Below are 54,742 nucleotides of genomic sequence, written 5' to 3'. Positions count from 1 at the left end.
CTACATCGGCGTCGCCGGCACGCTCGCCAGCATGTTCTTCTGGTGGCGCGACGTGCTGCGGGAGTCGCAGACCCCGGGCATGCATACCCCGGTGGTGCGGATCGGCCTGCGCTATGGCATGACGCTGTTCATCGCTTCCGAGGTGATGTTCTTCGTCGCCTTCTTCTGGGCCTATTTCCATTTCGCGCTCTACCCGGACCATGTCTCGGGCGCCGAGGTCGCGATCTGGCCGCCGCAGGGCATCCTCACCTTCGATCCCTGGGGCCTGCCCTTCCTGAACACCATGATCCTGCTGCTCTCGGGCTGCACGGTCACCTGGGCGCACCACGCGCTGCTGCACGGGGACCGCAAGGGGCTGGTCAACGGCCTGGCGCTGACGGTGCTGCTGGGCATGTTCTTCACCTTCCTGCAGGCGGTCGAGTACGCCGAGGCGCCCTTCGCCTTCACCGGCGGCGTCTATCCCTCGGTCTTCTTCCTCGCCACCGGCTTCCACGGCTTCCACGTCATCGTCGGCACCACCTTCCTCGCGGTCTGCCTGTTCCGCGCGATGAAGGGCCATTTCACGCCGGAGCGGCATTTCGGCTTCGAGGCGGCGGCCTGGTACTGGCACTTCGTCGACGTGGTGTGGCTGTTCCTCTTCGTCTGCATCTACTGGTGGGGTGCGGGCGAGATCGCGGTGCACTGACATGGCGGCGGGTGCCGCCCCGGGCTCCGGGGCCGCCCCGCTGGCCCCGGTCGCCCTGCTGGGCCGCTGTCCGCGTTGCGGCAGCGGCCCGCTGTTTTCCGGGGTGCTGGCGGTGCGCGAAGCCTGTCCCGCCTGCGGGCTCGACCTCCGGGCGCATGATTCGGGCGATGGCCCGGCCATGGCCGGCATCTTCATCGTCGGCGCGCTGGCGGTGATCGCGGCCCTGGTGGTGGATGTTCGGTACGAACCGCCGCTCTGGGCGCATGCGCTGCTCTGGCCGGCGCTGGTGCTGCCGCTCTCGCTGCTGGTCATGCGCCTCGCCAAGGCGCTGCTGGTCGCGCTGCAGTACCGCCACCGCCTGCGCGGCCCGGCGGGATGAGGCAATGACCCTGCGGCGCCTCCTGCCGGTGCTGGCCGCGCTGCCCGTGCTGGCGATCCTCCTCGGCCTCGGCACCTGGCAGGTGCAGCGGCTGCACTGGAAGACCGACCTGCTGGCCGCCATCGCCGCGGCGGAGGCCGGCCCCGCCCTGCCGCTCGATGCCGGGGCGCGGCCCTATGCCAAGGTCGCCGCCACCGGCCGCTTCGACCATGACCGGGAAGCGCTGCTGGGCCTGCAGGTGCGCGGCACCACGCTCGGCGCGCATCTGGTCACGCCGCTGCTGCGGCAGGACGCGCCGCCGCTGCTGGTCGATCGCGGCTGGGTGCCGCTGGAGCGGGACCGCGCCATCGCCCGGCCGGAGGGCGAGGTCTCCGTCACCGGCTATCTCCGCCCGGCGGATGAGCGGGACTGGAACAGCCCGCGGGACGACCCGGCGGGGCGCCGCTTCTACCTCTTCGACCCCGTGGCGATCGGCCGGGCGCTGGACCTGCCGCCCCCCATGCCCTTCGGCCTGGTCGCGCTCGCCCCGCCCGAGGCGCCGGCCGCCGCGCTGCCTGCCGCGCCACGCGCCCTGCCGCGGCCGAACAACCCGCATCTCGGCTATGCCATCACCTGGTACGGGCTGGCGGCGGCGCTGGTCGGCGTGCTGGCCGCCTTCATGCTGCGCCGGCCCGGCCAGGGGGGCGCACCGGAAAAGGATCCTGCATGACCGCCGCCTATGACCGCCTGAAGGCCCGCTTCGCCCGCATCGCCACGCTCGGCGAGGCGCAGGCCATGCTGCACTGGGATGCCAGCGCCATGATGCCGCCGGGCGGCGCCGCAGCGCGCGGGGAGCAACTGGCGACCCTCGCCGGCCTGTCGCATGACCTGCTGACCGCGCCGGAGGTGGCCGGGGACCTCGCCGATGCCGCGGCGCAGGGCGAATGGGACGCGGCGAATCTCGAGCTGATGCGCCGCGCCCATGCCCGCGCCACCGCCCTGCCGACCGCGCTGGTGGAGGCCATGGCCCGCGCCAACAGCGCCTGCGAGACCATCTGGCGGGAGGCCAAGGCGAGGTCCGACTTCGCCCTGGTCCGCCCGGCGCTGGAGGAGGTCGTCCGGCTGCAGCGGGAGATGGCGCAGGCGCTTTCCGCCGCGCTCGGCCTCTCTCCCTATGACGCGCTGATGGAGGGCTACCAGCGCGGTGTCACGGCGGCCGAGGTGGAGCCGGTCTTCGCCGCCTACGAGGCCTTCCTGGCCGAGGCCCTGCCGCGGGCCGAGGCGATCCAGTCCCGGCGCCCCGCCCCGCGCCCGCTGCCCGGGCCCTTCCCGGTCGCGGCGCAGCGCGCCCTCTGCCGGCGGATGTCGGAACGGGTCGGCCTCGACTACGCGCATGCCCGACTGGACGAGAGCCTGCACCCCTTCTGCGGCGGCACGCCGAGCGACGTGCGCATCACCACCTTCTATGCCGAGGAGGATGTCGCCAAGGCGCTGATGGGCGTGCTGCACGAGACCGGCCATGCGCAATATGAGCGCGGCCTGCCCGAAGCCTGGGCCCGCCAGCCGGTGGGCGAGGCGGCGGGCATGGCGGCGCATGAGTCGCAGAGCCTGATCGTCGAGATGCAGGCCTGCCGCTCCGACGCCTTCCTCTCCTTCCTCGGGCGGGAGCTGCTGGCCGCCTTCGGCGGCGATCCGGCGCCCTACGCCACGGAGAACCTGGCCGGGCTCTGGCGCCGCGTTTCGCGCGGCTTCATCCGCGTCGATGCCGATGAGCTGACCTACCCCGCCCATGTCATCCTGCGCTTCCGGCTGGAGCGGGCGATGATCGGGGGCAGGCTGGAAGTCGCCGACCTGCCCGGCGCCTGGAATGAGGGCCTCCGCGCCCTGCTCGGCATCGCCCCGCCGGACGACGCCCGCGGCTGCCTGCAGGACATCCACTGGCATGACGGCGCCTTCGGCTATTTCCCGAGCTACACGCTCGGCGCCATGGCGGCCGCCCAGCTCATGCAGGCGGCACGGCGCGAGGTGCCCGGCCTGGACGAAGCGCTGGCGCTGGGCGAGATGCTTCCGCTCATGGGCTGGCTGCGGGAGAAGGTGCACGCGCAGGGCTCCCGCCTCGGCTTCCAGGACCTGCTGCGACATGCCACGGGCAAGTCGCTCGACCCAGGGGACTTCATGGCGCATCTGCGGGCGCGCTACCTGGAGGGCTGAGCCCCCCTTCCCGCGGCGCGGTCGCGCCACGGCTTGCCGGGGAGCGGCCAGGAGGACAGGCTGCGGCCAGGAGGAAACGCCATGGCCCAGCCCTACGAGGTCCGCGCCCACAACCTCTCGGCCCAGTCTGAGAACAAGATCCATGACGACACGGTGGCCCGCCGCTTCGGCTTCAGCGGCGCGCTGGTGCCGGGGGTGGAGGTCTATGCCTATGCCTGCCACCCCGCCGTGGCGCGCTGGGGCCGCGCTTGGCTGGAGCATGGCAGTGCCGAGTGCCGCTTCCAGTCGCCGGTCTATGACGGCGACCTGGTGAGGGTGGAGGCGGCGGAGGCGGGGGAGGGGCTCGCACTCACCCTCCGGCGCGACGGGACGGTCTGCGCCACCGGCCAGGCCGCGCTGCCGCCGCCGGTGACGCCGCCGGAGGCCGCCCGCTGGGAATGGCGCGCCCCGCCGGCCGAGCGCCCGCCCGCGAGCGAGGACACGCTCGCGCCCGGCACCGTGCTCGGCACCGCGCCGCTGGAGGTCACGCCGGCGGTCGCGGCCGGGTATCTGGCCGCGGTGCGGGAGCAGGACCCGCTCTATGCGCGGGAGGGGCTGGTGCATCCCGGCCAGGTGCTGCGGCTCTGCAACCAGGTGCTGGTGCAGAATGTGGTGCTGGGCCCCTGGATCCATGTCGGCAGTGCGGTGCGCAACCTGGCCGCGGCGCGGGTGGGGGAGAGGCTGACGGCGCGGGCGCGGGTCATGGAGAATGCCGAGCGCAAGGGCCACGCGATCGTGGAACTGGAGGTGCTGGTCGTGGCGGAGGAGGAGAGGTCGGTCGCCCAGGTGCGGCACACCGCGATCTGGCGGCCGCGGCAGGTGGCCTGAGGGCGACAGAAATCATAAGTGTGCATTAGAGGAGAATAAATCACCCCAAAGTCACGGCGCCGCTCCGCCCAGACGCCGCGCCTGGCGGTCACTCCCGGTGCCCGCATGGGCTCGGTCCCTATTCTCCCCGGCGGCACTCGGGCTGCCGCAGGACTTGAACTGTTGCATCGAGGTTTGCTCAAATTAGCGTTGCCGGGAGGAAGCGCCGGCGGCTACTAGGCCGCGGGTCGCTGCCGGGCACAGCCGGTCCCGACCGTGCGGCGAGGCGGGGAGGCCGGACGGGCGCAGGGCTCTTTCCGGCGCCACGGCCCGGTCCGCGCAGGAGTCCAGACCGAGAGTGACGCTGTCCGCCCTTCGCCTCCACAGAATCGTGCTGCTCGCCTCGCTGCTCGTGCCGGCCCTGGTCTTCGGCGCCGCCGCCTGGTGGAACCGCGGGGAAGTGCTGCGGGAGGGCGCGGATACCGTCCAGCGCACCACCGCCATCATGCATGAGCATGCCGCGAAAATCCTTGATACCGCCGACCTCGTGCTGGGCCGGGTGGCGGAGCATGTGGACGGCATGGATGTGGCCCGGCTGGCCGCGCCCGAGACCAGCACCTTCTTGCGGAGGGTGCGGCAACCCTATGAGCAGTTCGTCTCGATCTGGGTCGCGGATGCCGGGGGTTACGTCCTCGCCGGCAGCCAGGCCTGGGACCCGGCCATCTCGATCGCCGACCGCGAATTCTTCCGCGTGCACCGGGAGCGTCCGGATGCCGGCGCCTTCGTGAGCGCGGCCTTCACCGGCCGGGCCACCACCATCGCCTCCTTCGCCATCAGCCGGCGCCGGTCCGACGCCGCCGGCGGCTTCGCCGGCACCATCCATGTCGCGCTGAGCCCCGATTATTTCGCGCGCTTCTATGCCGAGGCGGCGCCGCCCTTCGCGCATGCCGCCGGGTTGTTCCGCACCGATGGCGCCATCCTGGCGCGCCATCCGGCGCTGGCCGATGCGCACAGCCGGCTAGGGCCGGGAAGCCCCCTGCTGCGCCACATGGCCGAAGGGACGGAGCGCGGCGTGATCAACGAGCCTTCCAGCCTGGATGGCCAGACACGTCTCTATGCCTTCCGGAAGGTCGGGGCCTGGCCGGTCTATGTCGGCTTCGGCGGGGACCGGGCCGCGCTGCTCGCGCGCTGGCACGGCAACCTGCGCGCCTATGGCATCGTGGCCCTGGCGGCCGCGCTGACCCTGCTGCTGGTCGCCGGCCTGGCGCTGCGCCAGGCGCGGGTGGCGGCGGCGGCCGAGGCGGCGCTGCGCCGCGAGGCCACGGCGCGGGCGGCGGCGGAGGCGCGGCAGGCCGCCGAGGCACGTTTCCGCGGCGTCTTCGAGAGCCGGGGCATCGGCATGGCCGTCTTTGACCTGGCGCGGTGCGAGACCATCCTCGTCAATGACTGCCTGCTGGAGATGACCGGCGGCTCCCGCGCCGCCTTCGAGGAAGGCCGCTGGGATTGCCGCCGCGCCACGGCGCCCGAGCATCAGCCGCGCGATGAGCGGGTGATCGCCGAGGCGCGGGGGCGCGGATGGTTCGACCCCTATGAGAAGGACTATCTTTGCCCGGACGGCTCGCGCCTGCCGGTGCGCATCTCCTCCGCCCCGCTGCCCGGCGAGCCGGGCCGGGTGGTGTTGCTGGTGCAGGACATCTCCGAGCAGCGCGAGGCCGAGCTGCGGCGCGACCTGCTGATGCGGGAGGTGGACCACCGCGCCAAGAACGCGCTGGCCACCGCCCGCGCGGCGCTGCGGCTGACGCGGGCGCCGACGCTGGACGCCTTCGTGCGGGAGGTGGATGGCCGCATCGGCGCGCTGGCCCAGGCGCTCGCCCTGCTCTCGACCACGCAATGGCACAGCGTCGGGCTGGCGGAGCTGGTGCGGGGCGAGCTGGCGCCCTTCCTCGGGGCGCCGCGGAGCGGCGGGCCGCGGGCCGAACTGGAGGGGCCGGCGGTGAGCATCGCCGCCACCGCGGTGCAGCCGCTGGCGATGGCGCTGCACGAGCTGGCGACCAACGCCACCAAATACGGCGCCCTGTCGCGGCCGGAGGGGCTGCTGACGCTGCGCTGGGAATTCGTGGACGGACCGGGGGAGTGGCTGCGGCTGACCTGGCTGGAGCGCGGCGGGCCGCCGGTCGAGGAGCCGCCCACCGATAGCGGCTTCGGCGCGCGTGTGCTGCAGGCGACGGTGGAGCGGCAGCTTGGCGGCAGGCTGGCGCTGCGCTGGGACCGCGCCGGCCTGGCCTGCGAGATGGACCTGCCCGCGGCGCGCGTCCTCGCGGGCCGGCTGGACAGCCGGGCGGCCTGATACCCGGCATACACAGGTCCGGGGCGGGGGCAGCCTGCCTTGATGCTCGGTGTGAGCGGCCCGTGCGGCGGATCAGTTCACGCCCACGGCCCCGCCCAGCACATCGCCGATCCCCTCCCGGATGACGAGGTCGGCGATCTCGTCCAGCCCGGTTTCCTGCCGGTTGATGATGGCGAGCCGGGCGCCCTTGCGCTTCGCCATCTCCGGGAAGCCGGCGGCCGGGTAGACCACCAGGGAGGAACCGAGGACGAGGCACAGATCGGCCGCCAGCACCTCCTCCCGCGCCCGCAGCATCGGGCCTTCGGGCATGGACTGGCCGAAGCTGACCGTCGCGGTTTTCAGCAGGCCGCCGCAGGCGCGGCAGTCCGGCACCTCATCGGTCTGGGCGAAGGCCGCATGAATATCGGCGATCTCATGCCGCGTCCGGCAGGAGAGGCAGGTGGCGTAGGTGGTGTTGCCGTGCAGCTCGATCACCTGCGCCTCCGGCACGCCGGAGGCCTGGTGCAGCCCGTCGATGTTCTGGGTGATGACGGCGGCGACCTTGCCTTCCCGCACCAGCCGGGCGACGGCGCGGTGCCCCCGGTTCGGCTCGGCGGCGCGCATCACGGGGTCGCTCTCGAAGCGCCGGCGCCAGGCCTCCCGCCGCGCGGCGGGGGAGGCGAGGAATTCCTGGAAATAGATCGGCTTCATCTTCTCCCAGGTGCCGGTCCCCGGGCTGCGATAGTCGGGGATGCCGGATTCCGTGCTGATGCCGGCGCCGGTGAAGACCACCACGCGCTTCGAGGCTTCGAGCATCCTTCGGAGTTGGTCGATGTGCTCCCGAATCACGGCTGCCAGACTCCCGGAAAACGAAGGGGGCCGGGGAAGTGCCTTCCCCGGAATCCTGGATGTTTACGCCCTGGCCTCCTCGAGGATCATGGCGGCGGCCTTCTCCCCGATCATGATGGTCGGCGCGTTGGTGTTGCCGGTGGTGAGCGTCGGCATGATCGAGGCATCGGCCACCCGCAGCCCGCCGATCCCCCGCACCCGCAGGCGGCTGTCCACCACGCTCATCGGGTCCTCCCCCATGCGGCAGGTGCCGACGGGGTGGTAGATGGTGGTGCCGTATTGCCGGTTGAACGCCAGTAGTTCCTCCTCGGATGCCACGCCCGGCCCCGGCAGGATCTCCTGCACGCTGTAGCGGGCGATGGGGGCTTGGGCGAAGATCTCGCGCACCATGCGGATGCCCGCCGCCAGCAGCCGCTGGTCGGAGGGCGCCGAGAGGTAGTTGGGCCGGATCGCCGGCCGCTCGAAGGGATCGGCGGACTTCGCCAGGACGGTGCCGCGGCTGTCCGGCTTCACCGGGCAGATGGCGCAGGTCATGCCCGGCTCCGTCTCCAGCACGCCGAACTGGCCGAGCGTATAGCTCGCGGGGGTGAAGAGCAGTTGCAGGTCGGGGCTCGCCAGCCCCTCCCGGCTGCGGGCGAAGACCTGCGCCGTCGTCACGCCGAAGGTGAGCGCGCCCTTGCCGAGCGCGAAGAAGCGCGCGACCTCCCCCGCCAGCCGGAGCCCCCGCGCGAGCTGGTTGGTGCTGATGCTGTCCTTCACCCGGTGCTGGACGCGGGAGACGTAGTGGTCCTGCAGGTTCAGGCCGACCTGCGGCATGTCCTGCAGCACCGCGATCCCGAGGCCGCGCAGATGCTCCGCCGGGCCGAGGCCCGACAATTGCAGCAGGTGCGGCGAGTTCACCGCGCCGCCGGAGACGATCACCTCCCGTTTCACGTGGATCGTCCGGAGCACGCCGCCCTGGCGGAACTCGGCGCCGATGCAGCGCCGGCCATCGAAGAGCAGCCGCGCCGCCTGCGCCTCCGTCTCGACCCGCACCTTGCCCTTCGCCCGCGCCAGGAAGGTCCGCGCGGTCGAGCCGCGCCAGCGGCCGAGGCGCGTCATCTGGGAATAGCCGACGCCCTCCTGCTTCTTCCCGTTCAGGTCCTGCCGGAAGGGATGGCCGGCCTGCTGCGCGGCTTCCACGAAGCGGTGCGTCAGGGGGAGGATGGTGCGGTAGTCCTCGACCTGGAGTGGACCGCCCTGGCCGCGAACCTCCGGGTCGCCGCCCTGGACGTAGTGCTCGCTCCTGCGGAAGAAGGGCAATACCTCCTCATAGGACCAGCCGCGGCAGCCCATCTGCGCCCAGATGTCGAAATCCGCGGGGTTGCCGCGCACGTACAGCATGCCGTTGATGGACGACGACCCGCCCAGGGTCCTGCCGCGCGGCCAGCGGATCTCGCGGTGGCCGGTGGCGGAGTCGGGCTCCGTCGTATAGCCCCAGTTCACCAGCTTCTGGTTCTGCAGCAGCTTGAGCATGCCGGCGGGGATGTGGATCCAGGGATGGCGATCGCGCGGCCCCGCCTCCAGCAGCGTGACGCGCTCCCCGGCCTCGCCGAGGCGCGCCGCGACCACGCAGCCGGCCGAGCCGGCGCCGATGACGAGGTAGTCGGTCTCTTCCATGCCTGCCTGTCTCCCCCGCGGGGAGGGTGGCGCATCAGCCCGCGCGGCGGAAGATCACGGTGAGGTTGTTCGCCGGCATCGCCTCGACGATGGGCGCGCCGAAGCCGGCGGCCGCGGCGGCCTCGGCCACGTCCTCCAGGTTCCGCACGCCCCAGCGCGGGTCCTGCGCCCGCAGCCCCTCGTCGAAGGCCGCGTTGGAGGGGGCGGTGTGCTGCCCGCCGCGGCGGTAGGGACCGTAGAGGACCAGCGGCCCGCCCGGCGGGAGGAGGCGCGCGGCGCCGCGCAGCAGGCCGAGCCCGGCTTCCCAGGGCGCGATATGGATCATGTTGATGCAGAGCACGGCATCGGCCTGCGTCACCGGCCAGGCCTCCGCCGCGGCATCGAGATCGAGCGGCGGCAGCAGGTTGGGCAGCCGCGCCTCCGCCGCCCAGGCGGCGATGCTGGCGCGCGCCGCGGGATCGGGATCGGTGGGCTGCCAGAGGAGGCCGGGGAAGGCCGCGGCGAAATGCACGGCATGCTCGCCCGTGCCGCTCGAGACCTCCAGCAGCCGGCCGGTCTCCGGCAGGTGCCGGCGCAGCACGGCGAGGATGGGGTCCCGGTTGCGGGCGGTGGCGGGGGCGTGGCGGCGGGCCTCGGTCATGCGCCGCCTGCCCGGCCGGTGCCGCGAATGGGGATGGGGGCGGAACTGGACATGGGCGGCTCTCCCGGGTGCACCGCCTTCTAACCCGGTACACGCCGCGGCCCCAGGGCGGCCAGGCGCGGGGCCGGCATGATCCCCCCCCTGCCCTGGCGCGCCCTCCTTCGCCGTCCCGCGGGGCTGCCATGCCGGCCCCCGCTCATCCGGCCCGCGGCGGCCCTGCCGTGGCGCGGGCGGCCTGCGCGGCCCCACCGCCCATGGCGGCTGCGGGCCAGGCCCCATGCGGCCCGGTCTCAATTCGCCTGCGGGCCCGCTTGCGGCCGGGACGCCTCCCCGAGTTCCGCGACCAGCCGCGGGTCGGACGGTTCCTCCCGCGGCCGCGCCGGCGGCGTCAGCCCCGCGAGGAGCAACTGCCGTTCCACCGCCGGCCCGGCCATGGCGCGCTCGGCACCGCCCCGCAGCCGGGCCAGCAGCGCCGGCGGCAGGTCCGGCGGGGCGCTGATCCACATCCGCAGCGTGGCGGTGAGCTGCGGGTAGCCGAGCGAGGCGAAGCTCGGCACGCCCGGCAGCCGCGAATCCGGGGCCGGGCCGCTGACGGCCAGCGCCCGCACCTCGCCGGCCAGGAGCGCCGGCATGGCGCTGGCGAGCGGTGCCATCAGGCTGTCCACCTGGCCGTTCGCCAAGTCCTGCAGCCCCGCGGCGGTGCCGCGATAGGCCACATGCACCAGCCGCGCCTCCGCCGCCCGGGCCAGCATCTCCCCCTGCAGGTGCGGCAGGCTGCCCGCGGCCGGGCTGCCGAAGGTCAGGCCGCGCATCCAGCTCCGCCCGGCTCGCAGATAGACCTCCATGGCCTGGAAGCGGCTGCCGGCCGGCACGAGCAGCACGGTCGGCGTCTCGGCCACCAGCGCGACCCGGGTTAGGGCAGGGCCGCCTTCCCGCGGCGGCCGCTCCGCCGCCGGGGCCGCCTCCGGCCATGCGGCCACGGAGAGGCCGAGGGTCCGCCCGTCCGGCGCGGCGCGCGCGACGGCCTCCGCCCCGGCGATGCCCCGCCCGCCCGGGCGGTTCTCCACCTGCACCGGCGTGCCGAGCGAGGCGGCGAGCGCCGGGGCGAGGATGCGGGCCGTGCCGTCCGCGGCGCCGCCGGTCGGGAAGGGCACGATCAGGCGGATGGGGCCCCGGGCGGGGCGGGCGGGCGGCTCCGGCGCCTGCGCGGCGGCGAGGCCGGGAAGCAGCAGCAGCAGGGCGAGCAGGCGGCGCATGGGCGGTCTCCGAACCCGTACGGATAGCGTGCGGGATGGCCGCCTTCATGGCCTCTTGCCGAATGCCAGTCCGTGTCGCACCGCATAGGTCGCGCGCCCCGCCGGGCCGTCCTGCCGCCGGCGCCCGGGGCAGGCAGGGCGATGCCGCCGGCCGCCGCTGGCTGCATCCGGCCGCAGCCGCTAGGTTGCGCCCCCCATGCGCTATCTCAGCACCCGCGGCCAGGCCGCCCCCCGTGACTTCGAAGGCGTCCTGCTCGCCGGCCTCGCCGAGGATGGCGGGCTCTTCCTGCCGGAGAGCTGGCCGAGCCTTTCACCCGCCGAGTGGCGGGCGCTGCGCGGCCTGCCCTATCCGGAGCTTGCCGCCCGGCTGATGCACCTCTTTGCCGGGGAGACGCTGCCGCTCGGGACGCTGCGGGGCATGACCGGGGCCGCCTATGCCGGCTTCGGCCACCCGGCCATCGCGCCGCTGGTCCAGCTCGACCACCGGACCTTCGCGCTGGAGCTGTTCCACGGGCCGACGCTCGCCTTCAAGGACATGGCGATGCAGCTGCTCGGGCGGCTCTTCGACCATGTGCTGGCGCGGCGGGGGGAGCGGATCACCATCGTCGGCGCCACCTCGGGCGATACCGGCTCCGCCGCCATCGAGGCCTGCCGGGACCGCGCGGCGATCGACATCGTCATCCTGCATCCGGAGGGGCGCACCTCCGAGGTGCAGCGCCGGCAGATGACGACGGTGCTGTCGGACAACGTCGCCAACCTCGCCGTCCAGGGCAGCTTCGACGACTGCCAGGACCTGGTGAAGGCGATGTTCGGCGACGCCCCCTTCCGGGAGGAGATGCGGCTGGCCGCGGTCAACTCCATCAACTGGGCCCGGGTGGCGGCGCAGATTCCCTATTACGCCTATGCCGCCCTCGCCCTCGGCGCCCCGGAACGGCCGGTGGCCTTCAGCGTGCCCACCGGTAATTTCGGCAATGTGCTGGCCGCCTGGGCGGTGCGGGAGATGGGGCTGCCGGTGGAGCGCCTCATCGTCGGCTCCAACCGCAACGACATCCTGACGCGCTTCCTGGCGGCCAACGACATGTCTGTGAAGGGGGTGGAGCCCAGCCTCTCCCCCAGCATGGACATCCAGGTCAGCTCGAATTTCGAGCGGCTGCTGTTCGAGCTGCTGGGGCGCGACGCCGCGGCGACGGCCGAGACCATGCGCCGCTTCCGGGCCGAGGGGCGGATGCCGGTGCCGGATGCCGCCTGGAAGCGGGCGACCGGGCTGTTCCACGGCTTCGCGCTCTCCGATGAGGGGACGCTCGCGGAAATCCGGCGGCTGCAGGAGGTGGCCGGCTACCTCGCGGACCCGCATACCGCCATCGGCACCGCCGCCGCCCGGACCCATGCGCCGGAGGACCCGGGCATCCCCGTGGTGGTCGCCGCCACCGCGCATCCGGCGAAATTCCCGGATGCGGTGGAGCGGGCGACGGGGATGCGCCCGCCGCTGCCGCCGCGGCTGGCGGACCTGTATGAGCGGGAGGAGCGGTACTCGGTGCTGCGGGCCGATCTGGCCCCGGTGGAGGATTTCGTCCGCGCCCATACCCGGCGCAACCGCGCGGGGTAGCGCGGCCCGGCGCCGGGTCGACCGGTCCGGTGGCCCTGGCCGGCCGCGGACCGCCGCGCCGGCCGCCCTCCGCATCCTGCTCCCGTCCCGGGCGGGCGGCCGGGACCTCGCGCGCACGCGCACCCTGCCCGGCCGCGCAACGGTCGCGCCGGCCGGCATTTCGCATTACATGGGAGGGTCACGGACCGGACACCCCGGACGGACGCCGCCCCCCAGCGGCCGTCCCCGCCCCGAGGAAGCTGCATGCCCGACGATCTGTACCGGACGGATATCGTCACCTGGTCCCGCCTCCAGGCCGACCGGCTGCGCCGGCATGTGGCGGGCGAGAGGGTGAACGACCTCGACTGGGAGCATGTGATCGAGGAGATCGAGGATCTGGGGAATTCCGAGATCGCCGCGGTCACCTCGCTGTTGACCCAAGCGATGGTCCACGCGCTCAAGATGGCTCGCTGGCCTGCCAGTACGGCAGTGCCGCACTGGACAGGGGAGGCGGTGAACTTCCTGGTGCAGGCCCAGAGGCGTTATCATCGCAGCATGGCGGCACGCATTTCGGTTCAGCAGTGCTTTGACGATGCCCGGCGCACCGTCCTGGCCACGCCGGGCGATGGGCCGGCCCAGCCGATCCCGGACCGCACCGACCTCAGCCTCGATGCCCTGATGGATGAGGAAGCGGACCTCCGCGCCCTCATCGGCGCCATCGGCCGCGCCCCGGCCTGACCGGATGGCCCACTCGCGCCCGGGCGGCAGCACGCCCATATCCCCGTGAACGCCCTTCCCGACCTCCCCCACGCAAGGAACTCCATGTCCGAAGCCGTCCGCCTCACCCGCCTGCCCAATGGCCTCACGGTCGTTTCCGAGACCATGAAGCGGGTCGAGACCGTCTCCATCGGTGCCTATGTCGCCGCCGGCACGCGCCATGAGAGCGCGGCGGAGAACGGCGTCTCCCATTTCCTCGAGCACATGGCCTTCAAGGGCACGGAGCGGCGCGACGCCGCCGCCATCGCCCGCGAGATCGAGAATGTCGGCGGCCACCTGAACGCCTACACCTCCCGCGAGAACACCGCCTATTACTGCAAGGTGCTGAAGGAGGATGTCGGCCTCGCCGCGGACATCATCGGCGACATCCTGACGCATTCCACCTTCATCCCGGAGGAGCTGGAGCGCGAGCGGGGCGTGATCCTGCAGGAGATCGGCCAGGCGAACGACACGCCGGACGACATCATCTTCGACCATTTCCAGAACACCGCCTATCCCGGCCAGCCCATGGGCCGCCCGACGCTCGGCACCGAGGAGGTCATCAAGGGCATGAAGCGGGAGGCGCTGACCGGCTACATGCGCCACCACTATGGCCCGGAGCGCATGGTGGTCGCCGCCGCCGGCGCGGTGGAGCATGAGGACCTGCTGGAGATGGTGAAGCGCCACTTCGCCGACCTGCCACAGGTGGCGCCGCCGCCGCCCGAGCCCGCCCGCTATGCCGGCGGCGAGTTCCGCGAGGAGCGCGACCTCGACCAGGTGCATATCGTGCTGGGCTTCCCCGCCACCAGCTACCGCGACCGCCTGCACTACCCCACCCTGCTGCTCTCGACCCTGCTCGGCGGCGGCATGTCCTCCCGCCTGTTCCAGGAGATCCGGGAGAAGCGCGGGCTGGTCTATTCCATCTACTCCTTCGCGCATCCCTTCCAGGATGGCGGCCTGTTTGCCGTCTATGCCGGCACCGGGGAGAAGGAGGCGGAGGAGCTGGTCCCCGTCACGCTGGAGGAGCTGCGCAAGGTGCAGACCGATGTGACGCAGGAGGAGCTGGACCGTGCCAAGGCGCAGTTCCGCGCCTCCCTGCTCATGTCGCTCGAGAGCACCGGCAGCCGCACCGAGCAGCTCGCCCGGCAGATCCAGGTGCATGGCCGCGTCATCCCCGTGGAGGAGACCAAGGCGAAGATCGCCGCCGTCACCATCGAGGACGTGCAGGAGGCGGCCCGCGCGGCCTTCCGCGCGACGCCGACCCTCGCGGCGCTCGGGCCCGCGGGCAAGGTGCCGGGGCTGCCGCAGATCGCCGAGCGGCTGGCCGCCTGAGGGGGCCTTGCCCCTTGTTGGCGGCAGTGCCGCCAACCCCTTGGCACGGGTCAGGCGACCCCTGGACCCGGCCTGAGTTTGCCTGAAACTAACACCGGTCCAGGCCAGGTTCTGGTCTGGCGGTTGGGGTCCGGGGAAGGCAGCGCCTTCCCCGGCTTAGGAGACGACAATGTCCCACGCCGACACCCTGCAGGACCTCGTCGCCGCCGCCCGCAAGGCCGGCGCGGATGCCGCCGATGCCGTCCTGGTCAGCAACGCCTCGCTCTCCGTCGCCCGCCGCCTCGGCCAGATCGAGCAGCTCGAGCGCGCCGAGGGCTTCGACCTCGGCCTGCGGGTCTTCGTCGGCCAGGGGGGCATGCTTCGGCAGGCGATCGTCTCCTCCACCGATCCCTCGCCCAGGGGCTTCGCGGCGCTGGCCGAACGCGCCGTCGCCATGGCGCGGGTGGTGCCGGAGGACCCCTTCGCCGGCCTGCCCGACGCGCCGGACGGGCTGGTCGCGGTGGATCTCGACCTGGCCGATGAGGCCGAGCCGAATGCGGAGGCGCTGATCGCGCGCGCCGCGGCGGCGGAGGATGCCGCGCTCGCGGTGGCCGGCGTGACCAATTCGGAAGGCGCCGAGGCGGGATGGGGCCGCTACGCCATCGCGCTCGCCGCCAGCAACGGCTTCGCCGGCGAATATGTGCGGACGAGCCACTCCATCTCCGTCACCGCGCTCGCCGGCCAGGGCACGGGCATGGAGCGGGACTACGACTACTCCTCCACCGTGCATCTCTCGGATCTGGAGGATGCCGCCATGCTCGGCCGTCGCGCCGGGGAGAAGGCGGTGGCGCGGCTGAATCCCCGCCGGCCGAAGACCGCGCGCGTGCCGGTGGTCTATGACCCGCGCGTCGCCGCCTCGCTGCTCGGCCATCTCGCCGGCGCCATCAACGGCGCCGCCGTCGCGCGCGGCACCTCCTTCCTGCGGGACAGGCTCGGCCAGCGTGTCATGGCCGCGGGCCTGACGGTGGTGGACGACCCGACGCGCCGGCGGGGGCTCCGTAGCCGGCCCTTCGACGGGGAGGGGATGAAGGGCACCCGCCGCGCCATCGTCGAGGATGGCGTGCTGACCACCTGGGTGCTCGACTGGCGCAGCGCGCGGCAACTCGGCATGGCCTCCACCGGCCATGCCAGCCGCGGCACCGGCGGCCCGCCCTCGCCCTCCACCACCAATCTCTGGCTGGAGCCGGGGAGGGTGACGCCGGAGGCGCTGATGGCCGATATCCGCGAGGGGCTCTATGTGACCGAGCTCATCGGCATGGGCGTGAACGGCGTGACGGGCGACTACAGCCGCGGCGCCGCCGGCTTCATGATCCGCGACGGCGCGCTGGCCGAGCCGGTGAGCGAGATCACCATCGCCGGCAATGTGAAGGACATGCTGCTGGAGCTGACGCCGGCCGATGACCTGCAATTCCGCCGCGGCACGGACAGCCCGACGGTGCGGGTCGAGGGCCTGACCATGGCGGGGGCCTGAGGCGCCGCCGAACCGTGTTCGCGCCGCAAGGCGGCGTGAACACGGTTCGTATGCCTAATCCCGACATGCCGCGCAGTCCGCTGCCATCACGGGCTAGAGCAGATTGCCGGAGGCCGTGAACGACCGAAGGCGTAAATCTGCTCGAATGACAAAGGTCTACAGCGGATCGGCGTTCGTTTTCGAACGCAATCCGCTGTAGTGGCCGGGGCTGACGAGTCCGGCATCGCGTGCGACGCCTGCGCCGACAGGCGGCCACCGGACCAGCGCCGTCTCCGCGCTGCCGCGCCATGACAAGACCGGCTCACCTGGAAACCACGTGAACCGCGCGGGCGTGACGCAGGCAACCTTCCAACTCGCCTATTGTTCCAGTTGCGGTACTGCGGCGCTGCGTGCCGTCACCGGAGCCCGGGAGGCTGACCCATTCGCATTGTCGCGCTCGACTCCTTGCGTGGAGCGGCGGCCCTTTCGGTCGTCATCTATCATTGCCTGCTGGTCTGGCCCGCACTCTATGAGACGCTGGGCGGAGACGGGGTGCCCTTCTTCCGCACCGGGCAGGATCCGCTCACTGTCGCGCTGCTGACCATCACGCCCGTCCATCTGCTCTGGAGCGGACGCGAGGCGGTGCTGCTGTTCTTCGTCCTCAGCGGCTATGTGCTGGCGCAGGGCTTCCTGCGCGGCCCGCAGCCCTACCTGCCCTTCGTCACGCGCCGCGCCTGCCGCCTGCTGCTGCCCTGCATCCTGGTCGCGCTGCCGGTCGCCCTGCTCGTCGCGCTGATCGACCCGGTGCCACGCCCTGGCTGGAGCGACTGGGCCGCGGGCCACTGGGTGGAGGCGGTGACGCCCCGCGCCGTCGCCTCGCATGCGCTGCTGATCGAGGAGCCCTACGGCCTCAACAGCCCGCTCTGGTCGCTGCACTATGAATGGCGCATCTCGCTGCTCTTCCCCCTGCTCATCCTGCTGGCCGCGGCCGGCCCGGCGCCGGCGATGGTGGCCAGCCTGGTTCTCGCCGCGCTCGCGGTGGCGGAGATGCGGCTGCTCCGGTCCGACTGGCTCTCCACCCTGGCCTTCCTGCCGCATTTCATGTTCGGCGTCCTGCTGGCGCGGGAGGGCGCGCGGCTGCCGGCCTGGATCGCCGCGCTCGCGCCGCGCGCGCGGCTCGGGCTGTGGGGGCTCTGCTACCTGCTGCTGCACTACCGCTGGCTGGCGCCCGCCCCCGCGACGGTGGTGGACCTGATCAATGGCGCGGGCGCCGCGCTGCTCATCGCGCTGGTGCTCGCTTCGGCCCGCGCGCAGGCGCTGCTGGTCTGGCCGCCGCTGGCCTGGCTCGGCAAGGTCTCCTTCAGCCTCTACCTCGTGCATGTGCCGGTGATCCTGGCCGCCCTGCATCTGATGCCGCCGGATCTGCCCCTCTGGGCGGTCATGGCCGGCGCGGTGCTGGTGTCGCTCGGCCTCGCCTGGGTGCTGTTCCATCTGGCGGAGCGGCCCTCGATCTGGCTGGGGCGGGCACTGTCGCAGCGGGTCGGCGCCGTGCGCCTGGGCCGCGCCCCGGCCTGATCCCCCCGCCCGCGCGGCACCGGGCCGGCGATCCGTCCCCTTGCCGGGCCTTGGGGCGCCCGACCCCCGCCAGCGCGGTACCGGGCCCGCCGCATCGGCCCTATACCGCGCCGGGCGCGCCGGAACCCGGCGCCGCACCGGCCTGTTGGAGGGCCGATCGGGCAGGGAGCAGACGGGCCGATGGCCGTGCAGGATTGGCGCAAGGCGCGCGGGCATATGGAGCGCGAGGCAATCGCCGCGCTGGCCGAACTGGTGGCGGCCGAGGATGGGGCACTGCCGCTGCGCGAGGCCGCGACGCTCACCATCGTCACCGCCCATCAGGTGCCGGAATTGGTGGAGATGGGGGCCTTCACGGAGGGCGATTTCGAGGACGAGGCGATGAATGCCATGGCGGTGGTGGTGGATATCGCCGCCGGCTGGGACGACGAGGCGGAGTCGATCGCCGAGTATGTCGAGGGCCTCGACGAGCATGACCTGATGCGCCTGGCCCGCGCCGCGCGCATCTGGGCGGGCGCCGTCTGGGCGCAGATGGTCCCGCTGAGCGAGGCGGAGAAGGAGACGACGCTCGCCTCCCTGAAGCGCGAATAGGAAGCGCCCCGGCCCTGCCGGCACCGCGGCCCGTGCCCGCACCGCCGGCGGGGGCAGGACCATCCGCCGCGACCGGCCGGGTTGCCGCGCGTTGCAGGCGCCGGAGGACGGGTGGCCGATCGCCCCGCCGGCCCTGGCCCCGCCCGGGATGTGAGGGTCCGGGGCGCGAGGGCCCGGGCCGTGGCCTCCGGGGATTCGCCCGGGACCATCCGCTTCCCGTCGCAATCGTCCCGCCGGTTCCCTATATTGCAGGCAAGTAAGACAATGCCGGAGAAACCCCAGACCATGCGTCGTCCTGCCTTCCTGCTCGCGGCCCTTGCCGCCACGGCGCTCGTGCTCGCGCCGGCGCTCGCCGATGCGCGGCCGGGCGGTGGCGGCTCCTCGGGCAGCCGCGGCTCGCGCACCTACAGCGCGCCGCCCTCCACCAGCACCGCCCCGGGCACGGCCCGGCCGATGGACCGGACGATGACCGAGCCCTCGCGGCCCGGCGCGCCCGGTGCTCAGACCTCGCCGGCGCGGCCGCCGATCGGCCAGCCCAACCCGGCGGGCGGCTTCTTCTCCCGCAGCCCCTTCATGGCGGGCATGATGGGCGGCCTGATCGGCGTCGGCCTCGGCGGGCTGCTCTTCGGCCACGGGCTGTTCGGCGGCTTCACCGGCTTCGCCAGCTTCCTGGGCTTCCTGCTGCAGATCGCGCTCATCGCGGGCCTGGTCTGGCTGGTCGTCGGCTTCCTCCGCCGTCGCCAGCAGGGGGCGCAGCCGGCCATGGCCGGGATCCCGCGCGGCATGGCGCGGCAGGCGCATGACACTGTCGGCCATGGTCCCCGCCCGGCCTATGGCGGCGGCGCGGCGGCCCCGGCCGGCGAGCCGATCCAGCTCGCGCCCGCCGATTTCCAGGCCTTCGACAACGCCCTGAAGGTGGTGAACGAGGCCTGGTCGCGGCAGGATGAGCGGCTGATGCGCGGCGTCGCCACGCCGGAGATGATGGAGTATTTCGGCAGCGACCTGCAGGATCTCGCCCGCCGCGGCTGGCGGAACGAGACGCGGGACACCGTGCTGGAGAAGGGCGACCTGGCCGAGGCCTGGCGCGAGGGCGCGCGGGAATATGCCACTGTCGCCATGCGCTTCTCCCAGATCGACGTCACCCGCCGGATCAGCGATGGCGTGGTGGTGGAGGGCGATCCGGACCGCCGCGTGACGGTGACGGAGCTCTGGACCTTCGTCCGGACCCAGGGCGGCCCCTGGCTGCTCTCGGCCATCCAGCAGACGAAGTGACCGGGACGGGGGCGGCACGGCCGCCCCCGCCTTCTTCTGCCTATTTTCGGTCACAATCGCGCCGTCTCCGCCCCTGGGCGGGGGCGGCGCGGTCGCAATTGTGGTGGACCGGGGCCAAATCATGGCATGATCGTGGCAGAGGGCGCTGCCACCACGCCATTCGAGGAGACCCCGTTCATGATCGCCCTGTGCTTCCTCGCCGTCCTGTCCGCCATCGGCGGGCTTGCCCTGGTGGGGCTGGCGCTCGGCCCGGCGGCCGCGCTGGCGCCCACGGCGTTGCTGGCCGCCCCCGCCTTCGGCGCGCTCTCCCTGGCCAGCGGCCTCGCCGCGGCCGTGCTGGCCCTGCGCCGCGCGGGCTGAACGGCCTGGCGCCGATCAAGGCGCCGCCAGCCTGCCCCTCCCTTCCCCGGCCGGGAAGGCGGCCCCGAATCCAGGTCTTCGCCGGGGCTGAACGCCTGCCGCGGCGGCATCCCCGGCCGCCGGGGGACGTCCCGGCCTTCCGGCCGGCAACGCCGTCCGGTTGCTTCCGGCCCGGAGCGGGCCGGCCCGTGGCGCCCTCTGCCCGCCGGTCCCGCACCCATGCCGCCCGTTCCCGCCCTGCGCCTCCCGATGCCGCGGGGGCGGGTGGTCAGCGGGCCGGCGTCCAGAAGGCGTAGCGCAGCCCGACCATGACGGCATGGTTCCGGTTGGTCGCCTTCACCTCCCCATCGCGGAAGCCGAAGCGGCCGAGCTGCGCGCCGAAGGACACGGTCTGGTCCAGCACCGCGAAGTAGCGGTACTCGGTGGTCAGGGAGAGGCCGCGCACCAGGCCCGAGAGGTCCCAGGACAGGCCGGCGATGGCCTGATAGGCGAAGCGGCCATCCACGCCATAGGTCCCGGCGCCGCCCACGCCGTTGCGCATGATGATCTCGTTGTACTCGGACCAGGCATAGCCGGCGCCAAGCCCAATATAGGGCGTCACCGGCACGCCCACCCGGACGCGCAGCGGTTCGATGTCGTAGAAGAGGTTGGCCATGACCGCATAGGTGTTGGCCGAGCCGGTGAGCGTGGTCTTGCCGCGGATGCCCGGGATCGAGAGCGAGTCCACGTCATTGTCGCGGTAGCTGAACTCCAGCTCCGCCCGCAGGGCGCCAAAATCCCAGCCCAGGCTGACGGCCACCGCCGGGCTCGCCCCCTTGAAGCCGAGCGTGCCGTCCGTGCCCAGGCCCATGCGGCGCGCCATGGCGGCGCCGTTGCCCTGCAGCGTCAGGTCGGAGTCCTGGCGGAAATTCGCGCCCGCGCCGAGGCCGATATAGAGGCCGGTGGTCTGCGCCGTTGCCTCCGTGGCCGTCGCCAGTCCCAGCAGCACGACGCCTGCCGCCATCACGCCCTTGCTATATCCCATCCGCCCGACCTCGATGTTGCTGCGCGGGCCATCTCCCGCGTCCCGAGTAGGCGGACCCTAATGAGGCAAGGGTGTTCCTTATGCTCAACAATACTGAAGGCGTCAGGAACTCAGGGTGTTGTTATATATTGGCGTAATTTCGCATGTTGGTTGGGTATAAAGGGCCTGTTTTCATTCTTTGACTTGTGAGTGAGCCTCGGCTGTTCGGTGATAATTGGGCGAGGACACCGCAAGAACAGGCGAGGGGGACGGGCTCCGGCGCCCCCACCCCGCTATCCGGCCGGCAGCATCACCCGCAGCGGCCCCGGCGCCTCCGTCACCTCGACCGGCAGGCGCCCCGCCGGATCGCCATCCGCCTGGACCGGCACCGCCGGCCCGTCCAGCCGCACATGCCAGGCCCGGCGCAGCGTCACCCCCGGCATCCGGGGCAGCAGGTCGAGCGGCAGGGCCGCCCCGCAGAGCGCCGCGCGCCACGGCCCGCCAGGGCGGAACAGCGCCACCTGGAAGCCGGACTCGCCCGGCACCGCCGCCGGCGCCAGCAGGTGCCGCCCGGCATAGAGTCGGCCCTTGGAAATGATGGCGCTCGCCACCTCCACCGCCTCCCCGTCCAGCACCGCGGTGAAGGGCGGGAAGGGGTAGCGCGCCAGTTCCCGCAGCCCCTGCAGCGCATAGGCGCCGCGGCCCAGCCGCCGCTTCAGCCCAAGGTCGAGCCGCGCCACCACCTCCGCATCGAAGCCCGCGCCCAGCATCTGCACGAAGAGCCGTTCCGTGCCGTCGCCGAAGCGCGCGAGGCCGGGCCGCAGCAGGGCTGCCCGCCCCGCCGCCAGCACCGCCGCCGCCGCCTCCGGCCGCGGCGGCAGGCCAAGCTCCGCGGCCAGCACATTCGCCGTGCCGAGGGGCAGGATGCCGAGCCGCGCCGCCGAGCCAGCGAGCCCCGCCGCGACCTCCGCGATCGTCCCGTCGCCGCCGGCCGCGACGATGATGGGCACGCCATCCCCCGCCGCCTCGCGCGCCAGGGCGGTCGCATGGCCGGGATGCCGGGTCTCCGCGACACGGGCCGGGATGCCGGCGCGCGCCAGCGCCTCCAGCGCGCGGGAGAGGCGGCGGCGGCGCCGGGCACCGGCCGCGGGGTTGAAGACGATGAGCATGCGGGGTCCTGCGCCCTCTTCCGCCGGCGGGCCTCGCGCGCCGGCGCCGCGTGACCCGCCGGGCCATCCGGCGCGCCTGGCGATGCGCGCCGGGTGGCCCGGCCAGTCCTGGGGGCGGGCGGGGCAGGCGTCCAGGCATCCATGCCCTCGCGCGATCCGCCCCGGACCGTCGGACGCGCGCCGGACGGCCCTGCCAGTTGTCTGGACGAGCCGACCACGCCGCCCGAGTGGGTCCACTCAGCCGTCCCTGGCTCTAGGGGCAGCGCCGCGACGGTGCCGCGACAGCGCCGTGTCAGCCGCATGACATCTGCGGCCCGCCGCGCCGGAACCCCGCCGCGTCATGCAAGATTCACGACCAATGCCGTCGCGCCGCGCTACTGCCTTCGCGCAACGGCCGGCGCCGCGCCGATCTTCCAGCGCGGCCAGGCGGGCCTCGGAGGGCGGGTGCGATGCAGATCACGGAGACGACAAGGCGCTACCGCACGATCTTCCTCTCCGACGTGCATCTCGGCACGCGCGGCTGCCGGGCGGATTTCCTGCTCGACTTCCTGCGGCGCACGGAATGCGAGCGGCTCTTCCTGGTCGGCGACATCATCGATGGCTGGCGCCTGCGCAAGTCGTGGTACTGGACCGAGGAGTTCGACGAGGTGCTGCGCCACATCCTCGCCCTCGCGCAGCGCGGCGTGCAGGTCACCTACATCCCCGGCAACCATGACGAGATGTTCCGCGCCTGGCTGGGGCTGGAGGTCGCGGGCGTGACGCTGGCGCGTGATGCGGTGCATGTGGGTGCCGATGGCCGCCGCTACCTCATCATGCATGGCGACGAGTTCGACGGCGTGATCCGCTACGCCAGGTTCCTCGCCCATCTCGGGGACCGCGCCTATGAATGGGCGCTGACGCTCAACCGCGTCTTCAACGATGTCCGCCGCCGCCTCGGCTATCCCTACTGGTCGCTCTCGCAATGGCTGAAGCGCCAGGTGAAGGAGGCGGTGAAGGCGATCGACCGCTTCGAGGTGGCGCTGGCCATGGAGGCGAAGCGCCGCGGCCTGGACGGCGTGGTCTGCGGCCATATCCACCATGCCGAGATGCGCAGCGTCCATGGCGTGCTCTACATGAATGACGGCGACTGGGTGGAGAGCTGCACCGCGCTGGTCGAGCATGCCGATGGCCGGTTCGAGTTGCTGGACTGGGCGGCCGAGAGCCGCCTCTCCTTCGGGCGGCAGGCCGCGCCCCCCGCCATGGCCACGGCCTGAGCCGCCGGTCCCGCCATGTATCTCGACCGGGAGGCCGCGCCGGACGGCGCGGCCGGGCTGCTGCGGGATGCCGACATGCTGCGGCTGCTGATCGTCACCGATGCCTGGGCGCCGCAGGTGAACGGCGTGGTGCGCACGCTCTCGACCGTCGCCGAGCGGCTGCGCGCGCGGGGCGATGGGGTGGAGGTGATCGGCCCCGACCGCTTCCGCACCCTGCCGATGCCGGGCTATCCGGAGATCCGCCTGGCGCTGCGGCTGGGCGCGCGGCTGCGCGCCATGGTGGACGCCCATGGCCCGACCGCGGTGCATATCGCCACCGAGGGGCCGCTGGGCTGGGCGATGCGCGCGCTCTGCCTCCGGCGCGGCTGGCCCTTCACCACCAGCTTCCATACGAAGTTTCCCGAATACGTGCAGGCCCGCACCGGCCTGCCGCCCGGCCTCGCCTGGGCGGTGCTGCGGCGCTTCCACGAGGCAGGCAACGGCACCTTCGCCGCCACGCCCTCCCTCCGCGCCGAACTCGCGGCGCGCGGCTTCACCAAGGTCCGGCCCTGGACGCGCGGCGTCGATCTCGCCCTGTTCCGGCCGGCGCCGCGCGAGGTGTGGGAGGGGCTGCCGCGCCCGGTCTTCCTCTATGCCGGGCGGGTCGCGGTCGAGAAGAACATCGAGGCCTTCCTCGCCCTCGACCTGCCGGGATCGAAGGTGGTGGTGGGCGACGGGCCGCAGCGGGAGGCGCTGGCGCGGCGCTTCCCGGCGGCGCATTTCGCCGGCTGGCGGCAGGGCGAGGCGCTGGCGCGCGCCTATGCCGGCGCCGATGTCTTCGTCTTCCCTTCCCGGACCGATACCTTCGGCCTGGTGATCCTGGAGGCGATGGCCTGCGGCACGCCGGTCGCGGCCTATCCCGTCACCGGGCCGCGCGACGTCATCCCGGGCTCCGGCGCCGGGGTGCTGGATGAGGACCTGCGGCGCGCGGCGCTGGCGGCGCTGGACTGCGACCGGGCGGCCTGCCGGGCGCATGCCGAGCGCTTCTCCTGGGAGGCCTGCGCGGCGGCCTTCCGGCGGCAATTGGTGCCTATGGGATGAGCTGAGGCGGAGCCCGGCCCGCCCATGCCGCGCTCTCCCACGCAGCCGTGACCCGCAATGCCGCAACCGCGCCGGTAGCGTTGTCCGCAAGCGGATGCGGGGCGAAGCGAGCCATGCATGGCGTGACACGGCGCGGCCTCACGCTGGGCCTGCCGATCCTGCCTGGTGCGCCGGCGGCGCGGGCGCAGGCCCCGGCCTGGCCCGACCGGCCGGTCCGCCTCCTGGTCCCGGCGCCGCCGGGCTCGGCGCCCGACCTGGTGGCGCGGGAGGTCGCCGAGCCGCTCGCCCGCCGCTTCGGCCAGCCCTTCCCGGTGGAGAACCGGCCGGGCGCCGACGGCCTGCTCGCCATCGAGGCGATGCTCGCGGCGCGGCCGGGGGAGGCGCTGCTGGTGAGCTTCACCAGCGCGCTCACCGTCTCGCCCCTGCTGCGCAGCCCGCCGCCGCCCTATGAGCCGCTGGAGGCGCTGCTGCCGCTCGCCGCGCTCGCGGCCGATGCCTTCGGCCTGTTCGCCGCGAAGGACCTGCCGGGGGAGGGGCTGCCGGGCCTCGTCGCCGAGGCCCGCGCGGCCGGCCCCGCGAGGCTGAACTGGTACGCCTCGCCCGGGGCGCCCTTCCTGGCCATGCGGGCCTTCCTGCGGGAGGCCGGGCTGGCGGAGATGGCCTATGTCGCCTATCGCGGTGCCCCGGCGGCGCTGGCCGACCTCGCCGCGGGCCGGCTGCAGGCGGCGCTGGTGCCGCTGGCGACCGCGCTGCCGCTGGCGCGGGAGGGTCGGGCCAGGCTGGTCGCCACCACCGGGCGGGGGCGCGCCGCGGCCGTGCCGGAGGTGCCGACCGCGGCCGAGGCCGGCTTCCCGGCGCTGTGGCAGGAGGGGATGCTCGGCCTCTTCGGCTGGCGCGGCATGCCGCCCGCCCTGGCCGAGGCGCTGGCGCGCGAGGCGGGCGGGGCCATGGCGGCGATCGGGGGCCGCCTGGCGGCCCGCGGCCAGGCGGCCCGGCCGGAGCGGCTGCAGGATTTCGCCGCGCTGCTCGCCGCCGATCGCGCGCGTCTCGGCGCGCTCGCCCGCGAATTCCCCCTGCCGCCGGCCTGAGCGCCCGGGCGCGCGAAGCCGCGCCATGAACGGCGTGCCGCAGCGGACCGGCGAGCAGAAGCGAATGCAATCCGCTGTCGGCCCGGGCCGCTCCGGTCCCGCCCACGCGGCGCGCCGGGCGCGCGGGCGCTATTCCGGCTCCGCCCCCATCGTGCTACCGCCTCGCGCGCGCCATGACTCACCCTCCATGTTCCGGCGGCTGATCCGCTCCGACGCCGCCCAGGCGCTCTTCGCCCGGCTGCTCGGCCTCTATCTCGCCGCCGTCTACCGCACCACGCGCTGGACCCTGCTCGGCGAGGAGCATCTGCGCGCCGCCTTCAGCGCCCCTTCCGGCGCGCCACGGCCGGTGATCGGCGCCTTCTGGCATGAGCGCCTGCCGATGATGCCCATGCTCTGGCTCGAGGCGTTGCGGCGCGTGCCGGGCATTGGCGGCCGGCGCGCCCATGTCCTCGTCTCCCGCCACCGCGATGGCCGCTTCATCGGGGAGGTGGTGCGGCGCTTCCGGCTGGAGATGGTGCATGCCTCCACCAGCAAGGGCGGCGCCACCGGCATGCGGGTGCTGCTGCGGGTGCTGGCGCAGGGCGACGTTGTGGTGATCACCCCGGACGGCCCGCGCGGTCCGCGGCGCGTCGCGGCGCCGGGCGTCGCGCAGCTCGCCGCCGTCTCCGGCCTGCCGGTGCTGCCCTGCGCCGCCCGCACCACCCGGGCGCGGGTGCTGCCGAGCTGGGACCGGATGGTGCTGCCGCTGCCCTTCGGCCGCGGCGTGCTGGTGGCGGGCGCGCCGGTGATGGTGGACCGCGCCGATCCGCTGGCCGCCCTGCCGGCCATCGAGGCCGCGCTCTCCGCCGCCTGCGACACCGCCGATGCCTGGGCCGCCGCCCCGGCCGCGGCGCGCGCCGCGCTGGCATGAGCGGCGGGCTGCTGCTCTGGCGCTGGGCCGCGACCGCGGCGGCGCCACTGCTGCCGCTGCATCTCCGCCGGCGGGCCCGGAACGGCAAGGAGATCCCGGCGCGCCTGCATGAACGGCGCGGGGAGGGGGCGGCGCGCCCGCCCGGCCGGCTGCTCTGGCTGCATGCGGCGAGCGTCGGCGAGACCCTTTCGGTCATCCCGCTGCTGGAGGCGCTGGCCGCCCGCGCCCCGGACCTCTCCCTGCTGGTCACCACCGGGACCGTGACCGCGGCCGAGACGCTGGGCCGGCGCCTGCCGGAGGCGCTGGGGGGCAGGCTGCTGCACCGCTTCGTGCCGCTCGATGTCCCCGCCTGGGTGGAGCGTTTCCTCGACACATGGCGCCCCGATGGCGCGGTGCTGGTGGAATCCGAGCTCTGGCCGAACCTGATCGCGGCGGCCGAGGCGCGGGGGCTGCCGCTGGCCCTGGTCAATGCGCGCTTCAGCGCCCGCTCCGCCCGGCGCTGGCGGCTGGCGCCGGGGCTCGGCCGCCGGCTGATCCGCGCCTTCCGCCTGGTGACGGCGCAGTCGGAGGCCGATGCGGCGCGGCTGCGCGCCCTCGGCGCGCCGGCGGTGCTGAGCCCCGGCAACCTGAAGGATGCCGCGCCGCCCCTGCCGGCGGACCCCGCGGCGCTGGCGGCGCTGCGCGGCGCGATCGGGGGGCGGCCGGTCTTCCTCGCGGCCAGCACCCAGCCGGGGGAGGAGGCGATCCTCGGCGCCGCCCATCCCCTGCTGGCGGCGGCGCATCCCGGCCTGCTGACGGTGATCGTCCCCCGCCATCCCGAGCGCGGCGCCGCCATCGCGGCCGGGCTCGCGCCGCTGCCCGTCGCGCGCCGGGCCGCCGGCGCGCTGCCCGGGCCGGAGCATGCGGTCTATGTCGCGGACACCCTGGGGGAGCTCGGCCTGTTCTACCGGCTGGCCGGGGTCTGCCTGGTCGGCGGCTCGCTCGTGCCGCATGGCGGGCAGAACCCGCGGGAGCCGGCGCGGCTCGGCTGCCCCATCCTGCTCGGGCCGCACACCTTCAATTTCGAGGAGCCGGTGGCGCGGCTGCTGGCCGCCGGCGGGGCGCTGCGGGTGGCGCCCGAGCCGGCGGCGCTGGCGGGCGCGGCGGGCGCCGTGCTATCCGACCGGAACCGCGGACGCGCCATGGCAGAAGCCGCCGCCGCGGCCCTCGCCGCGGAGGCCGGCTTGCCGGACCGGCTGGCGGGGATGCTGATCGGGCTCCTCCCCGGTGCCGGGCCGGAGGACGGGGCCGCGACGCCCGATTTCGCCGCCGCGGCAGCGCCGGGGCGGTTGGGGCGTTGAGGGCCGGGGGGCGGCCCCGGACCGGCATGGCCGGCGCGGGGCGGCACCCGGGAGCGAGGCAGCCGGCGCCGCGGGCGCCGGTGTGAGCGGGACAGCCGGCGCCACGGGCGCCGGCCTGGGCAAGGCGAGGACCGGTCAAGGCGTGATTCGTGCCCCCGAATTCTGGACCGGCGACGGGCGGGGCCTGCTGCCCCTGCTCCTCTCCCCCATCGCGGCGCTCTATGGCGCGGCCACCGCGCGGCGCATGCGGCGGCCGGGCTGGCAGGCGCCCGTGCCGGTCATCTGCTGCGGCAATGCCACCGCCGGCGGCGCCGGCAAGACCACGGTGGCGCTCGATCTCGGCCGGCGCCTGGCCCATCGCGGCGTCGCGGTGCAATTCCTGCTGCGCGGCTATGGCGGGCGGCTGAAGGGGCCGCTGCGGGTGGACCCGGTGCAGCATGACAGCCAGGCGGTCGGCGATGAGGCGCTGCTGCTGGCGGCCGAGCGGCCGGCCTGGATCTCGGCCGATCGCGCCGCCGGGGCGCGGGCGGCGGTCGCCGGCGGAGCGCAGTGCATCGTCATGGATGACGGGCTGCAGAACCCGACGCTGGAGAAGGACCTCTCCCTCCTCGTCATCGATGGCACCTATGGCTTCGGCAACGGACGCATGATCCCGGCCGGGCCGCTGCGGGAGAGGCCGGAGGACGCCGCCGCCCGCTGCCGCGCCGCGGTGCTGATCGGGGAGGACGAGTGCGGCGCGCTGGCGCATCTGCCGCCCCGGCTGCCGGTGCTGCGCGCCAGCCTGAAGCCGGGGCCGGAGGCGGAGCTGCTGGCGGGACAGCCGGTCTATGCCTTCTGCGGCATCGCCAATCCGCGGAAATTCTTCTCGACCCTGCAGGAAGCCGGGGCGGTGCTGGCCGGGCGGGTGCCCTTCGCCGACCACTACCCCTATGACGAAGGCGACCTGCGGGACCTGCTGGCGGAGGCCGACCGGCTGCGCGCCATCCCCGTCACCACGCGCAAGGATTTCGTCCGCATCCCGCCCGCCTTCCGCAGCCGCGTCACGGTGGTGACGATCCGGCTGGAATGGGAGGAGCCGGCGGCGATCGAGGGCCTGCTCGACCCCCTGGCGCAGCGGGTGCCGGTGCCGGCATGAGGGCGGCGCGGCCCCCGCGCCCCGCCCGATTCCGCCTGCCAGGATGTGACCCGCCTTGAAATCCCTGCAATTCGCGCTGGAGCGCCTTGCCGCGCGGCTGCTCTTCGCCCTCGCCCGCGTGCTCGGGCCGGTCGGTGCTTCCGATTTCGGCGGCGCGCTCGCGCGGACCCTCGGGCCCCTGCTGCCGGTCTCGCGCATCGCCCGGGACAACCTGGCCCGCGCCCTGCCGGAACTCGACGCCGCGGCGCGCCGGCGGGTGGTGCGCGGGATGTGGGACAATCTCGGCCGCACGGTCGCCGAACTGCCGCACCTGCCGGCCCTGCACTGGGAGATCGTCGGCGAGGCGCATCTGGCGCCGCTCGTCGCGCAGGGCGGGCCGGCGATCCTGGTTTCCGGCCATATCGCCAATTGGGAGGTGCTGCCGCCGGCCGCGGCGCGCCTCGGCATCCGCATCGGCAGCGTCTACCGGGCGGCCGACAACCCCCTGGTGGACGCCCTGATCAACGGGCTGCGCGCCCGGGCGGTGGAAGGCGAGCCCCTGCCGCTGTTTCCGAAGGGGGCGCAGGGGGCGCGGGCGGCGCTGAAATTCCTCTCGGGCGGCGGCGTGCTGGGCATGCTCGCGGACCAGAAGCTGAATGACGGCATCGCGGTGCCGCTGCTCGGCATCCCGGCCATGACCGCGCCGGCGCCGGCGCAGCTGGCGCTGCGCTTCCGCTGCCCGCTGATCCCCGTCCGCGTCGAGCGCCTCGGCCCCTGCCGCTTCCGGCTGGTGGTGGAGCCACCTCTGGCGGTGCCGGACGGGCTGGACCGCCAGGCGGCGATCCGGGCCCTGACCCTGGCGGTGAATGACCGCCTCTCCGCCTGGATCCGGGAGCGGCCGGCGGAGTGGCTCTGGCTGCACCGGCGCTGGCCCCGGGACAATTCGGCCTGAGCCATACCGGCTGGACGGTTGACAGACCGTCCAGCCGGTATAGTTGAAGGGCATGAGCGACGGACCCGCAACAGTCCAGGCCACGCCACCCCAGGCCCCGGCAGCCGGCGATGCCCGCACCCGCATCCTCGACGCGGCCGAGGCCATCGTCCGCGCCCGCGGCGTCAGCGGCCTGACGCTGGAGGCCGCGGCGCGGGAGGCCGGGGTCTCCAAGGGCGGCCTGCTCTATCACTTCGCCTCCAAGGAGGCGCTGCTGACCGGCCTGCTCGCCCGCATGGCCGAGTGGATGCGGCTGGATTTCGAGGCCGCCATCGCCGCCCAGCCGGAAGGGCCCGGCCGGGTCGCCCGCGCCATGCTGGCCTGGGCCTTCGAGCTGACGCCCGAGGCGAGCAACGAGCGCTGCGACCGCGCCGCCGCCGTCTTCCTCGCCGCCTTCCACCACGATCCCGCCCTGCTGGGCCCGATCCGCGCCGTGATCGCCAGGATGCGGGAGGCGGTGGCGGCGGACGGCCTGCCGCCGGGCCATGGCGGCATCATCATGGCGGCCGGCGACGGGTTGTTCATGGCCCGCATCTTCGGCCTCTACACGCCCACCGGGCAGGAGCGCCAGGACATGCATGCCGCCCTCTCCCGCCTGCTGGAGCAGCGCCCATGAAACTCGCCACGGTGCTCGCCGGCGTGGCCGGCGTCATGCTCCTCGCCGGCGCCGCCGCGGCCGCCACCCAGGCGGGGCCGGAAGCGCCCGGCCTGATCGGGGCGCTCGCCTCGCTGCTCGGCTGCGGCGATCCCTTCGAGGCCGCGCTGATGGCGCGCGATGCGCTGGACGAGGCGGAATTCGCCGCGGCGCTGGAGCCCTGGCTGGAGGCCGGCGAATGACCCGGCAGCGCAGGCCATGCGCGGCGCCGCGCCGCATCCCGCCGGTCGGGGGCGCCGTCCCGTGACCCGCAAGGCCCTGCTGCTGGCGGTGCTGGCGCTGGGCGCGGCGGGGGCGGGCGCCCTGCTCTGGACCCGCGACGGCACCGCCGACCGGACCGTGCCCCCGGCCCCGGTCGCCGCGGCGCCCATCGGCGTCGGCGCGCTCGGCCGGGTGGAGCCGGCCTCACGCATCCGCAAGCTGAACCAGCCCGGCGGCTTCAGCATCGCCCGGCTGGACCGGCTGCTGGTCGCCGAGGGCGACCGGGTGGAGGAGGGGCAGCTCCTCGCCGTCTTCGCCGATGCCGCGCAGCGCGACGCCGCCGTCGCGCAGGCGGAGGCGCAGGTCGCGCAGGCCCGCGCCGCCCTGGCCCGCATCCGCGCCGCCGGCCGGCCGGAGGAGATCGGGGCGCAGCGCGCCCGCATCCAGGCGTTGCAGGCCGCCGAGGCGAGCGCGCGGCGGGAGGCCGAGCGGGCCGAGGCGCTGCTGCCTTCCGGCGCCGGCAACATCGCCGCCGCCGAGCGCAACCGCTTCGCCGCCAGCCGCGCCGCCGCCGAGCGCGCCGAGGCCGAGGCGGAGCTGCAGCGTCTGCTAACGCCCCGGCCGGAGGACCTGGCAGTCGCCGAGGCCGAGCTGGCCGCCGCCGAGGCGGCGCTGCGGAAGGCGCGCGCCGATGCGGCGCTGTCGCGCATCCTCGCGCCGATCGCCGGCACCATCCTCAAGATCTACGCGCGTCCGGGCGACCAGGTGGGGACGGAGGGGCTGCTCGACCTTGCCGATCTCTCGCGCCTGGACGTGGTGGCCGATGTCTTCGAGACCGACCTGCCGCGCCTGCGGGAGGGCGCGCCGGCCGAGGTGGTGGTGCCGGGCGAGTCCCGCCGCTACCCCGCGACGGTGTGCGAGATCGGCTGGCTGGTGCGGCGCACGACCCAGGCCGGCACCGACCCGGTCGCCGCCGTCGATGCCCGCACGGTCGAGGTGCGCCTCACCCTCGGCGAGGAAGGCCGCGCGGTGCTGGAGCGGCGGACCAACATGCAGGTGCAGGTGGCGATCCGGCCATGACCGCCTATCCGCTTGAGGCCCCGGCGCCCCCGGCGCCCGGCCTCCTCCCCTGGGCGCCGGAGCTGACCGGCGACGCGCCGCCGCCGGAATCCCGCGCGCCGCGCGCCCGCCCGGGCGCCGCGCTGCTGCTGCCGGCGCGGCTCGCCTGGCGGCAGTTGCGGGCGGAGAGGGCGCGGCTCTTCTCCGCCATCGCCGGCGTCATGTTCGCCTGCGTCCTGGTCTTCATGCAGCTCGGCTTCCGCTCCGCGCTCTTCGACAGCGCGACGGCGCTGCTCTCGGCCATGCGGGCCGACATCTTCCTGATGCACCCGCTGACGACGGTGAGCTTCAAGCCGGAGATGCTCCCGCGCGTGCGCGCCAGCCAGGCCATGGCGCTGCCCGAGGTGCGGGCGGCCGTGCCGGTCTACCTGACCCAGGCGACCTGGCGGAACCCGGAGGACGGCACCCGCCGCGCCGTCCAGCTCATCGGCTTCGACATCGAATCCGGGGTGATGGACTTCCCCGGCCTCGCCCCGCTGGCCGAGGCGCTGAAGCGGCAGGACAGCATGGCCTTCGACCTGCGCTCCCGCCCCGAATTCGGCCCGGTGCCGCGGCTGCTGGCCGAGCGCGGCCCCTTCGAGGTGCAGGTCGCCAACCGCATGATGGAGGTGGTCGGGCTGGTCGAGATCGGCCCCTCCTTCCGCGCCGACGGCAATGTGGTGATGTCGGAGCTGAATTTCCGCCGCGTGGTGAAGGAGCGGCTGCCGAGCCAGGTGGATCTCGTCGCCATCAGGCTGGCCCCCGGCGCGGACCGGGAGGCCGCGGTCGCGCGGCTGCGGCAGATCATGCCGCCCGATGTCATGGTGCTGACCCAGCCGCAGCTCGTCGCGCATGAGCGCAGTTACTGGGAGGAGGCGACGCCGATCGGCTTCATCTTCATGTTCGGCAGCATCATGGGGCTGATCGTCGGGATGGTGATCGTCTACCAGATCCTGTTCAGCGACATCGCCAGCCATCTCAAGGAATACGCCACGCTGAAGGCGATGGGCTATTCGAACCTCTATCTCGGCCGCGCCGTGCTCTCGGCCGCGCTCATCCTCGCCGTGCTCGGCTTTCTCCCGGGCTTCATGCTCTCGGCCCTGCTCTATGACGTCGTGGGCAAGGGCACCTTCCTGCCGCTGGCGATGGATACGGAACGCGCGCTCGGCGTCTTCGCCATGATCTTCACGATGTGCGCCGCGGCCGGCCTGCTTGCCATGCGCAAGCTGCGGGACGCCAACCCCGCGGACATGTTCTGATGGATGCGCTTCCCGGCCGGCCGATGCACGCCTCCACGCCTGAAGGCGCTCCGGTGATCGGGCGGCTGCCCGCCCCGGCCGGCCCGGCGCCGGTCGAGATCAGCGGCCTCTCCTACGCCTATGGGGAGGGCGAGCTGCGCCGGCCGGTGCTGCGCGACATCGCGCTGACGGTGCGGCCCGGCGAGATCGTGCTGCTGACGGGCCCCTCCGGCAGCGGCAAGACCACGCTGCTGACGCTGATCGGCGCGCTCCGGGCGATGCAGGAGGGAAGCTGCCGCGTGCTGGGCCAGGAGCTGATGGGGGCGGCGGAGGGCGAGCGCGTGGCGCTGCGCCGGCGCATCGGCTTCATCTTCCAGCAGCACAACCTGCTCGGCTTCCTCACGGCGCAGCAGAATGTGGCGATGGCGCTGGAACTGGACCCCGCGACGACCGAGGCCGGGCGGCTCGCGCGCGCGACCGCCATGCTGGCCGCGGTCGGCCTCGGCGATCGCGGCGGCAGCCGGCCCGACCAGCTCTCGGGCGGACAGCGGCAGCGCGTGGCGGTGGCCCGCGCGCTGGCCGGCGATCCCGGCCTGATCCTGGCGGATGAGCCGACCGCGGCGCTCGACCGGCAATCGGGCGGGGAGGTGGTGCGGCTGCTGCGGGACCTCGCCCGGCGGCGCGGCGTGCCGATCCTGCTCGTCACCCATGACCCGCGCATCCTCGACATCGCGGACCGCATCATCGCGATGGAGGATGGGCGCATCGTGCCCATGAAAGAGGCAGGGGCCGTTCCGTCGCCCTGATTCGGGGCCGACGAGCCGTTGACAGCCTGCGTTCTGGGCAGGAACGTCGGGCCCGTTCCGAGAGAAGGGTCCGGGAAGCATGCTGGGACGAGGTCTCATCGCCGCCGCGGCATTCGCCTGCGCGCTGTTCACCGGCGCGGCCGCCCAGGCGCAGCAGACGCTGGAGGCCATCAAGGCGCGCGGCCAGCTCATCTGCGGCATCCATACCGGCGTCGCGGGCTTCGCCCTGCCGGACAGCCGCGGCACCTGGCAGGGAATGGATGTGGATCTCTGCCGCGGCCTGGCGGTGGCAATCTTCAACGACCCGGCCAGGGTGCGCTTCGTGCCGCTCTCCTCCTCCACGCGCTTCACCGCGCTGGGCTCGGGCGAGGTGGATGTGCTCTTCCGCACCAGCACCCAGACCATGCTGCGCGACACCACGCTCGGCCTCCGGCACGCCGTCACCTATTTCTACGACGGCCACGGCTTCATGGTGCGCGCGAATGCCGGCATCTCGAAAGCCAGCGAGATGGCCGGCGCCACCATCTGCCTGATCCAGGGCACGACCAACGAGCAGGTGACGGCGGACTATTTCCGCAGCATCAGGCAGGGCTTCCAGCCCGTGCTGTTCGAGCGGACGGACCAGGCCGTCGCGGCGCTGGTCGCCGGGCGCTGCGATGCCTTCGGCACGGATGCCTCGCAGCTCGCCGGCGCGCGCTCCTCCCTGCCCAACCCGAAGGAATGGACCATCCTGCCGGAGCGCTTCAGCAAGGAGCCCCACGGCGCCTATGTCCGCCGCGACGACCCGCAATGGTTCGACCTGGTGCGCTGGTACACCTATGCCCTGATCGAGGCGGAGGAGCAGGGGGTGACCAAGGCCAATGCGGAGGAGATGCGCCGCACCAGCCAGAACCCGAACACCCGCCGCCTGCTGGGCGTGACGCCGGAACTGGGCGAGTCGCTGAAGCTGGACCGGAGCTGGGCCTACAACGTCATCCGCGCCGTCGGGAATTACGGCGAGATCTACGACCGCACCATGGGGCCGGACACGCCGGTGGGGCTGGAGCGCGGGCCGAACGAGATCTGGACCAGGGGCGGGCTGCTCTACGCGCTGCCGCTGCGGTGAGGGATGCGGGGGGACCCTGTCCCCCCACGCTGCCCTGCCAAGGCCAGGACCTGGGCCGGATCGGTCCGGGTCCTGCCCATGCCGGGACCTGCCGAAGGCAGCGGTGCGCTACACCGCCCCGCCATCCACGATGAAGGTCTGCGCCGTCACCAGGCGGCTGTCATCCGCCGCCAGCCACAGCACCATGCGCGCGATGTCCGGCGGATAGAGCTTCTCCTTCAGGCATTGCCGCTCCATGTTCGCGGCCACCGCCTCCGGCGAGGCCCAGAGCTGCTCCTGCCGCTCGGTGAAGATCCAGCCCGGCACCACCTCGTTCGAGCGGATGCCGAAGGGCCCGAGGTCCCGTGCCAGCCCGCGCGCCAGCCCGCGCACCGCGGCCTTGGCCGCGGTATAGGCCGGCATGCCGCCCTGCGCCTTCATCCAGGAGACGCTGCCCATGCTGATGATGGAGCCATGGCCGGCCTCCTTCATCATCGGCGCCACCGCCTGGGCGCAGAAGAACTGGTGGCGCAGGTTGGTCTGCATGCGCTCGTCCCAGTAGTCGGGCTCCACCGTTTCCCAGCCATGGCGGTCGTCGCGCGCGGCGTTGTTGACCAGCACGGTGACCAGGCCGAGGCGCTCCCGCACCTGCCCGATCGCCGCGCGCAGTGCCGCGATGTCGCGCAGGTCGCAGCGCAGGAACAGCGCGCCGGTGCGTTCCGCCACCCGTGCGCCGTTCTGCTCGTCGAAATCGAGGAAGGCGGTGCGCGAGCCCTGCGCCGCGAAATGCTCGACCAGCGAGGCGCCGATGCCGCTCGCCCCGCCGGTGATCAGGACCACCCGGTCCTGGAGGCTCGGGTACCGGGCGAAATTGTCAGCCATCGCATCCCTCCAAGAGCAGATCGCCGGGAGGCGGGACCGCCCGGAGGCGTGACCCTGCTCGCCGCGCCTGCCAAGCGTCGTGCCTCAACCGCCGCGGCGGGCGGCGGTTTCAGCCCTCCACCGGGGGCAGCACCGGCTGCGGGTCCAGCCAGGTGGCGTACCAGGACAGGCCGAAATGCAGGTGCGGCCCGGTCACCCGGCCGGTGGCGCCGATGGCGCCGATGCGCTGCCCGGCCGGAACGCGCTGCCCCTCCGCCACCTCCACCGAGGCGCAATGGGCATAGAGCGTGTTCACCCCATGCCCATGGTCCAGCACGATGATCCGGCCGAAGAAGAAGAAATCCCCGGCCAGCGTCACCATGCCCGCGGCGGCGGCGAAGATCGGCGTGCCGGTGGGGGCGGCGATGTCGAAGCCGTAATGCGGCTGCCGCGGTTCCCCGTTCAGGATGCGCTGGCTGCCGAAGACTCCGCTGACCCGCCCGCGTGCGGGCAGCACGAAGCCCTCGGCGAAATGGGTCAGGGCGCTGTCCACGGCGCGCGCCGCGGCCAGGCGCTCGCGCTCCGCCGTGATGCGCCGCAGTGCCTCGGCATCCGGCGTCACCTGCGCCGGCGGCAGGCCCGTGATGGACTGCACCGGCCATTGCCGCTTCCCGACCGGCAGGCGCTGCTGCTCCGCCCGGCCACCCGGCGGGATCACGGTCAGCACCGCCTCCGCCCCGTGGTCGCGGCCGAGGCCGAAGGCGTATTCGCCGCCCGGGCCGACCCGCAGCGCGCGGCCATCGAGGGCGAGGCGCGTGCCGGGGGCGACGCGGCCGGTGACGAGCGCGCCCTGGGAGAGGCCGGCGGCGCGGGCGGGCAGGGCGGCCAGGACGGGAAGGGCGAGCAGGCCGCGGCGGGGCAGGGCGGGGGACGCTGTTCCCCCTTGGACGCCCTGGGCATCCAACGCCCTTGCCTGTCCCCGGGGCCGCCGGCTGAACCGCCGGGTCCTGGAGTCCGGGGAGGAGGAAGGTTGGACGCCGGAGGCATCCAGTTGGGGGAGGTCACCCCGCCGCTCTGTCCGCATCACAGCAAGGCCCCCTGGTCGCCGCCCTCGCGCTTCCTGCGCGCCGGCTTCACCCCATCCGCCGTCGCGCCCACCTGGCCATCCCCGAAGGTCAGCGTCAGCCGGCCGCCCGGCGGCACCGCGGCGGCGCTGGTCAGCGGCGCGCCCTCGGCATCCGCGACCAGCGCGAAGCCCCGCGCCAGCACCGCCTGGTAGGACACGCCCTCCAGCCGCGCCACCAGCCCCTCCAGCCGCGCCCGCTTCTCCCGCACCAGCGCCGCGACCGGCGCGGTGGAGAGGCGCGCCAGGGCCGGCGCGGTGCCGGCGCGCGCCAGGCTGCGCTTCATGGCCGCGACCTTGCGCGCCTCCAGCATCGCCAGCGCCGCGCGGCGGGCCGCGATCCCCTCCCGCGGATGCGGCAGGCGGGGCGCGATGCGGGCCAGGATGCCGCGCTTGCGCTCGATCAGCCCCGGCAGCGCCACGGCCAGCCGCTCGCCCCGGTCCTCCAGCCGCTGCCGCATGGCGCCCAGGATGCCGGGCAGATCCGGCAGGCCGCGCTCGGCCATCATCAGCCGCCGCCGCGCCCGGTCGAGGATCGAACGCCCGGCCTGCAGCAGCCGCGCCTCGGTCTGCGCCAGGTCGGCCAGCAGGTCGGCCCGCGCCGGGATTGCCATCTCGGCCGCCGCGGTCGGCGTCGGGGCGCGGCGGTCGGAGGCGAAGTCGATCAGCGTCGTGTCCGTCTCGTGCCCGACCGCGCTGATCAGCGGGATCGGGCTCTCGGCCGCGGCGCGGACCACGATCTCCTCGTTGAAGGCCATCAGGTCCTCGAGGCTGCCGCCGCCGCGGGCCACGATCAGCACATCGGGCCGGGGCACCGGGCCATCGGGGCGCAGCGCGCCGAATCCCCGTATGGCCGCCGCGATCTGCTCGGCGGAACCCTGGCCCTGCACCGCCACGGGCCAGAGGATGAGGTGGCGCGGGAAGCGCCGGGCGATGGTGGTGCGGATGTCCTGGATCACCGCCCCCCGCTCGGAGGTCACGACGCCGATCACCCGCGGCAGGACCGGCAGGCGGCGCTTGCGCTCCGGCGCGAACAGCCCCTCCTCCAGCAGCCGCAGGCGCAGCTTCTCGATCCGCGCCAGCAGGGCGCCCTCGCCGGCATAGTCCAGGCGGTCGATGACGAGCTGGTACTTCGAGCGGTCGGCGTAGGTGCCGATCCTGCCGGTGGCGATCACCTCCACCCCGTTCTCCGGCTTGATCGCCAGCCGGGGGACCGAGGTCTTCCAGATCACCGATTCCAGCTTGGCGTTCTCGTCCTTGAGCGAGAGGTAGATGTGCCCGGAAGGGTAGCGCTTGAGCTCGGTGATCTCGCCCCGCACCCGCACCCGGCCGAAGGCGTCCTCCAGCGTGCGGCGGATGGCGCCGGCAATCTCGGAGACCGCGAATTCCGGGATGTTGGCGGCCGTGTTCGTCCCCTGGGGGCGCGGCGGAGTCGTGTCCATCGGGGCAGGATATGCTAGGGGCGCCCGCGCGGGGAGGGCGTTCCCCGGATGTTTCAGGATGCGGTCCGAACCGGCCGCAACAGGCGAAGGCACCAAGGCATGAAGGTCCTCGTGGTCGGCGGCGGCGGGCGGGAGCATGCGCTGTGCTGGGCGCTTTCCGGCTCGCCCCTGCTGACGAAGCTCTGGTGCGCCCCGGGCAATGCCGGCATCGCCGCGGTGGCGGAATGCGTGGCGATCGGGGCCGAGGACATCGCCGGCCTGATCGCCTTCGCCAGGGCGCAGGCCGTGGACCTGGTGGTGGCGGGGCCGGAGGCGCCGCTGACCCTCGGCCTCGCCGATGCCTGCGCCGCTGCCGGCCTGCGCTGCTTCGGCCCGAGCGCCGCCGCGGCGCGACTCGAGGGCAGCAAGAGCTTCACCAAGGAGGTCGCGGACGCCGCCGGCGTGCCCACCGCCGCCTGGGCCCGCTTCGAGGACCCGGCCGCCGCGAGGGCGCATATCCGCGCGCAGGGCGCCCCCATCGTCGTGAAGGCCGATGGCCTCGCCGCCGGCAAGGGCGTGGTGGTGGCAGGGACGGTGGAGGAGGCCGAGGCCGCCATCGCCGATATCATGGAGGACCGCGTGCATGGCGCCGCCGGCGCCGCGGTGGTGATAGAGGAATGCCTGATCGGCCAGGAGGTCTCCTTCTTCGCCCTCTGCGACGGGGAGACGGCGCTGGCCCTCGGCGCCGCGCAGGACCACAAGCGCGTCGGCGACGGCGACACGGGGCCGAATACCGGCGGCATGGGCGCCTATTCCCCGCCGCCGGTCTTCACGGATGCGCTGCAGGACCAGGTGATGGCCGAGGTCATCCGCCCGACCCTGGCGGAGATGGCGCGGCGCGGCACGCCCTTCCGCGGCGTGCTCTTCGCCGGGCTGATGATCACCGATCGCGGCCCGAAGCTCATCGAGTTCAATGTCCGCTTCGGCGACCCGGAATGCCAGGCGCTGATGCTGCGGCTGCGGAGCGACCTGCTGGCGGCGCTGCTGGCGGCCTGCGACGGGGAACTGAAAGACTTCGACCTTCGCTGGGACGCCCGCCCGAGCCTCGTCGTCGTCATGGCGGCGAAGGGCTACCCCGGCAGCTACGCCAAGGGCACCGAGATCCGCGGGCTGGACCGGGCCGCCGCCGTGCCCGGCGTGCAGGTCTTCCATGCCGGCACGGCGCGGCGGGCGGATGGCGCGGTGGTGGCGACGGGCGGCCGGGTGCTCGGCATCGCCGCCACCGGCGATTCGGTGCGGGCGGCGCGCGACGCGGCCTATGCCGCGGTGGATGCGATCGGCTGGCCCGAGGGGTTCTGCCGGCGGGACATCGCCCATCGGGCGCTGTAGCGCGGACCCCGGCGGGGCATGAACGCCGATCCGCCGGCCGTTGCGGTGCCCGCCGGCATGGGTCCTGTCCCGCAGCCGCCGCAGGCGGCCGAGCGCCCGGTCGGTATGAGGCCACCGCGCAAGCGATCCTGATTGGGCGCTCGCACGGCCGCCCGCCAGGGTCCGGCGCGACGAGGAGAGGACGAGTCGGCATGATTTCCAGGCGGCAATGGGCAGGCGGGGCGATGGCGGCGGTCCTGGCCGCACCACCGGCCCGCGCGACCGGCATCCTCCCTGCCGGCCTCGCGCCCGAGGTCGCGCGGATCGAGGCCGAAAGCGGCGGCCGGCTCGGCCTTGCCGTGCTCGACACGGGCTCGGGCGCCCGCTTCGGCCACCGCGCCGCCGAGCGCTTCCCGATGTGCAGCACCTTCAAGCTGCTCGCCGCCGGCGCCGTGCTGGCCCGCGTCGATGCGGGGCAGGAGAGGCTGGACCGTCGCCTCCGCTTCGGGCGGGAGGATCTGGTCACCTATTCCCCCGTGACCGGGCCGCGCGCGGGCGGGGAGGGGATGACGCTCGCCGAACTCTGCGAGGCGGCCATGACGCTCAGTGACAACACCGCGGGCAACCTGCTGCTCTCGGTGATCGGCGGTCCCGCGGGCCTCACCGATTTCGCGCGCGGCCTCGGCGACCGCGTGACGCGCCTCGACCGCATCGAGACCGCGCTGAACGAGGCGCTGCCGGGCGACCCGCGCGACACCACGACGCCGGAGGCGATGCTGGCGGACCTGCGTGCCCTGGTGCTGGGCGAGGCGCTCTCGGCCGCCTCGCGTGCCCAACTCCTCGGCTGGCTGCTCGGCAGCCGCACCGGCGGGACGCGGATCAAGGCCGGTCTGCCCGCCGACTGGCGCTTCGGCGACAGGACCGGCTCGGGCGAGCACGGCACGGCCAATGATGTCGGGCTGTTCTGGCCGCCGGGCCGCCCGCCGGTCCTCTTCGCGTCCTACCTCACCGGGACGGAGGCGAGCATGGAACGGCGCAACGCCACCCATGCGGCGATCGGCCGGGCACTCGCGGGAGCCCTGCATTAGGCCAGGGGCCCTGGTCGCCGCCCATGCGGCAGGGGCGGGCGACGGGCCGTGCCGGCCCGATAGCCGTGGCGCCCGCCCCCGGATGCGGCCAAGGCGGATTGCGTTCATGCCGGCACGCCGATCCGCTGCAGATCATGGTCCGCAGGACGGATGCACGCCTTCGGTCGTCTCGCGGATCCCTGGGGCGGTTGGCTTTATCAGGCCGCCTCCAGCACCTCCTCCACCGGCCCGTCGGCGACGATCCGCCCGGACTCCAGCCGGATGGCACGGGTGCACCATTCCCGCACCACCGCCATGTCATGCGTCGCCAGCACCAGGATGTCGGCCCCGGTCACCAGCCGGGCCAGCCTCTCCCGCGCCTTCGCCATGAAATCGGCATCGCCGGCCAGGAACCACTCATCCATGAGCAGCACCTCCGGCTCCATCATCGTCGCCATGGCGAAGGAGAGCCGTACCTGCATGCCGGCCGAATAGGTGCGCACCGGCACGTCGAGGAACTCGCCGAGGCCGGAGAAGACGCCGACCGAATCGGCCATCGCCTCGCTCTCCGCCTCCGAGAGGCCGCGGAACAGACCGCGCAGGACGATGTTCTCCCGCCCCGTCGATTCCATGTCCATTCCGGCGGAGGGGTCGATCAGCGAGCCGATCTGGCCCTCAATCTCCAGCCGCCCCTTGACCGGTTCATAGACGCCCGCCAGCGTCCGCAGCAGCGTGGTCTTGCCCGCGCCGTTGCGGCCGACCAGGGCCACGCGCTCCCCCCGATCGATCCGGAAGCTGAGGTCGCGCAGCGCCGAGACGACGACGCGGTTGGAATCATCCTGCCGCAGCCGGATCGGCGACTTCGCCAGGATGCGCTTCTTCAGCGACCGCGCCCCCATGTGGTAGAGCGGGAACTCGATCGTCAGGGCCTCGGCCAGGATATGGGGCATGGCGAACCTGCATTGTGCGCCGCTCGATTCGGGCCGCCGCGCCGCGGGAAGCCCCCCGGCCATGCGGGGGACCCGGCGGCGCTCCGGCCATCGGACGGCTAGACCCAGAAGGCGATGCGCCCGCGGAAGCGGACGAAGAAGGCGAGCGCCGCCGTGCCGATGAGCAGCGTGTAGAGCACGGCCGCGAGCCAGACGATGCCCGGCACGCCACCTTCCACCAGCGGCCCGCGCACCGTCTCCATCAGCGCGTAGAAGGGGTTAAGCGGCAGCCAGACCGCCCGCTCCCCCAGCAGCTCCGGCTTCCAGATCACCGGCGACATGAAGAAGGCAAGCTGCATGACGCTGCTGACGATCGGCGCGATGTCGCGGAAGCGGGCGCAGAGCATGCCGAGGAAGAGCGCGACGAAGAAGGCGTTCACCGCGATCAGCGCGAGGCCCGGGATCAGCAGCACCACCTCCGGCCCCGGCAGGGTGCCGGTCGCGAGGAAGACCAGGAAGACCAGCGGCAGGCTGTGCGCGGTGATCAGCGCGTTGCGGAAGACACAGCGCAGCGCATGCACCGTGAAGGGCAGGGGAAGCTGGCGGATGATCCCCTCGGCGCTGGTCAGGCTGGTGCAGGCATCCGTCACGGTCTGGGAGATGAGGGTCCAGACGATCAGGCTGACCGCGATGAAGGGCAGGTAGTCCGCCAGCGTCAGCTTGAAGAGGGAGGAGTAGAGGAAGCCGAGCCCGACCACCATCACGGCGGTCGAGAGCGTCAGCCAGAAGGGGCCGAGCACCGAGCCGCGGTAGCGGTTGCGGATGTCGAGCCGGGCGAGGGCGGCGGGCAGCCGCCAGCGCCGGAGGCCGGTGGCCAAGTCCTCCATCGCCACGGCGCGGCGCCGCGGCCGGGCGGCGTCGCGCAGTTGGACCGGCGGGGACGCCTTCCGGGGCAGGGTCGCATCCAGCATGGCCCGGCTATAGACCGGTCCACCCCCGGCTGCCAGCGTTGCGAGGCGGCATTCCGCCTTGCAAAGGCTTGAGGATGATTTTTCCGCCAGCCGCCCCCTCCGGCGCCGCCGCGCGGGGTGGCCGGCTGGTTGCGCCTGCGGATTTGGATCGGCCCGGCGGCCATGCCGGCGCCGCGGCCATGGCCGGCGGGGCGGGGCCGCCGGCCGGCGCGGCGCGTCAGCGCTTGCGGTTGGAGATCGGCGTGGCGGTCGGCGCCGCGGCGGCCGGGGGCGGCGGCAGGGCGCGGGCCAGGCGCACCCGGTCGCCGAAGGAGACGGCGACATGCTCGCCCGGCTGCAATTGCAGCTCATTGGTCTGCACCACGTTGAAGTCCGGCCCGCCGCCATCCGGGCGGATGGTGAACTCCACGGCCTGGCCCTGGGTGGTCCCGCGCTCGAACAGCGTGCCCGCGCCGGCGCCGAGCAGGGCGCCGCCGACCCCGGCCAGGGTGCGCGCCCGCCAGTCGCCGCCGATGGTGCTGCCGATCACGCCGCCGGCCAGGCCGCCGCCCACGGTGCCCACCCCGCTCTGGCTGCCGGCGATCTGCACCGGCCGCATGCCGACGATGGTGCCGTAGCGCACCTCCGCCGCCGCCCCGATGCCGGCCGAGCTGTAGGTGGTGTTGCTGTTGGCCGGGGCGCAGGCCGAGAGGCCACCGGCGAGGAGGGCGGCGAGCGCGGCGGCACCAGCCAGGCGCGCCAGGGGCAGGGTCATCGTCTTGGGTCCGTTCCAGGAAGCCATGGTAGGAACGTATATCATATTCAGGATGCTATTGTCGCCACGGCCTGTCGCCCTTCAGTCACACGCAAGTTTTGCCATATGCAAAGTATTGCGAAGTCAAGTCGGTCTTGCAGAGCGAGGGTTCCTGCGTGTAGGCGTAGCAGCCTTACGGACGCATGACGTCCGCCTGGTCTTCGGGGCAGCCTGGGGGCACGCATCGTGGGGACGGTGCGGGTCCTGGGGGGGCAGGCTTCGGGAACCCGGTGGTCCAACACCCGACGGAGCCAAAGGGGATGCCCCAGGGGAAATGGACGACGCTCGAGGCAGGCGGCACCAGGGGGAGCGCAGCCTCCCGCCTGCTGCGACCGGTCGTTGCGCTGTCGGTCCTTGCAGTGCTGGCCGCCTGCGGGCAGTCAGGCCAGCCCATCGCCACCAAGCAAGGTGTGGCGGTCCACGGCAATTACAACCGGCCCAGCAGCTACGACCCGCCCGGTCCGGCGGGCGATCCCTGGGGGCCCTATATCCGCGAGGCCTCGCGCCGCTTCGACGTGCCGGAGCGCTGGATCCGCGAGGTGATGCGCCAGGAATCCGGCGGCCGCGTCGGCGCCACCAGCCCGGTCGGCGCCATGGGCCTGATGCAGGTCATGCCCGGCACCTACCGGGAACTGCGGGCGCGCTACGGGCTGGGGGCCGACCCCTACCACCCCTATGACAGCATCATGGCCGGCACGGCCTATATCCGGGAGATGTACGAGCTCTACGGCTCGCCCGCCTTCCTCGCCGCCTACAATGCCGGGCCGCGGCGGCTGGAGGACTATCTCTGGAACAGCCGGGGCCTGCCGGCCGAGACGCGCAACTACGTCGCCCGCATCGGGCCGCGGATCGTCGGCACCCACCCGGGCCGCCGCGTGGCGCCGGAGATCTACGCCGCGGCGGAGATACCGCTGAACATCCCGGCCGGGCCGCGGCGGGTGGACAGCGCCACCATGCTCGCCCTCAAGGAGCAGCGGGACGCGCAGCAGCCGGGCATCAGCCCGACGGTCCTGGCCGGCCCGGTGGTGCGGATGGACCCGATCCCGGATGGCAGCACCACGCCGGTGCAGATCGCCTCGCTCTCCGGCGGGCCGGTGGTGCGGATGGACCCGATCCCGGATGGCAGCACCACGCCGGCCTTCGGCGGCGAGGTGGTGCGGATGGACCCGATCCCGGACCCGCCGGCCGCCGAGCCGGCGCCGCGCCCGCGCAGCCAGCCCGAGGCCATGGCGCTGCCGCCGCCGCGGCCGACCTCCTCCGCCCCGGCGGCGCGCGGCCAGGCCGCCCCGTCGCGCAGCGCGCTCGCCCTCGCCGCGCCGCCCCCGCCGCCCAGCCGGGCGGTCCAGGTCGCGCAGCCCGTCCCGACGATCCGCAGCCTCGGCTTCGTCGGCACGGCGCAGGCCGGCACCCTGCCGCCGGCGCTGCGCCCCGCCCTCTCCCGCGGTCCGGCGCCGGCGCCCACGCCGGTGGTGGCCACGGCCGGCGGCTGGGCCGTGCAGGTCGGCGCCTTCGCCAGCCAGGCCCAGGCGCGCGATGCCGCCGCGGCGGCGCAGGACCTCGCGGGCGGGCGCACGGCCGTGCAGCCCGTGGCCTCCGGCCGCGCCACGCTCTACCGGGCGCGGGTGACCGGCCTGTCCCAGCCGACGGCCCAGTCCGCCTGCGACCGGTTGCGGCGCAAGGGCGCCTGCATCGTCCTCTCGCCCGACGCGCAGGGCTGACCGACGCCCGATGGCCCGGAGGCGGCGTGCCGCCTCCGGCCCTTGCGGCCGGCGCGCGAACCATGCCACGCAATTCGACCATTGGCCCGCGGCGCCGCTTGGTTCTGCGCGCAAATTGGCTCGTCCCGGCGACATGGGCGCCAGGTCGCGCGTTGATCGGATCGGAGGAGCAAGCATGTCCGACCCCCTGCTGCAGCCCGTCGTCGCCGGCCTGACCGTCGCCCCGCCCCCCTGTCCTGCCTGGCCATCCCGCCCCGCCTTCGCCCTCGGCGGCGAGGGGGAGGATGACGAGGACGAGGAGGAGCTGGAGGAGGACGAGTTCGACGAGGATGAGGAGGAGGACGAGTTCGACGAGGACGAGGAGTTCGACGAGGAGGACGACCTCGAGGACATCGATGACGACGAGGACGAGGAGGAGGAGTGACCCTCCCGCCCCGCCGCGGCTTCCGCTGAGCCCGGCGGGCTGAGGCCGCCCCGGCCCCCCTTGCTGTCCCGCCGCGCCTCCCGCAGGCTGCGCGCGAGACGACAAGCCCTGGGGGAGAAGTCCATGACTGCCGAAGCCGCGCCGGCCAATGCCGGATTCGCGTCGCTCGATGCGCTGGTGCGGCCGCGCTCCGTTGCCATCATCGGCGCCTCGGACGAGCCGGCGCGGATCGGTGGCAGGCCGATCGCCTACATGAAGGAGCGCGGCTTCCAGGGCGAGCTCTGGCCGGTCAACCCGAAGCGGGCGACGGTGCAGGGCCTGCCCGCCTTCGCCTCGGTCGAGGCGCTGCCCTCGGCGCCCGATGTCGCCATCATCGCCGTCCCGGCCGACAACGCCATCGCCACCCTCGACTCGCTGGGGCAGAAGGGCTGCCGCGCGGTCATCGTCTTCTCCGCCGGCTTCGCCGAGATGGACGAGGCGGGGGCGGAGGCGCAGGAGCGGCTGACTGCCGTCGCGCGCCGGCACGGCATCCGGATGCTGGGGCCGAACTGCCTTGGCGTCTTCAACGACGCCATCCGCTTCTACGGCACCTTCACCGCGAGCTTCGAGAAGGGCTTCCCGATCCCCGGGCGGATCGGCATCGCCTCCCAGTCCGGCGCCTATGGCACGCATGTCTTCGCCGCCGCGCTCGACCGCGGCCTCGGCGCGCCGGTGGTCATCACCACGGGCAACGAGGCCGAGGTCGCGCTCGGCGACGTCATCGGCTGGATGGCGCAGGCGCCCGAGGTGGACGTGATCTGCGCCTATGCCGAGGGCATCCGGGAGAGCCGGCAGTTCATCGCGGCGCTGGACCTCGCGCGCCGGAACCGCAAGCCGATCGTGATGATGAAGGTGGGGCGGTCGCAGCTCGGCGGCGCCGCGGCGAAGTCGCACACCGCCTCCATCGCCGGCGACGACACGGTGACCCAGGCGGTGCTGGACGAGTTCGGCGTGGTGCGGGCGCGGACGACGGAGGAGATGCTCGACATCGCCTATGCCGCGACCAAGAAGATCTACCCGGCGCGGAACACCCTCGGTGTGCTGACCGTCTCGGGCGGCGCGGGTGTGCTGATCTCGGACGCCGCCGAACAGGCGGGGGTGGAGATGCCGCCGATGCCGGAGGCGGCGCAGGAGCGGCTGCGCCAGCTCGTCCCCTTCTGCGCGCCGCGCAACCCGGTGGACTGCACCGCGCAGGTGACGAACAACCTGCCGCTGATCGGGGAATTCGCGGAAAGCGTGGCGCGGGACGGGGGCTATACCTCCATCCTCTCCTTCTGGACCCAGACGGCGGCGAGCCGGAGCGTCGGCCCGAGCCTGAAGGAGCAGATGAGGAAGGTCCGGGCGGCCTATCCGGACCGGCTCTGGGTCATGTCCATGCTGGCGCCCGACAAGGTGCGGGAATACGAGGCGGATGGCTGGATCTGCTTCGAGGACCCCTCGCGCGCGGTGACCGCGATCGAGGCCATGGGCCGCTTCGGCGCGGCCTTCGCGCGCGCGGAGCAGCCGGCGCCGGAGGTGCCGCTGCCGCAGGTGACGCTGCCGGAGGCGACGCCCTCCGAGGCGGTGGCCAAGGCGCTGCTGGCCGAGGCCGGGGTGCCGGCGGTGCCGGAGCATGCCTGCAGCGACTCGGAGGCGGCCGTGATGGCGGCCGAGAAGATCGGCTACCCCGTGGTCCTCAAGATCCTCTCGCCCGACATCCTGCACAAGAGCGAGATCGGCGGCGTGCTGCTCGACATCACCGACGCCGATGCGGTGAAGCACGGCTTCGCCACGCTGCTGGAACGCGCGAAGCACCACGCGCCCTCGGCGCGGATCGAGGGCGTGCTGGTGGCCAAGCAGATCCCAACAAGGGGAGAAGGGGGCGCGGTGGAGATGGCGCTCGGCGTCTTCCGTGACCCGGTCTTCGGCCCGGTGGCAATGGTGGGGCTGGGCGGCATCTTCATCGAGGTGCTGAAGGACGTCTCCTTCCGCCGCTGCCCCTTCGACGCTGCCGAGGCCGAGCGGATGATCCGTTCGCTGAAGGGCGCGCCCCTGCTGGACGGCGCGCGCGGCCGGCCGAAAGCGGATGTGGCGGCGCTGGCGAAGGCGCTCTCGGCGCTCTCGGCCTTCGCCGCGGCCGCCGGCCCGCGGCTCACCAGCATCGACGTCAACCCGATGCTGGTGCTGCCCGAGGGCCAGGGCTGCTACGCGGCCGACGCCGTGATCGAACTCGAAGGGGGGAGCCACTGAGATGCCGATCAACTACGACCACCTGATGAACTACCCGATCCCGGAAGTGCGGCAGGTGCTGCGCTGGCAGGATGTCGCGCTGTACAATTTCTCCATCGGTCTCGGGCAGGACCCGATGGATGAGAAGCAGCTCGACTTCCTCTACGAGCCGCGGCTGAAGGTCATGCCCTCCATGCCCGTGGTGCTCGCCTCGCCCGGCTTCTGGTCGCGCAACCCGGATACCGGCATCGTCTGGCAGCAGATCCTGCATGGGGAGCAGGGGCTGATCCTGCACAAGCCCCTGCCGACCGAGGGCGAGCTGATCGGCCGCTCCCGCATCACCGGCCTGGTGGACCGTGGCGAGGGCAAGGGCGCGCTGATGTATTCCGAGCGCGAGATCATCGACGCGAAGACGGGCGAGACGCTCGCGACCAGCACCTCCACCAGCTTCATGCGCGGCAATGGCGGCTTCGGCGGGCCGAGCGGGCCGGTGAAGCAGCCGCATCCGGAGCCGCAGAGGGCGCCGGACATCACGCTCGACCTGACGACGCGGCCGGAGCAGGCGCTGGTCTACCGGCTGAATGCCGATCTCAACCCGCTGCATATCGACCCGGAGGTGGCGCGGCAGGCCGGCTTCCCCCGGCCGATCCTGCACGGGCTCTGCAGCTTCGGCGTGGTCTGCCACGCGCTGATGCGTGCGCTCTGCGACTACGACACCACGCGCTTCGGCCGGATGGACCTGCGCTTCTCCTCCCCCGTCTTCCCGGGCGAGACGATCCGCACGGAGATCTGGAAGGAGGAGGGCGGGGCGGCCTTCCGGGCGCGCGTCGTGGAGCGCGACAAGGTGGTGGTCTCGAACGGGCTGTTCCGCTACGCCTGATCCCGTCCGATGACCGGAGCGGCGCCCCGCCCCGCGACGCATGGCGTCGTGGGGGCCCCGGCGCAGGCCGCGAAGGTCTGAATCGGACGGGCCAGGGAAGGGACCATGTGGACCGGCGGACCCGTCATCGTCTTCGACACCGAGACCACCGGGGCGGCAACGGGGGATCGCGTCGTCTCCCTCGGCGCCGTGCGGCTGGATGCGGCGCTGGAGCCGGAGGCGACGCTGCACCTGGCCTTCGCCCCCGGCATCCCCTGCCATTGGGGCGCCATCCGGGTGCATGGGATGACGGATGCCTTCCTGGCGCTGCACCCGCCCTTCGCAGCGCATGCCGGGGAGATCGCCGCCTTCTTCGGCGGCCAGGCCGCGGCGGCGCACAACCTGCCCTTCGACCGGCGGATGCTGGGCGGGGAGTTCGAGCGGCTGGGCATGCCCGCCCCCTGGGGCGAAGCCTATTGCACCCTGAAGCTCTGGCGGCGGGCGCATCCCGGCCGGCGTGCCGGCCTGGCGCATGCCGCCGCCGAGTGCGGCCTGGCGCGGGAGACGGCGCTGCACGGCGCGCTGGAGGATGCCTGGCTGGCGGCGCAGCTGCTGCGCGCCCTGCACGGGCTGCCGCCCGCGCCGATGCGGCTGCACGGGATCACCAACGGCCCGGCCGGGGCCGGCATGGCCGCCTGACCGGGGGCGGGGGCTGGACCGCCGCGCGGGGCGGGTTTACCTGATCCCCCAGCCCGGGAGGGATCGGATGATCAACAAGATCGTGCAGTCGGTGGCCGAGGCGCTCGCCGGCGTGAAGGATGGCTCCACAGTCCTGATCGGCGGCTTCGGTTCCGTCGGCCAGGCCGATGTGCTGATCGAGGGGCTGATCGAGCAGGGCGCGAAGGACCTCACCGCCGTGCTGAACAATGCGGGCGTCGGGCGCGTCGGCGTCGCGCGGCTGATGGAGCTCGGCCGTGTCCGCAGGATCGTCTGCTCCTTCCCCCGCTCCTCCGACCCCGTGGTGTTCGAGACGCTGTACCGCGAGGGCAAGATCGAGCTGGAGATCGTTCCCCAGGGCACGCTGGCCGAGCGCATCCGCGCCGCCGGCGCCGGCATCCCCGCCTTCTACACCGCGACCGCCGCCGGCACGCTGCTGGAGCAGGGCAAGGAGGCGCGGGAGTTCGATGGCAAGCGCTATGTCATGGAACGGGCGCTGAAGGGCGATGTGGCGCTGATCGAGGCCTGGGAAGCGGATCGCTGGGGCAACCTGACCTATCGGGGGTCGGGCGCCAATTTCAACCCGGTGATGGCCATGGCCGCGGACCTCACCATCGCGCAGGTGCAGCATATCCGCGAACTGGGAGAGCTGCATCCGCATATGATCATGACGCCCGGCGTCTATGTGAACCGCGTGGTCCAGGTGGATCGCGGCGGCGACTGGGTGAAGCCGGAGCAGCGCTGACCGGACGGATCGCCGGAGGGCGGCAGAGCCCGGAGGCGTGAATTCCGTTCGACATCACAAGCAGGAGGAGACCGCCATGCCCTTCACCCGCGACCAGATGGCCGCCCGCCTCGCCGCCGATGTGCCGGAGGGGTGGTGCGTCAATCTCGGCATCGGCATCCCGACCCTGGTGGCCAACCACGTGCAGGGGCGGGAGGTGATCTTCCAGTCCGAGAACGGCGTCATCGGCATGGGCCCGGCGCCGCAGAAGGGGCAGGAGGATCCCTGGCTGATCAATGCCGGCAAGCAGCTGATCACCCTGGCCAGGGGTGCCTCCTTCGTCGGGCATGCCGACAGCTTCGCGATGATCCGTGGCGGGCATATCGATCTCTGCGTCCTCGGCGCCTTCGAGGTGGCGGAGAATGGCGACCTGGCGAATTGGGCGACCAGCGAGAACGACACCGCCCCGGCGGTGGGCGGCGCGATGGACCTGGCGGCCGGTGCGAAGCGGCTCTGGGTGGTGATGGAGCACACCACCAAGGACGGAAGGCCGAAGCTGGTGGAGCGCTGCGGCTATCCGCTGACCGGGCTGCGTTGCGTGCGGCGGGTCTATACCAACCTCGCCGTGATCGATGTGCTGCCGGAGAAGGGTTTCGTTCTCGTGGACCTCGCCCCCGGCGTGACGCTGGACGAGGTGCGCGCCAAGAGCGGCGCGGTGATCCACACGAACTGAACGAAGTTTCTTCCGAGCAGAGTCTCGCTTCCGGGCCTGCCGGCCCTCCAGCGATCTGCTCAGGGGTTCCGGGGGCCTTTCGGCCCCTGGTGGGTGGGTCCAGGGAGGGCAAGGCCCTCCCCGGGTATTGGGGAGACAGTCCATGAGCGCCGCCGAAGCGGACGACCGCGCCGAATCCATTCGCATGATCCGCGACAGCGCCGCGGCGGTGGCGCCGCCCGGCGGTGACCTCAAGCGGGTGCGTGACCTGCGCTTCCAGGACCCCGGCTTCGATGCCGGGCTGTTCCGCCAGATGGGCGAGATGGGCTGGATCGGCCTGCGCGTGCCCGAGGAGATGGGCGGCGCGGGCCTTGGCGTGGGCGAGATGTGCGCCCTGGCCGAGGAGCTGGGCCGCGGCCTGGTGCCGGAGCCGCTGATCCCCGCCGCCCTCTCCGCCCAGCTCCTGGCGGCGGCCGGCGGCAAGGGCCCACTGCCGGTGCTGCTGGCGGGCGAGGTGGTGGTGCTGACCGCCTGGCAGGAGCGGCCCGACACGCTGGAGGTGCCCGGCACCCCCGACGCGCCGCGGCGCTTCCTGCCCATGGCGTCGGGCGCCGATTTCTTCCTGGCCCCGGTGCAGGAGGGCGGCAAGCTGGCGCTGTACGAACTGCCGGCGGCGCGCTGCGTGCCCAGCATCGAGCGCACGCAGGATGGCGGCAATCTCGGCACCATCACGCCGAACATGGCGGAAGCCACCAGGCTGGCTGATGATGTGGGCGAGGCGCTGGCCGAGGCGCTGGACGAGGCGGCGCTGGTCACCAGCGCCTATCTCCTCGGCGGCATGGAGCGGGCCTTCGCCATGACGCTCGACTACCTGAAGCAGCGGCAGCAATTCGGCCGGATCATCGGCACCTTCCAGGCGCTGCAGCACCGCGCGGCAGACCTGAAGATGCAGGTGGCGCTGACCCGGGCCAGCATCGAGGCGGCGGCGGCAACGCTGGATGCCGGCGCGAAGGGCGATGCGCGCAAGGCGGCGGTCAGCCGCGCCAAGGCCCGCACGGCGGAGGCCAGCCTGCTGGTGCAGCGGCAATGCATCCAGCTGCATGGCGGCATCGGCTACACCGACGAATACGATGTCGGCCTCTATCTGCGGAAGGCCATGGTCATGGCCAACCAGTATGGCAGCGCGGCGCTGCACCGCCGCCGCTTCATGGCCGTGAGCCCGGAGGTGGAGGAATGAGCGACGCGTCTGCCATGCGGCTCATCGAGGAGCGGGACGGCGCCGTCCTCATTCTCACCATCGACCAGCCGGCGCGGCGCAATGCGCTCGCCATGCCGATCCGCACCGCCATGGTCTCGGCGCTGGAGCGGGCGCAATCCGACCGCACCATCCGCAGCGTGGTGGTGACGGGTTCGGGCGGGCATTTCTGCTCGGGCGGCGACATCTCCGGCATGGATGTGGAGACCGCGCTGGCGGGGCGGGAGCGCATGCGGCTCTCCCACCAGCTCATCCGCCTCATGGTGCTCGGCAGCCTGCCCGTGGTCGCGGCGGTGGAGGGGTTCTGCGTCGGCGCCGGCCTCTCCCTCGCCTGCGCCTCGGACACCGTCATCGCCGCCGAGGATGCGCGCTTCGCGGCCGGCTTCGGCAAGATCGGGCTGATGGCCGATCTCGGCCTGCCGCATACCCTGCCGCTGCGCGTCGGGCAGGGCCGGGCGCGGCAGATCCTGTTCTACCACGGGCAGATGAGCGCGCCGGAGGCCGAGCGCATCGGCATCGTCGATGCGGTGGTGCCGAAGGGCCATGCGCTGGCGACCGCGCTGGAGAAGGCGAAATTCCTGGCCGAGCAGGCGCCGGCGCCAATGGCGCTGACCAAGCAGATGCTGGGCGAAGGGCTGGACCGCGCGCTGGAGCAGGAACGCCACTTCCAATCCACGCTGTTCCTGACCGAGGACTTCAGGGAAGGCCGCGCCGCCTTCCTCGGCAAGCGTACACCGACATTCAAGGGGACCTGAGATGGACGCCATCCGCATCCCGCCGCCCGCCGAGCTGGACAGCCTGGAGGACGAGCATTTCCGCCAGGTGGTCCGCGAATTCCTCCGCCAGAACTACCCGGAGGAGTTGCGCAACCCGCCGAAGCGCCTGCACTGGGCGGAGAACAAGCCCTGGTACATGAAGCTGGCCGAGAAGGGCTGGCTCTGCCCCGGCTGGCCGAAGGAACATGGCGGCCTCGGCCTCTCCCCCGCCAAGCAGATCATCCTGACCGAGGAATACGAGCGCCACGGCGTGGCGCGCACCAATGACCATGGCGTCGTCATGCTCGGCCCGCTGGTGATCAAATACGGGACGGAGGAGCAGAAGCAGCGCTTCCTGCCGAAGATCCTGACCGGCGAGCATATCTGGTGCCAGGGCTATTCCGAGCCGGGTGCCGGATCGGACCTCGCCGCGCTGCGCACGGAAGCGGTGCTGGACGGCGACCACTACGTGGTCAACGGCCAGAAGATCTGGACCACGCTGGCGCAGGACGCCAACTGGATCTTCCTGCTGGTCCGCACCGACAGGAACGCGAAGAAGCAGGAGGGCATCTCCTTCCTCCTGGTCGACATGACCTCGCCCGGCATCACCGTGAAGCCGATCATCAACCTTGAGATGCATGACGAGTTCTGCGAAACCTTCTTCGACAATGTCCGCGTGCCGAAGGAGAACCTGGTCGGCCAGCTCAACAAGGGCTGGGACATGGCGAAGGCGCTGCTGGGCTTCGAGCGCATCTTCCTCGGCTCCCCCCGCCAGTCGGGCTATGCGCTGTCCCGCCTGAAGATCCTGGCGGAGCGCATGGGGGTGTGGGAGGACACGGGTTTCCAGGACAGCTACGCGAAGCTGCGGCTGGAATTCGAGGACCTGAAGGCGCTCTACGGCGTGTATGTGGACCGGCTGAAGCGCGGCCAGAGCCTTGGCCCCGATGTCTCCATGCTGAAGATCATCCAGACCGAGCTGTTCCAGAAGGTCACCGACACCATGCTGGAGATCGCCGGGGAGAATGCCGGGCTGATGGAACCGATGGAAGGCAACCGGGACCTCAATATCGGCGGCCTCTACATCCAGGCGCGGCCGGCGACGATCTATGGCGGGTCGAACGAGATCCAGCGGAACATCCTGAGCAAGAACGTGCTGGAACTGCCGGGGTAGGGCGGTTCGGGGAGGCCAGGAGAAGGCCAGGGGGACGCTGTCCCCCTGGAACCCCCTGCCAGGCCAGAACCTGGCCCGGACCGGTGGGAGTGGCGCGGGTGGTGTTTTGGCGTCGGTTTTCGACCCGGAGCAGAGTCTCGGTGCCGCCTCGCATCGAGCATTCTTGCCGGGAAACCGAGCCGGTACAGAATTGCTTGAATGGGCCGCAAGGGATGACTACCTGTAGCATCTCAGAAGACTTGTTAAAAGTCAGCGTTGTTTCCCGTCCGCAGGCAGAACCCACAAGAAACATCACGTCCCCAGTAATGTATTTAGCGAGAAGGCGCGGAAAACTGCATGGCTGTCAACGAATCCGAATTTTTCGTAGAACAACTTAGCAAGAATAGTTTTTTTTCCCCGTGGTGCTTCCCGAATTTGTTTATAAAAAAAGGTAATGTTGCGGCAGAATTCTGCGATCTTGTTGTTGTGTTCGGGAACGTTGTTATATTGTTTTCCGAAAAAGATATTTCGTTCAATGCTGACGCTGCTGAACTCGTCGCCTGGAAGCGCTGGTTCAAGAAATCGGTGGCCAAAAGCGCCGACCAACTCATAGGTGCGGCAAAATGTCTGCGCCGCGGAAGTACAAATGTTTATTCTGATGCGAAATTCCAGCGCTCTCTTCAATCAGTATTCCCTAAGCCAGAAGATCTAGCAGGCTGCTGAAAAGCGCGCAGGATCGGCGGGTGCGGTAGGCTCCGGCGGACCTTCCATGCGCCCGCTGCCGCGTGGCGGCTGCCAGAAACACGTTTCCGGCGCCAGCGGCGCTCCCTT

The 54,742-nt window shown here is 72.9% G+C and carries 52 protein-coding genes (1 of these 52 cut by a window edge); 40 read left to right on the top strand and 12 right to left on the bottom strand.

Annotated elements, in window-relative coordinates; all coding sequences use genetic code 11:
• From LHA35_RS11700 to LHA35_RS11675, 6 genes are all read left to right on the top strand, one after another.
• Positions 1 to 685, top strand: partial view of a cytochrome c oxidase subunit 3 gene (locus tag LHA35_RS11700; RefSeq protein ID WP_226608448.1) — the 3' portion only. Its footprint begins 170 nt before the window's first position; only the last 685 of its 855 coding nucleotides appear in the window; the start codon falls outside the window, past its left edge; its stop codon occupies positions 683 to 685.
• 1 nt (position 686) lies between these two features.
• Complete coding sequence (locus LHA35_RS11695) at positions 687 to 1,064, top strand: DUF983 domain-containing protein (RefSeq protein WP_226608447.1); 378 nt, start codon at positions 687 to 689, stop codon at positions 1,062 to 1,064.
• Between the two features lie 4 nt (positions 1,065 to 1,068).
• A complete protein-coding gene (locus LHA35_RS11690) occupies positions 1,069 to 1,773 on the top strand; it encodes an SURF1 family protein (protein ID WP_226608446.1) in 705 nt (234 codons plus the stop codon).
• Positions 1,770 to 3,254, top strand: a complete 1,485-nt coding sequence (locus LHA35_RS11685) for a carboxypeptidase M32 (RefSeq protein ID WP_226608445.1) — start codon at positions 1,770 to 1,772, stop codon at positions 3,252 to 3,254. Before LHA35_RS11690 ends, LHA35_RS11685 begins: the two co-directional genes overlap by 4 nt.
• A gap of 81 nt (positions 3,255 to 3,335) precedes the next feature.
• Positions 3,336 to 4,121, top strand: a complete 786-nt coding sequence (locus tag LHA35_RS11680; protein ID WP_226608444.1) for a hotdog family protein — start codon at positions 3,336 to 3,338, stop codon at positions 4,119 to 4,121.
• Positions 4,122 to 4,458: 337 nt separating this feature from the next.
• On the top strand, positions 4,459 to 6,447 hold the full coding sequence (locus LHA35_RS11675; RefSeq protein WP_226608443.1) for an HWE histidine kinase domain-containing protein: 1,989 nt from the start codon (positions 4,459 to 4,461) through the stop codon (positions 6,445 to 6,447).
• A 72-nt stretch (positions 6,448 to 6,519) separates the two neighbouring features.
• Here the strand turns inward: LHA35_RS11675 and LHA35_RS11670 are convergent, their stop codons facing one another.
• From LHA35_RS11670 to LHA35_RS11655, 4 genes are all read right to left on the bottom strand, one after another.
• Positions 6,520 to 7,242 carry an SIR2 family NAD-dependent protein deacylase gene (locus tag LHA35_RS11670; RefSeq protein WP_226608442.1) on the bottom strand — a complete coding sequence of 241 codons (723 nt, stop codon included), beginning with the start codon at positions 7,240 to 7,242 and terminating at the stop codon, positions 6,520 to 6,522.
• 96 nt (positions 7,243 to 7,338) lie between these two features.
• Positions 7,339 to 8,934, bottom strand: a complete 1,596-nt coding sequence (locus LHA35_RS11665) for a GMC family oxidoreductase (RefSeq protein WP_226608436.1) — start codon at positions 8,932 to 8,934, stop codon at positions 7,339 to 7,341.
• Between the two features lie 34 nt (positions 8,935 to 8,968).
• Positions 8,969 to 9,574: a DUF938 domain-containing protein gene (locus LHA35_RS11660; protein ID WP_226608434.1), complete on the bottom strand. Its 606-nt coding sequence runs from the start codon at positions 9,572 to 9,574 to the stop codon at positions 8,969 to 8,971.
• Positions 9,575 to 9,864: 290 nt separating this feature from the next.
• Positions 9,865 to 10,830, bottom strand: coding sequence for a tripartite tricarboxylate transporter substrate binding protein (locus tag LHA35_RS11655; RefSeq protein ID WP_226608432.1), 966 nt, complete (start codon positions 10,828 to 10,830; stop codon positions 9,865 to 9,867).
• A 196-nt stretch (positions 10,831 to 11,026) separates the two neighbouring features.
• Here LHA35_RS11655 and thrC point away from each other — a divergent pair, with 196 nt between their 5' ends.
• From thrC to LHA35_RS11615, 8 genes are all read left to right on the top strand, one after another.
• On the top strand, positions 11,027 to 12,436 hold the full coding sequence (thrC, locus tag LHA35_RS11650) for a threonine synthase (RefSeq protein WP_226608431.1): 1,410 nt from the start codon (positions 11,027 to 11,029) through the stop codon (positions 12,434 to 12,436).
• 243 nt (positions 12,437 to 12,679) lie between these two features.
• Positions 12,680 to 13,153, top strand: a complete 474-nt coding sequence (locus tag LHA35_RS11645; RefSeq protein WP_226608429.1) for a DUF29 domain-containing protein — start codon at positions 12,680 to 12,682, stop codon at positions 13,151 to 13,153.
• 84 nt (positions 13,154 to 13,237) lie between these two features.
• A complete protein-coding gene (locus LHA35_RS11640) occupies positions 13,238 to 14,503 on the top strand; it encodes a M16 family metallopeptidase (RefSeq protein WP_226608428.1) in 1,266 nt (421 codons plus the stop codon).
• A gap of 169 nt (positions 14,504 to 14,672) precedes the next feature.
• Positions 14,673 to 16,013, top strand: a complete 1,341-nt coding sequence (locus tag LHA35_RS11635; RefSeq protein ID WP_226608426.1) for a TldD/PmbA family protein — start codon at positions 14,673 to 14,675, stop codon at positions 16,011 to 16,013.
• Positions 16,014 to 16,433: 420 nt separating this feature from the next.
• On the top strand, positions 16,434 to 17,567 hold the full coding sequence (locus LHA35_RS11630; protein WP_338050866.1) for an acyltransferase family protein: 1,134 nt from the start codon (positions 16,434 to 16,436) through the stop codon (positions 17,565 to 17,567).
• Positions 17,568 to 17,747: 180 nt separating this feature from the next.
• On the top strand, positions 17,748 to 18,155 hold the full coding sequence (locus tag LHA35_RS11625; protein WP_226608423.1) for a hypothetical protein: 408 nt from the start codon (positions 17,748 to 17,750) through the stop codon (positions 18,153 to 18,155).
• A gap of 285 nt (positions 18,156 to 18,440) precedes the next feature.
• Positions 18,441 to 19,427 (top strand): TIM44-like domain-containing protein, encoded by a 987-nt coding sequence (locus LHA35_RS11620; RefSeq protein WP_226608421.1) that lies wholly within the window; start codon positions 18,441 to 18,443, stop codon positions 19,425 to 19,427.
• A gap of 177 nt (positions 19,428 to 19,604) precedes the next feature.
• Positions 19,605 to 19,787, top strand: coding sequence for a hypothetical protein (locus LHA35_RS11615; protein ID WP_226608420.1), 183 nt, complete (start codon positions 19,605 to 19,607; stop codon positions 19,785 to 19,787).
• A 268-nt stretch (positions 19,788 to 20,055) separates the two neighbouring features.
• On the opposite strand, the gene LHA35_RS11610 is transcribed toward LHA35_RS11615, so the two are convergent.
• Both LHA35_RS11610 and LHA35_RS11605 read right to left on the bottom strand, forming a co-directional pair.
• A complete protein-coding gene (locus LHA35_RS11610) occupies positions 20,056 to 20,811 on the bottom strand; it encodes an outer membrane protein (protein ID WP_226608418.1) in 756 nt (251 codons plus the stop codon).
• Between the two features lie 272 nt (positions 20,812 to 21,083).
• Positions 21,084 to 21,959 carry a diacylglycerol/lipid kinase family protein gene (locus tag LHA35_RS11605; RefSeq protein WP_226608417.1) on the bottom strand — a complete coding sequence of 292 codons (876 nt, stop codon included), beginning with the start codon at positions 21,957 to 21,959 and terminating at the stop codon, positions 21,084 to 21,086.
• A 449-nt stretch (positions 21,960 to 22,408) separates the two neighbouring features.
• On the opposite strand from LHA35_RS11605, the gene LHA35_RS11600 reads away from it, so the two are divergent.
• The 13 genes from LHA35_RS11600 (at position 22,409) to LHA35_RS11540 (ending at position 34,838) form a co-directional block, all read left to right on the top strand.
• Complete coding sequence (locus tag LHA35_RS11600; protein WP_226608415.1) at positions 22,409 to 23,212, top strand: UDP-2,3-diacylglucosamine diphosphatase; 804 nt, start codon at positions 22,409 to 22,411, stop codon at positions 23,210 to 23,212.
• Positions 23,213 to 23,287: 75 nt separating this feature from the next.
• Positions 23,288 to 24,292, top strand: a complete 1,005-nt coding sequence (locus LHA35_RS11595; protein ID WP_456316080.1) for a glycosyltransferase family 4 protein — start codon at positions 23,288 to 23,290, stop codon at positions 24,290 to 24,292.
• Between the two features lie 113 nt (positions 24,293 to 24,405).
• Positions 24,406 to 25,380, top strand: a complete 975-nt coding sequence (locus tag LHA35_RS11590) for a tripartite tricarboxylate transporter substrate-binding protein (protein WP_226608413.1) — start codon at positions 24,406 to 24,408, stop codon at positions 25,378 to 25,380.
• Positions 25,381 to 25,567: 187 nt separating this feature from the next.
• On the top strand, positions 25,568 to 26,290 hold the full coding sequence (locus LHA35_RS11585; RefSeq protein ID WP_226608411.1) for a lysophospholipid acyltransferase family protein: 723 nt from the start codon (positions 25,568 to 25,570) through the stop codon (positions 26,288 to 26,290).
• Entirely contained in the window at positions 26,287 to 27,630 is a 1,344-nt protein-coding gene (locus LHA35_RS11580; protein ID WP_226608409.1) for a 3-deoxy-D-manno-octulosonic acid transferase, read from the top strand. Before LHA35_RS11585 ends, LHA35_RS11580 begins: the two co-directional genes overlap by 4 nt.
• Positions 27,631 to 27,775: 145 nt before the next feature.
• The gene (gene lpxK, locus LHA35_RS11575) at positions 27,776 to 28,765 is read left to right on the top strand and encodes a tetraacyldisaccharide 4'-kinase (protein WP_226608506.1); all 990 of its coding nucleotides are present in this window, start codon (positions 27,776 to 27,778) and stop codon (positions 28,763 to 28,765) included.
• A 55-nt stretch (positions 28,766 to 28,820) separates the two neighbouring features.
• Positions 28,821 to 29,696, top strand: coding sequence for a lysophospholipid acyltransferase family protein (locus LHA35_RS11570; RefSeq protein WP_226608407.1), 876 nt, complete (start codon positions 28,821 to 28,823; stop codon positions 29,694 to 29,696).
• A gap of 52 nt (positions 29,697 to 29,748) precedes the next feature.
• The gene (locus tag LHA35_RS11565; protein ID WP_226608406.1) at positions 29,749 to 30,351 is read left to right on the top strand and encodes a TetR/AcrR family transcriptional regulator; all 603 of its coding nucleotides are present in this window, start codon (positions 29,749 to 29,751) and stop codon (positions 30,349 to 30,351) included.
• The gene (locus tag LHA35_RS11560) at positions 30,348 to 30,572 is read left to right on the top strand and encodes a hypothetical protein (RefSeq protein ID WP_226608404.1); all 225 of its coding nucleotides are present in this window, start codon (positions 30,348 to 30,350) and stop codon (positions 30,570 to 30,572) included. Before LHA35_RS11565 ends, LHA35_RS11560 begins: the two co-directional genes overlap by 4 nt.
• Positions 30,573 to 30,633: 61 nt before the next feature.
• On the top strand, positions 30,634 to 31,671 hold the full coding sequence (locus tag LHA35_RS11555; protein WP_226608403.1) for an efflux RND transporter periplasmic adaptor subunit: 1,038 nt from the start codon (positions 30,634 to 30,636) through the stop codon (positions 31,669 to 31,671).
• Positions 31,668 to 32,948 (top strand): ABC transporter permease DevC, encoded by a 1,281-nt coding sequence (gene devC, locus LHA35_RS11550; protein WP_226608401.1) that lies wholly within the window; start codon positions 31,668 to 31,670, stop codon positions 32,946 to 32,948. The genes LHA35_RS11555 and devC overlap by 4 nt, the downstream gene beginning before the upstream one ends.
• Complete coding sequence (locus LHA35_RS11545; RefSeq protein WP_226608399.1) at positions 32,948 to 33,733, top strand: ATP-binding cassette domain-containing protein; 786 nt, start codon at positions 32,948 to 32,950, stop codon at positions 33,731 to 33,733. Before devC ends, LHA35_RS11545 begins: the two co-directional genes overlap by 1 nt.
• Before the next feature lie 79 nt (positions 33,734 to 33,812).
• The gene (locus LHA35_RS11540; protein ID WP_226608398.1) at positions 33,813 to 34,838 is read left to right on the top strand and encodes an amino acid ABC transporter substrate-binding protein; all 1,026 of its coding nucleotides are present in this window, start codon (positions 33,813 to 33,815) and stop codon (positions 34,836 to 34,838) included.
• 108 nt (positions 34,839 to 34,946) lie between these two features.
• On the opposite strand, the gene LHA35_RS11535 is transcribed toward LHA35_RS11540, so the two are convergent.
• The 3 genes from LHA35_RS11535 to xseA all read right to left on the bottom strand — a co-directional run bounded on the left by LHA35_RS11535 (position 34,947) and on the right by xseA (position 38,243).
• Positions 34,947 to 35,699 (bottom strand): SDR family NAD(P)-dependent oxidoreductase, encoded by a 753-nt coding sequence (locus LHA35_RS11535; RefSeq protein ID WP_226608396.1) that lies wholly within the window; start codon positions 35,697 to 35,699, stop codon positions 34,947 to 34,949.
• Between the two features lie 109 nt (positions 35,700 to 35,808).
• Positions 35,809 to 36,642 carry a M23 family metallopeptidase gene (locus LHA35_RS11530; protein WP_226608395.1) on the bottom strand — a complete coding sequence of 278 codons (834 nt, stop codon included), beginning with the start codon at positions 36,640 to 36,642 and terminating at the stop codon, positions 35,809 to 35,811.
• Between the two features lie 119 nt (positions 36,643 to 36,761).
• Positions 36,762 to 38,243, bottom strand: a complete 1,482-nt coding sequence (xseA, locus tag LHA35_RS11525; protein ID WP_226608394.1) for an exodeoxyribonuclease VII large subunit — start codon at positions 38,241 to 38,243, stop codon at positions 36,762 to 36,764.
• A gap of 99 nt (positions 38,244 to 38,342) precedes the next feature.
• Between xseA and purD the strand changes: the two genes are divergently transcribed.
• Together purD and bla are read left to right on the top strand one after the other, a co-directional pair.
• Positions 38,343 to 39,611, top strand: coding sequence for a phosphoribosylamine--glycine ligase (purD, locus tag LHA35_RS11520; RefSeq protein ID WP_226608393.1), 1,269 nt, complete (start codon positions 38,343 to 38,345; stop codon positions 39,609 to 39,611).
• Positions 39,612 to 39,835: 224 nt separating this feature from the next.
• Positions 39,836 to 40,678 carry a class A beta-lactamase gene (gene bla, locus LHA35_RS11515; RefSeq protein WP_226608392.1) on the top strand — a complete coding sequence of 281 codons (843 nt, stop codon included), beginning with the start codon at positions 39,836 to 39,838 and terminating at the stop codon, positions 40,676 to 40,678.
• A 197-nt stretch (positions 40,679 to 40,875) separates the two neighbouring features.
• On the opposite strand, the gene LHA35_RS11510 is transcribed toward bla, so the two are convergent.
• The 3 genes from LHA35_RS11510 to LHA35_RS11500 all read right to left on the bottom strand — a co-directional run bounded on the left by LHA35_RS11510 (position 40,876) and on the right by LHA35_RS11500 (position 43,311).
• Positions 40,876 to 41,607 (bottom strand): ABC transporter ATP-binding protein, encoded by a 732-nt coding sequence (locus LHA35_RS11510; protein WP_226608391.1) that lies wholly within the window; start codon positions 41,605 to 41,607, stop codon positions 40,876 to 40,878.
• A 98-nt stretch (positions 41,608 to 41,705) separates the two neighbouring features.
• A complete protein-coding gene (locus tag LHA35_RS11505) occupies positions 41,706 to 42,557 on the bottom strand; it encodes an ABC transporter permease (protein ID WP_226608390.1) in 852 nt (283 codons plus the stop codon).
• Positions 42,558 to 42,774: 217 nt separating this feature from the next.
• Positions 42,775 to 43,311 (bottom strand): glycine zipper 2TM domain-containing protein, encoded by a 537-nt coding sequence (locus LHA35_RS11500; RefSeq protein ID WP_226608388.1) that lies wholly within the window; start codon positions 43,309 to 43,311, stop codon positions 42,775 to 42,777.
• Between the two features lie 299 nt (positions 43,312 to 43,610).
• Here LHA35_RS11500 and LHA35_RS11495 point away from each other — a divergent pair, with 299 nt between their 5' ends.
• From LHA35_RS11495 to LHA35_RS11445, 11 genes are all read left to right on the top strand, one after another.
• The gene (locus tag LHA35_RS11495) at positions 43,611 to 45,068 is read left to right on the top strand and encodes a lytic transglycosylase domain-containing protein (protein WP_226608386.1); all 1,458 of its coding nucleotides are present in this window, start codon (positions 43,611 to 43,613) and stop codon (positions 45,066 to 45,068) included.
• A gap of 175 nt (positions 45,069 to 45,243) precedes the next feature.
• Positions 45,244 to 45,492 (top strand): hypothetical protein, encoded by a 249-nt coding sequence (locus LHA35_RS11490; protein ID WP_226608380.1) that lies wholly within the window; start codon positions 45,244 to 45,246, stop codon positions 45,490 to 45,492.
• A gap of 123 nt (positions 45,493 to 45,615) precedes the next feature.
• Positions 45,616 to 47,760, top strand: coding sequence for an acetate--CoA ligase family protein (locus tag LHA35_RS11485; RefSeq protein ID WP_226608379.1), 2,145 nt, complete (start codon positions 45,616 to 45,618; stop codon positions 47,758 to 47,760).
• A gap of 1 nt (position 47,761) precedes the next feature.
• On the top strand, positions 47,762 to 48,619 hold the full coding sequence (locus tag LHA35_RS11480) for a MaoC family dehydratase (RefSeq protein ID WP_226608377.1): 858 nt from the start codon (positions 47,762 to 47,764) through the stop codon (positions 48,617 to 48,619).
• A 105-nt stretch (positions 48,620 to 48,724) separates the two neighbouring features.
• Positions 48,725 to 49,297, top strand: a complete 573-nt coding sequence (locus tag LHA35_RS11475) for a 3'-5' exonuclease (RefSeq protein WP_226608376.1) — start codon at positions 48,725 to 48,727, stop codon at positions 49,295 to 49,297.
• 67 nt (positions 49,298 to 49,364) lie between these two features.
• Positions 49,365 to 50,060: a 3-oxoacid CoA-transferase subunit A gene (locus LHA35_RS11470; RefSeq protein ID WP_226608375.1), complete on the top strand. Its 696-nt coding sequence runs from the start codon at positions 49,365 to 49,367 to the stop codon at positions 50,058 to 50,060.
• Between the two features lie 76 nt (positions 50,061 to 50,136).
• Positions 50,137 to 50,772: a 3-oxoacid CoA-transferase subunit B gene (locus LHA35_RS11465; RefSeq protein ID WP_226608372.1), complete on the top strand. Its 636-nt coding sequence runs from the start codon at positions 50,137 to 50,139 to the stop codon at positions 50,770 to 50,772.
• 142 nt (positions 50,773 to 50,914) lie between these two features.
• Positions 50,915 to 51,988 carry an acyl-CoA dehydrogenase family protein gene (locus LHA35_RS11460; protein ID WP_226608370.1) on the top strand — a complete coding sequence of 358 codons (1,074 nt, stop codon included), beginning with the start codon at positions 50,915 to 50,917 and terminating at the stop codon, positions 51,986 to 51,988.
• On the top strand, positions 51,985 to 52,761 hold the full coding sequence (locus tag LHA35_RS11455; protein WP_226608368.1) for an enoyl-CoA hydratase/isomerase family protein: 777 nt from the start codon (positions 51,985 to 51,987) through the stop codon (positions 52,759 to 52,761). Before LHA35_RS11460 ends, LHA35_RS11455 begins: the two co-directional genes overlap by 4 nt.
• A 1-nt stretch (position 52,762) precedes the next feature.
• Entirely contained in the window at positions 52,763 to 53,932 is a 1,170-nt protein-coding gene (locus tag LHA35_RS11450) for an acyl-CoA dehydrogenase family protein (protein ID WP_226608366.1), read from the top strand.
• 336 nt (positions 53,933 to 54,268) lie between these two features.
• Positions 54,269 to 54,634, top strand: a complete 366-nt coding sequence (locus tag LHA35_RS11445; protein WP_226608364.1) for a hypothetical protein — start codon at positions 54,269 to 54,271, stop codon at positions 54,632 to 54,634.
• Positions 54,635 to 54,742: the final 108 nt, after the last annotated feature.

This window comes from Roseicella aerolata, assembly GCF_020523605.1.
Taxonomy (GTDB): domain Bacteria; phylum Pseudomonadota; class Alphaproteobacteria; order Acetobacterales; family Acetobacteraceae; genus Paracraurococcus; species Paracraurococcus aerolatus.
The sequence above is the reverse complement of the archived record's forward strand: the minus strand, read 5'-3'. Positions and strand labels throughout refer to the sequence as shown.

Excerpts from the sequence above, each read along its gene's own strand:
- LHA35_RS11455 (WP_226608368.1), top strand. The coding sequence starts at position 51,985 with ATGAGCGACGCGTCTGCCATGCGGCTCATCGAGGAGCGGGACGGCGCC.
- LHA35_RS11490 (WP_226608380.1), top strand. The coding sequence starts at position 45,244 with ATGTCCGACCCCCTGCTGCAGCCCGTCGTCGCCGGCCTGACCGTCGCC.
- LHA35_RS11460 (WP_226608370.1), top strand. The coding sequence starts at position 50,915 with ATGAGCGCCGCCGAAGCGGACGACCGCGCCGAATCCATTCGCATGATC.
- LHA35_RS11485 (WP_226608379.1), top strand. The coding sequence starts at position 45,616 with ATGACTGCCGAAGCCGCGCCGGCCAATGCCGGATTCGCGTCGCTCGAT.
- xseA (WP_226608394.1), bottom strand. The coding sequence starts at position 38,243 with ATGGACACGACTCCGCCGCGCCCCCAGGGGACGAACACGGCCGCCAAC.
- LHA35_RS11695 (WP_226608447.1), top strand. The coding sequence starts at position 687 with ATGGCGGCGGGTGCCGCCCCGGGCTCCGGGGCCGCCCCGCTGGCCCCG.
- LHA35_RS11585 (WP_226608411.1), top strand. The coding sequence starts at position 25,568 with ATGTTCCGGCGGCTGATCCGCTCCGACGCCGCCCAGGCGCTCTTCGCC.
- LHA35_RS11620 (WP_226608421.1), top strand. The coding sequence starts at position 18,441 with ATGCGTCGTCCTGCCTTCCTGCTCGCGGCCCTTGCCGCCACGGCGCTC.
- LHA35_RS11660 (WP_226608434.1), bottom strand. The coding sequence starts at position 9,574 with ATGACCGAGGCCCGCCGCCACGCCCCCGCCACCGCCCGCAACCGGGAC.
- LHA35_RS11640 (WP_226608428.1), top strand. The coding sequence starts at position 13,238 with ATGTCCGAAGCCGTCCGCCTCACCCGCCTGCCCAATGGCCTCACGGTC.
- LHA35_RS11605 (WP_226608417.1), bottom strand. The coding sequence starts at position 21,959 with ATGCTCATCGTCTTCAACCCCGCGGCCGGTGCCCGGCGCCGCCGCCGC.
- LHA35_RS11480 (WP_226608377.1), top strand. The coding sequence starts at position 47,762 with ATGCCGATCAACTACGACCACCTGATGAACTACCCGATCCCGGAAGTG.
- devC (WP_226608401.1), top strand. The coding sequence starts at position 31,668 with ATGACCGCCTATCCGCTTGAGGCCCCGGCGCCCCCGGCGCCCGGCCTC.
- LHA35_RS11545 (WP_226608399.1), top strand. The coding sequence starts at position 32,948 with ATGGATGCGCTTCCCGGCCGGCCGATGCACGCCTCCACGCCTGAAGGC.
- LHA35_RS11560 (WP_226608404.1), top strand. The coding sequence starts at position 30,348 with ATGAAACTCGCCACGGTGCTCGCCGGCGTGGCCGGCGTCATGCTCCTC.
- LHA35_RS11590 (WP_226608413.1), top strand. The coding sequence starts at position 24,406 with ATGCATGGCGTGACACGGCGCGGCCTCACGCTGGGCCTGCCGATCCTG.
- LHA35_RS11615 (WP_226608420.1), top strand. The coding sequence starts at position 19,605 with ATGATCGCCCTGTGCTTCCTCGCCGTCCTGTCCGCCATCGGCGGGCTT.
- LHA35_RS11625 (WP_226608423.1), top strand. The coding sequence starts at position 17,748 with ATGGCCGTGCAGGATTGGCGCAAGGCGCGCGGGCATATGGAGCGCGAG.
- thrC (WP_226608431.1), top strand. The coding sequence starts at position 11,027 with ATGCGCTATCTCAGCACCCGCGGCCAGGCCGCCCCCCGTGACTTCGAA.
- LHA35_RS11495 (WP_226608386.1), top strand. The coding sequence starts at position 43,611 with ATGCCCCAGGGGAAATGGACGACGCTCGAGGCAGGCGGCACCAGGGGG.
- LHA35_RS11540 (WP_226608398.1), top strand. The coding sequence starts at position 33,813 with ATGCTGGGACGAGGTCTCATCGCCGCCGCGGCATTCGCCTGCGCGCTG.
- LHA35_RS11580 (WP_226608409.1), top strand. The coding sequence starts at position 26,287 with ATGAGCGGCGGGCTGCTGCTCTGGCGCTGGGCCGCGACCGCGGCGGCG.
- LHA35_RS11500 (WP_226608388.1), bottom strand. The coding sequence starts at position 43,311 with ATGACCCTGCCCCTGGCGCGCCTGGCTGGTGCCGCCGCGCTCGCCGCC.
- LHA35_RS11635 (WP_226608426.1), top strand. The coding sequence starts at position 14,673 with ATGTCCCACGCCGACACCCTGCAGGACCTCGTCGCCGCCGCCCGCAAG.
- LHA35_RS11665 (WP_226608436.1), bottom strand. The coding sequence starts at position 8,934 with ATGGAAGAGACCGACTACCTCGTCATCGGCGCCGGCTCGGCCGGCTGC.
- LHA35_RS11670 (WP_226608442.1), bottom strand. The coding sequence starts at position 7,242 with ATGCTCGAAGCCTCGAAGCGCGTGGTGGTCTTCACCGGCGCCGGCATC.
- LHA35_RS11465 (WP_226608372.1), top strand. The coding sequence starts at position 50,137 with ATGCCCTTCACCCGCGACCAGATGGCCGCCCGCCTCGCCGCCGATGTG.
- LHA35_RS11535 (WP_226608396.1), bottom strand. The coding sequence starts at position 35,699 with ATGGCTGACAATTTCGCCCGGTACCCGAGCCTCCAGGACCGGGTGGTC.
- LHA35_RS11690 (WP_226608446.1), top strand. The coding sequence starts at position 1,069 with ATGACCCTGCGGCGCCTCCTGCCGGTGCTGGCCGCGCTGCCCGTGCTG.
- LHA35_RS11655 (WP_226608432.1), bottom strand. The coding sequence starts at position 10,830 with ATGCGCCGCCTGCTCGCCCTGCTGCTGCTGCTTCCCGGCCTCGCCGCC.
- LHA35_RS11565 (WP_226608406.1), top strand. The coding sequence starts at position 29,749 with ATGAGCGACGGACCCGCAACAGTCCAGGCCACGCCACCCCAGGCCCCG.
- LHA35_RS11510 (WP_226608391.1), bottom strand. The coding sequence starts at position 41,607 with ATGCCCCATATCCTGGCCGAGGCCCTGACGATCGAGTTCCCGCTCTAC.
- LHA35_RS11475 (WP_226608376.1), top strand. The coding sequence starts at position 48,725 with ATGTGGACCGGCGGACCCGTCATCGTCTTCGACACCGAGACCACCGGG.
- LHA35_RS11685 (WP_226608445.1), top strand. The coding sequence starts at position 1,770 with ATGACCGCCGCCTATGACCGCCTGAAGGCCCGCTTCGCCCGCATCGCC.
- purD (WP_226608393.1), top strand. The coding sequence starts at position 38,343 with ATGAAGGTCCTCGTGGTCGGCGGCGGCGGGCGGGAGCATGCGCTGTGC.
- LHA35_RS11445 (WP_226608364.1), top strand. The coding sequence starts at position 54,269 with ATGGCTGTCAACGAATCCGAATTTTTCGTAGAACAACTTAGCAAGAAT.
- LHA35_RS11645 (WP_226608429.1), top strand. The coding sequence starts at position 12,680 with ATGCCCGACGATCTGTACCGGACGGATATCGTCACCTGGTCCCGCCTC.
- LHA35_RS11450 (WP_226608366.1), top strand. The coding sequence starts at position 52,763 with ATGGACGCCATCCGCATCCCGCCGCCCGCCGAGCTGGACAGCCTGGAG.
- LHA35_RS11680 (WP_226608444.1), top strand. The coding sequence starts at position 3,336 with ATGGCCCAGCCCTACGAGGTCCGCGCCCACAACCTCTCGGCCCAGTCT.
- LHA35_RS11505 (WP_226608390.1), bottom strand. The coding sequence starts at position 42,557 with ATGCTGGATGCGACCCTGCCCCGGAAGGCGTCCCCGCCGGTCCAACTG.
- bla (WP_226608392.1), top strand. The coding sequence starts at position 39,836 with ATGGCGGCGGTCCTGGCCGCACCACCGGCCCGCGCGACCGGCATCCTC.
- LHA35_RS11470 (WP_226608375.1), top strand. The coding sequence starts at position 49,365 with ATGATCAACAAGATCGTGCAGTCGGTGGCCGAGGCGCTCGCCGGCGTG.
- LHA35_RS11600 (WP_226608415.1), top strand. The coding sequence starts at position 22,409 with ATGCAGATCACGGAGACGACAAGGCGCTACCGCACGATCTTCCTCTCC.
- LHA35_RS11610 (WP_226608418.1), bottom strand. The coding sequence starts at position 20,811 with ATGGGATATAGCAAGGGCGTGATGGCGGCAGGCGTCGTGCTGCTGGGA.
- LHA35_RS11595 (WP_456316080.1), top strand. The coding sequence starts at position 23,288 with ATGCTGCGGCTGCTGATCGTCACCGATGCCTGGGCGCCGCAGGTGAAC.